Origin of the sequence: Microcoleus sp. T3_A4, assembly GCF_036700465.1 — a bacterium.
In the GTDB taxonomy this organism is placed as follows: domain Bacteria; phylum Cyanobacteriota; class Cyanobacteriia; order Cyanobacteriales; family Microcoleaceae; genus Microcoleus.
The window spans coordinates 112317-169987 of the sequence record NZ_JAUBOY010000005.1; the positions used below are offsets into that span (position 1 = coordinate 112317).

General features: G+C 46.0%; 51 protein-coding genes and 1 tRNA gene (1 of these 52 only partly in view). 19 read left to right on the forward strand and 33 right to left on the reverse strand.

The window, feature by feature from the left end:
- Positions 1–297: 297 nt before the first annotated feature.
- Together QUA07_RS04450 and QUA07_RS04455 are read right to left on the reverse strand one after the other, a co-directional pair.
- The gene (locus QUA07_RS04450; RefSeq protein ID WP_006635058.1) at positions 298–639 is read right to left on the reverse strand and encodes a carbon dioxide-concentrating mechanism protein CcmK; all 342 of its coding nucleotides are present in this window, start codon (positions 637–639) and stop codon (positions 298–300) included.
- Between the two features lie 96 nt (positions 640–735).
- Positions 736–1047, reverse strand: a complete 312-nt coding sequence (locus tag QUA07_RS04455) for a carbon dioxide-concentrating mechanism protein CcmK (RefSeq protein WP_006635059.1) — start codon at positions 1045–1047, stop codon at positions 736–738.
- 624 nt (positions 1048–1671) lie between these two features.
- Here QUA07_RS04455 and QUA07_RS04460 point away from each other — a divergent pair.
- Positions 1672–3546 carry an NAD(P)H-quinone oxidoreductase subunit F gene (locus QUA07_RS04460; protein WP_333322915.1) on the forward strand — a complete coding sequence of 625 codons (1875 nt, stop codon included), beginning with the start codon at positions 1672–1674 and terminating at the stop codon, positions 3544–3546.
- 144 nt (positions 3547–3690) lie between these two features.
- Here QUA07_RS04460 and QUA07_RS04465 read toward each other — a convergent pair whose 3' ends face one another.
- Entirely contained in the window at positions 3691–4302 is a 612-nt protein-coding gene (locus tag QUA07_RS04465; RefSeq protein ID WP_333322917.1) for a Uma2 family endonuclease, read from the reverse strand.
- Positions 4303–4430: 128 nt separating this feature from the next.
- Here QUA07_RS04465 and QUA07_RS04470 point away from each other — a divergent pair, with 128 nt between their 5' ends.
- Together QUA07_RS04470 and QUA07_RS04475 are read left to right on the forward strand one after the other, a co-directional pair.
- A complete protein-coding gene (locus QUA07_RS04470; protein WP_333322919.1) occupies positions 4431–5945 on the forward strand; it encodes an NADH-quinone oxidoreductase subunit M in 1515 nt (504 codons plus the stop codon).
- Positions 5946–6119: 174 nt separating this feature from the next.
- Entirely contained in the window at positions 6120–7286 is a 1167-nt protein-coding gene (locus QUA07_RS04475) for a CO2 hydration protein (protein ID WP_333322921.1), read from the forward strand.
- A 345-nt stretch (positions 7287–7631) separates the two neighbouring features.
- On the opposite strand, the gene QUA07_RS04480 is transcribed toward QUA07_RS04475, so the two are convergent.
- The 4 genes from QUA07_RS04480 to QUA07_RS29980 form a co-directional block, all read right to left on the reverse strand.
- Positions 7632–8351: a PHP domain-containing protein gene (locus QUA07_RS04480; RefSeq protein ID WP_333322923.1), complete on the reverse strand. Its 720-nt coding sequence runs from the start codon at positions 8349–8351 to the stop codon at positions 7632–7634.
- 503 nt (positions 8352–8854) lie between these two features.
- Positions 8855–11266, reverse strand: coding sequence for a bifunctional serine/threonine-protein kinase/ABC transporter substrate-binding protein (locus tag QUA07_RS04485; RefSeq protein WP_333322925.1), 2412 nt, complete (start codon positions 11264–11266; stop codon positions 8855–8857).
- Positions 11267–11438: 172 nt separating this feature from the next.
- Positions 11439–12200 carry a ZIP family zinc transporter gene (locus QUA07_RS04490; protein WP_333085227.1) on the reverse strand — a complete coding sequence of 254 codons (762 nt, stop codon included), beginning with the start codon at positions 12198–12200 and terminating at the stop codon, positions 11439–11441.
- Positions 12201–12445: 245 nt separating this feature from the next.
- Positions 12446–12700 carry a hypothetical protein gene (locus QUA07_RS29980; RefSeq protein WP_445305869.1) on the reverse strand — a complete coding sequence of 85 codons (255 nt, stop codon included), beginning with the start codon at positions 12698–12700 and terminating at the stop codon, positions 12446–12448.
- Between QUA07_RS29980 and QUA07_RS04495 the strand changes: the two genes are divergently transcribed.
- The gene (locus QUA07_RS04495; protein WP_333322927.1) at positions 12657–12797 is read left to right on the forward strand and encodes a hypothetical protein; all 141 of its coding nucleotides are present in this window, start codon (positions 12657–12659) and stop codon (positions 12795–12797) included. The genes QUA07_RS29980 and QUA07_RS04495 overlap by 44 nt on opposite strands.
- Positions 12798–12802: 5 nt before the next feature.
- On the opposite strand, the gene QUA07_RS04500 is transcribed toward QUA07_RS04495, so the two are convergent.
- The 6 genes from QUA07_RS04500 to QUA07_RS04525 form a co-directional block, all read right to left on the reverse strand.
- Entirely contained in the window at positions 12803–13555 is a 753-nt protein-coding gene (locus QUA07_RS04500; protein WP_333322929.1) for a hypothetical protein, read from the reverse strand.
- A gap of 17 nt (positions 13556–13572) precedes the next feature.
- The gene (locus tag QUA07_RS04505) at positions 13573–14898 is read right to left on the reverse strand and encodes a DUF2254 family protein (RefSeq protein ID WP_333322931.1); all 1326 of its coding nucleotides are present in this window, start codon (positions 14896–14898) and stop codon (positions 13573–13575) included.
- Entirely contained in the window at positions 14895–15899 is a 1005-nt protein-coding gene (locus tag QUA07_RS04510; protein ID WP_333322933.1) for a mechanosensitive ion channel family protein, read from the reverse strand. Before QUA07_RS04510 ends, QUA07_RS04505 begins: the two co-directional genes overlap by 4 nt.
- A 272-nt stretch (positions 15900–16171) precedes the next feature.
- Positions 16172–17293: a hypothetical protein gene (locus QUA07_RS04515; RefSeq protein WP_333322935.1), complete on the reverse strand. Its 1122-nt coding sequence runs from the start codon at positions 17291–17293 to the stop codon at positions 16172–16174.
- 14 nt (positions 17294–17307) lie between these two features.
- A complete protein-coding gene (locus tag QUA07_RS04520) occupies positions 17308–17859 on the reverse strand; it encodes an SH3 domain-containing protein (protein ID WP_333322937.1) in 552 nt (183 codons plus the stop codon).
- A 155-nt stretch (positions 17860–18014) separates the two neighbouring features.
- Positions 18015–18626, reverse strand: a complete 612-nt coding sequence (locus tag QUA07_RS04525) for a hypothetical protein (protein ID WP_333322939.1) — start codon at positions 18624–18626, stop codon at positions 18015–18017.
- Between the two features lie 490 nt (positions 18627–19116).
- Between QUA07_RS04525 and QUA07_RS04530 the strand changes: the two genes are divergently transcribed.
- Positions 19117–20040 (forward strand): DUF2382 domain-containing protein, encoded by a 924-nt coding sequence (locus tag QUA07_RS04530; protein WP_333322941.1) that lies wholly within the window; start codon positions 19117–19119, stop codon positions 20038–20040.
- A gap of 50 nt (positions 20041–20090) precedes the next feature.
- Positions 20091–21056: an S-layer homology domain-containing protein gene (locus tag QUA07_RS04535; RefSeq protein WP_333322943.1), complete on the forward strand. Its 966-nt coding sequence runs from the start codon at positions 20091–20093 to the stop codon at positions 21054–21056.
- A gap of 24 nt (positions 21057–21080) precedes the next feature.
- Here the strand turns inward: QUA07_RS04535 and QUA07_RS04540 are convergent, their stop codons facing one another.
- Positions 21081–22712, reverse strand: coding sequence for an alpha-amylase family protein (locus QUA07_RS04540; protein WP_333322944.1), 1632 nt, complete (start codon positions 22710–22712; stop codon positions 21081–21083).
- Between the two features lie 427 nt (positions 22713–23139).
- Positions 23140–23715 carry a DUF3611 family protein gene (locus tag QUA07_RS04545; protein WP_333081830.1) on the reverse strand — a complete coding sequence of 192 codons (576 nt, stop codon included), beginning with the start codon at positions 23713–23715 and terminating at the stop codon, positions 23140–23142.
- A 1445-nt stretch (positions 23716–25160) separates the two neighbouring features.
- Here QUA07_RS04545 and QUA07_RS04550 point away from each other — a divergent pair.
- Positions 25161–26012 carry a DUF1206 domain-containing protein gene (locus QUA07_RS04550; protein ID WP_333322946.1) on the forward strand — a complete coding sequence of 284 codons (852 nt, stop codon included), beginning with the start codon at positions 25161–25163 and terminating at the stop codon, positions 26010–26012.
- 201 nt (positions 26013–26213) lie between these two features.
- Positions 26214–27182, forward strand: a complete 969-nt coding sequence (locus QUA07_RS04555) for a TIGR03885 family FMN-dependent LLM class oxidoreductase (protein ID WP_333322948.1) — start codon at positions 26214–26216, stop codon at positions 27180–27182.
- A gap of 18 nt (positions 27183–27200) precedes the next feature.
- Here QUA07_RS04555 and QUA07_RS04560 read toward each other — a convergent pair whose 3' ends face one another.
- The 3 genes from QUA07_RS04560 to QUA07_RS04570 all read right to left on the reverse strand — a co-directional run bounded on the left by QUA07_RS04560 (position 27201) and on the right by QUA07_RS04570 (position 30979).
- On the reverse strand, positions 27201–28019 hold the full coding sequence (locus tag QUA07_RS04560) for an ion transporter (RefSeq protein WP_333322950.1): 819 nt from the start codon (positions 28017–28019) through the stop codon (positions 27201–27203).
- Positions 28020–28314: 295 nt separating this feature from the next.
- Positions 28315–29208 (reverse strand): DUF2382 domain-containing protein, encoded by an 894-nt coding sequence (locus QUA07_RS04565; RefSeq protein ID WP_333322951.1) that lies wholly within the window; start codon positions 29206–29208, stop codon positions 28315–28317.
- A 535-nt stretch (positions 29209–29743) separates the two neighbouring features.
- Positions 29744–30979 carry a HetZ-related protein gene (locus tag QUA07_RS04570; protein ID WP_333322953.1) on the reverse strand — a complete coding sequence of 412 codons (1236 nt, stop codon included), beginning with the start codon at positions 30977–30979 and terminating at the stop codon, positions 29744–29746.
- A 43-nt stretch (positions 30980–31022) separates the two neighbouring features.
- Here QUA07_RS04570 and QUA07_RS04575 point away from each other — a divergent pair, with 43 nt between their 5' ends.
- Entirely contained in the window at positions 31023–31307 is a 285-nt protein-coding gene (locus QUA07_RS04575) for a hypothetical protein (RefSeq protein ID WP_333322955.1), read from the forward strand.
- A gap of 192 nt (positions 31308–31499) precedes the next feature.
- Here QUA07_RS04575 and dtd read toward each other — a convergent pair whose 3' ends face one another.
- The gene (dtd, locus tag QUA07_RS04580) at positions 31500–31955 is read right to left on the reverse strand and encodes a D-aminoacyl-tRNA deacylase (RefSeq protein ID WP_333322957.1); all 456 of its coding nucleotides are present in this window, start codon (positions 31953–31955) and stop codon (positions 31500–31502) included.
- Positions 31956–32263: 308 nt separating this feature from the next.
- On the reverse strand, positions 32264–33403 hold the full coding sequence (locus tag QUA07_RS04585; protein WP_333323039.1) for a GTP-binding protein: 1140 nt from the start codon (positions 33401–33403) through the stop codon (positions 32264–32266).
- A gap of 112 nt (positions 33404–33515) precedes the next feature.
- Between QUA07_RS04585 and QUA07_RS04590 the strand changes: the two genes are divergently transcribed.
- Positions 33516–33746 (forward strand): hypothetical protein, encoded by a 231-nt coding sequence (locus tag QUA07_RS04590; RefSeq protein ID WP_333322959.1) that lies wholly within the window; start codon positions 33516–33518, stop codon positions 33744–33746.
- A gap of 116 nt (positions 33747–33862) precedes the next feature.
- On the opposite strand, the gene QUA07_RS04595 is transcribed toward QUA07_RS04590, so the two are convergent.
- Positions 33863–34264, reverse strand: coding sequence for a fasciclin domain-containing protein (locus QUA07_RS04595; RefSeq protein WP_333067889.1), 402 nt, complete (start codon positions 34262–34264; stop codon positions 33863–33865).
- A 422-nt stretch (positions 34265–34686) separates the two neighbouring features.
- On the opposite strand from QUA07_RS04595, the gene QUA07_RS04600 reads away from it, so the two are divergent.
- From QUA07_RS04600 to QUA07_RS04625, 6 genes are all read left to right on the forward strand, one after another.
- Positions 34687–35724: an aldo/keto reductase gene (locus tag QUA07_RS04600; RefSeq protein WP_333322961.1), complete on the forward strand. Its 1038-nt coding sequence runs from the start codon at positions 34687–34689 to the stop codon at positions 35722–35724.
- Between the two features lie 836 nt (positions 35725–36560).
- Positions 36561–37862 (forward strand): glycosyltransferase family 1 protein, encoded by a 1302-nt coding sequence (locus QUA07_RS04605; RefSeq protein WP_333322963.1) that lies wholly within the window; start codon positions 36561–36563, stop codon positions 37860–37862.
- Between the two features lie 129 nt (positions 37863–37991).
- The gene (gene glf / locus QUA07_RS04610) at positions 37992–39239 is read left to right on the forward strand and encodes a UDP-galactopyranose mutase (protein WP_333322965.1); all 1248 of its coding nucleotides are present in this window, start codon (positions 37992–37994) and stop codon (positions 39237–39239) included.
- A 104-nt stretch (positions 39240–39343) separates the two neighbouring features.
- On the forward strand, positions 39344–39700 hold the full coding sequence (locus QUA07_RS04615) for an STAS domain-containing protein (protein WP_333322967.1): 357 nt from the start codon (positions 39344–39346) through the stop codon (positions 39698–39700).
- A gap of 208 nt (positions 39701–39908) precedes the next feature.
- Positions 39909–41792: a glycoside hydrolase family 2 TIM barrel-domain containing protein gene (locus QUA07_RS04620; RefSeq protein WP_333322969.1), complete on the forward strand. Its 1884-nt coding sequence runs from the start codon at positions 39909–39911 to the stop codon at positions 41790–41792.
- Between the two features lie 144 nt (positions 41793–41936).
- Complete coding sequence (locus tag QUA07_RS04625) at positions 41937–43079, forward strand: beta-glucosidase (protein ID WP_333322971.1); 1143 nt, start codon at positions 41937–41939, stop codon at positions 43077–43079.
- A gap of 150 nt (positions 43080–43229) precedes the next feature.
- Here the strand turns inward: QUA07_RS04625 and QUA07_RS04630 are convergent, their stop codons facing one another.
- The 3 genes from QUA07_RS04630 to QUA07_RS04640 form a co-directional block, all read right to left on the reverse strand.
- Positions 43230–44264 (reverse strand): hypothetical protein, encoded by a 1035-nt coding sequence (locus QUA07_RS04630; protein ID WP_333322973.1) that lies wholly within the window; start codon positions 44262–44264, stop codon positions 43230–43232.
- 270 nt (positions 44265–44534) lie between these two features.
- Positions 44535–44607, reverse strand: a tRNA-Glu gene (locus tag QUA07_RS04635).
- 87 nt (positions 44608–44694) lie between these two features.
- Positions 44695–45741, reverse strand: coding sequence for a M42 family peptidase (locus QUA07_RS04640; protein WP_333322975.1), 1047 nt, complete (start codon positions 45739–45741; stop codon positions 44695–44697).
- A gap of 334 nt (positions 45742–46075) precedes the next feature.
- Between QUA07_RS04640 and QUA07_RS04645 the strand changes: the two genes are divergently transcribed.
- Together QUA07_RS04645 and QUA07_RS04650 are read left to right on the forward strand one after the other, a co-directional pair.
- On the forward strand, positions 46076–46462 hold the full coding sequence (locus tag QUA07_RS04645) for a hypothetical protein (RefSeq protein WP_333322977.1): 387 nt from the start codon (positions 46076–46078) through the stop codon (positions 46460–46462).
- A 17-nt stretch (positions 46463–46479) separates the two neighbouring features.
- Positions 46480–48198 (forward strand): ATP-binding protein, encoded by a 1719-nt coding sequence (locus QUA07_RS04650; protein ID WP_333322978.1) that lies wholly within the window; start codon positions 46480–46482, stop codon positions 48196–48198.
- Positions 48199–48601: 403 nt separating this feature from the next.
- On the opposite strand, the gene QUA07_RS04655 is transcribed toward QUA07_RS04650, so the two are convergent.
- The 9 genes from QUA07_RS04655 to pdhA form a co-directional block, all read right to left on the reverse strand.
- On the reverse strand, positions 48602–48889 hold the full coding sequence (locus QUA07_RS04655) for a hypothetical protein (protein WP_333322980.1): 288 nt from the start codon (positions 48887–48889) through the stop codon (positions 48602–48604).
- Positions 48890–49739: 850 nt separating this feature from the next.
- Positions 49740–51932, reverse strand: coding sequence for a diguanylate cyclase domain-containing protein (locus QUA07_RS04660; protein WP_333322982.1), 2193 nt, complete (start codon positions 51930–51932; stop codon positions 49740–49742).
- The gene (locus tag QUA07_RS04665) at positions 51929–52534 is read right to left on the reverse strand and encodes a chemotaxis protein CheC (RefSeq protein ID WP_333067864.1); all 606 of its coding nucleotides are present in this window, start codon (positions 52532–52534) and stop codon (positions 51929–51931) included. Before QUA07_RS04665 ends, QUA07_RS04660 begins: the two co-directional genes overlap by 4 nt.
- Complete coding sequence (locus tag QUA07_RS04670) at positions 52531–52908, reverse strand: response regulator (RefSeq protein ID WP_333213290.1); 378 nt, start codon at positions 52906–52908, stop codon at positions 52531–52533. The genes QUA07_RS04665 and QUA07_RS04670 overlap by 4 nt, the downstream gene beginning before the upstream one ends.
- A 236-nt stretch (positions 52909–53144) precedes the next feature.
- Positions 53145–53675: a tetratricopeptide repeat protein gene (locus QUA07_RS04675; RefSeq protein ID WP_333053714.1), complete on the reverse strand. Its 531-nt coding sequence runs from the start codon at positions 53673–53675 to the stop codon at positions 53145–53147.
- A gap of 272 nt (positions 53676–53947) precedes the next feature.
- On the reverse strand, positions 53948–54304 hold the full coding sequence (gene rplT, locus QUA07_RS04680; RefSeq protein ID WP_190658174.1) for a 50S ribosomal protein L20: 357 nt from the start codon (positions 54302–54304) through the stop codon (positions 53948–53950).
- A 19-nt stretch (positions 54305–54323) separates the two neighbouring features.
- Positions 54324–54521, reverse strand: a complete 198-nt coding sequence (gene rpmI / locus QUA07_RS04685; protein ID WP_006634164.1) for a 50S ribosomal protein L35 — start codon at positions 54519–54521, stop codon at positions 54324–54326.
- A gap of 443 nt (positions 54522–54964) precedes the next feature.
- Positions 54965–55417 carry a clan AA aspartic protease gene (locus QUA07_RS04690; RefSeq protein WP_333322983.1) on the reverse strand — a complete coding sequence of 151 codons (453 nt, stop codon included), beginning with the start codon at positions 55415–55417 and terminating at the stop codon, positions 54965–54967.
- Positions 55418–55660: 243 nt separating this feature from the next.
- Positions 55661–56698 (reverse strand): pyruvate dehydrogenase (acetyl-transferring) E1 component subunit alpha, encoded by a 1038-nt coding sequence (gene pdhA, locus QUA07_RS04695; RefSeq protein WP_006634162.1) that lies wholly within the window; start codon positions 56696–56698, stop codon positions 55661–55663.
- A 458-nt stretch (positions 56699–57156) separates the two neighbouring features.
- Here pdhA and QUA07_RS04700 point away from each other — a divergent pair, with 458 nt between their 5' ends.
- Positions 57157–57671 carry the beginning of an IMS domain-containing protein gene (locus QUA07_RS04700; RefSeq protein WP_333322985.1) on the forward strand. The gene runs 1804 nt beyond the window's last position, so the window shows 515 of its 2319 coding nt (coding positions 1–515); its start codon is at positions 57157–57159; its stop codon lies beyond the right edge, outside the window.

Here is a 57671-nt window from a genome sequence, read left to right on the forward strand (position 1 = left end):
GGTAATAGGTAATTGGTAATTGTCATTTTTACAGGGTCACTTGTCTTTTTTTTATTAGTTTTGCTCAGTCCGCTGTCCGCCGTTTAGAGTTATTCGTCTAGTAACTAATGACTCATGACTAATGACTAATGACTAATGACTAATGACTAATGACTCATGACTAATAACCAATATCCCATGCCCACCTCAATTAAAAATTAAAAATGCTAAATCAAAAACATCGCGATTTTTAATTTTTAATTACCAAACGCCCCTAACAGCCGTGAAGCGAAGCTATCCCGTAGGGAATCGCCTATCTTATGATCTGTTGAGAGGGCGAATGCCGCTGACGCCTTCACGGAACTGTTCTACAGCTTCGGTGTAGCGAATCGGCAACACGTACTCTAAGTTTTCGTGAGGGCGGGCGATAATGTGGGTGGACATCACTTGTCCGCCGTTAACGCGCTTCACTGACTCTACTCCGGCTGCGACAGAAGCTTGCACTTCCGAGACATCTCCTCTTACAATGACCGTAACCCGAGCGCTACCGATTTTTTCGTAGCCTACCAAGGTGACGCGGGCTGCTTTGACCATCGCGTCAGCGGCTTCTACCACTGCGGGGAAGCCTAGGGTTTCGATCATGCCAACTGCAATTGCCATTGGTTTTACTCCTGATTGAATATTTGGGGAACTAAACAGTTAATTTTTGACGATCGCACAAATTTTCTTTTAAGAAAACTTTTGTGCGCTAAGAACTTAGTAGCCTCGGAACTGTTCTACTGCTTCTGTATATCGAATCGGCAGAACGTATTCTAGGTTTTCGTGGGGGCGAGCGATGATGTGGGTAGAGACGACTTCTCCGCCGTTCACACGCTTGACGGATTCCACTCCTGCTGCGACTGAGGCTTGGACTTCCGACACGTTGCCGCGCACAATTACGGTGACGCGGGCGCTGCCGATTTTTTCATAACCCACAAGGGTAACGCGGGCAGCTTTGACCATAGCATCGGCAGCTTCCACAACAGCGGGAAAACCTTTTGTCTCAATCATTCCCACGGCAATTGACATTTTTGAATCTCCTTTGAGGATGAGCGAAATTACCGTTACAAATCTTTGAGAAATCTAAAAATTTGGACGGGGAGGCCCACATTTTTTAGTAATGCAGTGTAAAGCTTCCTATCCTATAAGAATAGGGGAAGGTGTCCACCTTGACAATATAAACTAACATCATAATGTTTAATAACAAAAATTAAAATTTTTTATGTTACTTAAAATAATTTAATATTTATTTAATAATCTTAATATTTAGAGGGATAGATACCGAGAGCTAGGGGGGGATTAAAGTAAGTAAGAATACTCATCAAGTAGAGTTCGGTATGCGAAGCCGGAGCTGATCGCTGGCGGGAAACTAGGGGATTTCAAAATGGGGATCGCAGGGAAATCGGCAAAAAAGGCAGTCTTGGCCCATCGGCAGGCATTTTTTTCTTTGACTGCCTCCTCTGCTCAGCCTATAATTTTGTGTTGAGATAATTATCAGTTTTGATGCTTTCATGTATAGTTAATCTGGACTGCAAATTATTTTGCCACAACTATACGATCGGGTTTAGTCAAAGTTTTAGGGCCTCGCGCGATCGCCCGCGACTGTTTTTGTATAAAGGCAGCTCGTAATTTGAAGTTTAAGGGATAAATTAAATGACTCAATTTCTCCTCCAAGCCTGTTGGTGGGTACCTTTATATGGCTTAATAGGCGCAATTTTAACTTTGCCGTGGTCTACCGGCACCATTCGCAGAACAGGGCCAAGACCTGCAGCTTACTTCAACTTGCTGATGACGGTGGTGGCTTTCATACACGGATCAGTTATTTTTACAGCGACTTGGGATCAACCGCCTCAACAGTTGCTCGTGCACTGGGTGCAAGCAGCCGATTTAGATTTGTCTTTTGCAATAGAAATCTCCACCGTCAGCGTCGGAGCAATGGAGTTAGTTAGTGTTCTGAGTTTGCTAGCACAAATTTACGCTCTAGGCTACATGGAAAAAGACTGGGCGCTAGCTCGATTTTTTGGGCTGATGGGTTTTTTTGAAGCTGCAATTAGTGGCATTGCCATTAGCGACTCGCTGCTTCTAACTTACGGTTTGTTGGAAGTGCTGACGCTTTCAACTTATTTGCTAGTCGGGTTTTGGTACGCTCAACCGCTGGTAGTAACGGCCGCTAGAGATGCGTTTTTAACCAAGCGTGTAGGAGACGTGCCACTGCTGATGGGAGTAGTGACGCTTTCAACTTTAGCGGGAAGTTTGAATTTTTCCGATTTGGAAACATGGGCGGAAACAGCAACTTTGTCTCCCCTAGTGGCGACTCTTTTAGGTTTGGCTTTAATCTCCGCACCTACGGCCAAGTGCGCTCAATTTCCCTTCCATTTGTGGCTCGACGAGGCGATGGAAGGGCCCAACCCGGCTTCGATTATGCGGAATACGGTAGTTGTGGGCGCTGGGGCTTATGTTTTGATTAAACTTCAGCCTGTTTTAGCGCTGTCGCCCGTGACGGATGCGGTGCTGGTGGTTTTGGGTGCGGTAACGGCTGTTGGCGCTTCCTTGGTGGCGATCGCCCAAATCGACATCAAAAGAGCACTATCGCATTCTACCAGCGCTTCTATGGGTTTGGTGTTTATCGCCGTGGGGCTAAATCAAGTTGACATTGCTTTGCTGTTGCTGTTCGCCCACTCGATCGCCAAGGGCCTATTATTCATGAGCGTAGGGTCAATTATTACCACAACTAACACTCAAGATTTAACAGAAATGGGTGGGTTGTGGTCGAAGATGCCTGCCACGACTACGGCTTATTTAGTAGGCGCTGCGGGGATGGTAGCGCTGTTGCCTCTGGGCAACTTTTGGGCAATGCGGCGCTGGCTCAACGGTTTTTGGACTGTGCCTTTGTGGCTGGTAGTTGTGTTGCTTTTGGTTAACGGTTTGACAGCGCTAAATTTAACTCGCATATTCGGTTTAGTGTTTGCTGGAAAACCGCAGCCGAAAACTCGCAGAGCTCCCGAAGTTGGTTGGCCGATGGCTTTGCCGATGGTAATTTTGACGGTGATGGGGCTGTTGGTGCCTTGGATGTTGCAGCGGTGGCAACTGTTAATTAGTTGGACTGGGCCTTGGGCGGAAACGGGAGATTTTGATGCTTTAAATTTGCTTTTGAAGACGCTGGATACGCCGCTGTTGTTGTTATCTGGGTTGATTGGCGTTGCGGTTGGGGTGGCGATTTATTGGTACGGGGTATTACCTCGACCGGTACGGCTGCCGGTGCCGGCGGTGCAGGATTTGTTCGCTTACGATTTTTATATCGATCGAGTTTACCGCTTGACTGTCGTTTGGGCGGTGGCTTTTATTTCTAAAATCAGCGCTTGGACTGATAAGTATGTGGTGGATGGGGCGGTGAATTTGTTCGGTTTTGCCACAATTTTCAGCGGCGAAGGGTTGAAGTACAGTGGCACCGGTCAGTCGCAGTTTTATGTGTTGACTATTGTGGGGGGGGTTGCAGTGTTGCTGGCGTTGATTATTTGGCAGTTTTAAACCGCAGAGGTTGGCAGATGAATTTTTCGGGGTTTGTCTGCTTTTTGTCTGATGTTATTTAATTTTAAACCGCAGATGAGGGCGGATGAACGCAGATGAACGCAGATGATTTTATTCTGGGTTTGTCTGCTTTTTTATCTAATTTTATTCAAACTCGATCGGCCACAATTCTGTCACCGCAACTTCCCAACCGGGCAAAAGTTCGGGAATTGAAATCATGTCGCCGTCTCTCAATACCACTAACTCTGCTTTCGGAGTGTAAATTGTTACTGTACGCTTGTCTGGGTCGATTAATATTCCTACTTTTGCTCCGAGTTCGATAAATGATAAAATTTTTTCTCGCAGGGGTTTGAGGCGATCGGACTGAGATTTGATTTCTACAACTAAGTCGGGAACAAGTTCGGCAAAATACCTTTTACTTTGTTTGAGGCGATCGGCTACCACAAACGAAACATCGGGTGCTGTAAGATTTGAATTGGGGAGAATAAACCCGCCGCTGGACTCAAACACTCGTCCGAGTTTGCGGGGTTTGACCCAGTTACGCAAAAGACTGCCAAACTCAAGTCCAATTTCGCTCGATACAATGTCTGATGGGCCCATAACGATAATCTTCCCGTCTACCAGTTCTAATTGGTAGTCGAGATGTGCTTCCGAGAGTATACTTTGCAGTTGTTCCAAGTCGGCAACGGTGAGGCGGGTGGAAGGAGAACCGGATTTAATTTGCAAATCTTCTGGCTCTGTAAGACTTGAGGTCATAGGAGGATTCCAGAGACATTTGAATCTATGTTAACAAGAAAATCAGCCGATCGCTTTTTTATTCAGTTGCTTTGCGTTAATGTTAAATATAGCTCTAAATACTGTGTAACAAAGGAAAGTTTTAATTGATGCTCAGTGCTTTAATCTGGATACCAATGTTGGCTGCCGCCCTGATTGGGCTCTGGCCCGGTTCAGTGAGTTCTAAAATAGTTCGGAATGTCGCGATCGCCATTGCGGGTATAGCTTTTATTCTATCGGTGATTTTGGCAATTCAGTTTGATGCCAGTACCAGTCAGTTGCAGTTTGGGGAATTCATTCCTTGGATAGATGTTTTGGGATTGAATTACAATCTCGGTGTTGATGGTTTGGCTCTGCCTTTGGTAATTTTAAATACTCTGCTGACAGGGGTAGCTATTTACGCTACGGATGAGTCGATCCGCAGACCTCGACTTTATTATTCTTTGATTCTGTTAATTACTGGCGGCGTAACAGGGGCTTTTTTATCTCAAAATTTGCTGCTATTTTTCCTGTTTTTTGAGGTAGAATTGATTCCGCTTTACCTGTTAATTGCGATTTGGGGAGGCGAGCGCCGGGGTTACGCCGCTACTAAGTTTTTAATCTATACTGCATTTTCGGGAATTGTGCTGCTGGCTGCTTTCTTGGGCACTGGTTGGCTTAGCGGTGCTTCGAGTTTCGATATGGTTGGTGCCGCGGGCGCATCGCATTTGCAAGGAGGATTGCCCTTGCCTTTGGTAAGGCAAATTGTTTTGCTGGCAGGGGTGTTGCTGGCTTTTGGAATTAAGATGCCTTTGGTGCCTTTTCATACTTGGCTGCCGGATGCTCACGTAGAAGCTTCGACGCCGGTTTCGGTGCTGCTGGCGGGGGTGCTTTTGAAGCTGGGAACTTATGGGATGCTGCGCTTTGGTTTAGGTTTGTTTCCAGATGCGTGGGCGGTGGCGGCGCCGACTTTGGCGAGTTGGGCGGTGGTGAGTGTGCTTTACGGGGCGAGTTGCGCGATCGCCCAAAAAGATATGAAAAAAATTGTAGCTTATAGTTCGATCGCTCACATGGGCTACATTTTGTTAGCTAGCGCCGCAGCTACTCCGATTAGTCTGCTGGGAACTGTTTTACAAATGGTTAGCCACGGTTTAATTTCGGCGCTACTATTCTTAACCGTCGGCATTGTTTACAAAAAATCCGGCACCCGCAACATCGATGTGCTCAAAGGTTTGTTTAATCCCGATCGCGGTTTGCCGATGATTGGCAGTTTAATGATCCTCGGCGTGATGGCAAGTGCCGGCATTCCGGGTTTGGCTGGATTTATTGCTGAATTTTTGATATTTCGGGGCAGTTTGCCAGTGTTTCCGGTGCAAACTTTGCTCTGCATGATCGGCACTGGTTTAACTTCAGTTTACTTTTTAATTATGGTCAACCGCGCCTTTTTCGGCCGCCTTTCGGATGTGGTGGTAAATTTGCCGCAAGTCCGCTGGCGCGATCGCATCCCTTCGCTGGTTTTAGCAATAATTATTGCAATCATGGGAGTGCAGCCGGGAGTTTTAGTTGCTTTGAGCGAAAAAACTGCGATCGGAATGGTAGCTAATGTGCCACCCCAAGTTAAAGTGATTGCTCAAAACTTGAAATAAAATATGACCTAGGTTCGTAGCATCGGACTTTAGTCCTATGGCAGTTTTCAATCCCATGAAATACAGCAGACGGCTGTAGGGACACGGCACTGCCGTGTCCCTAGCTATTCCATTCATCAGTGTATCCGTGTTCAAATCCGTGTCGTGCCTTCCTTCAGTTAAGGTTAAATAAAAATGAAAAGTACCGTATTAAAACCCTCTTCCCATCCCCTAGCCGCATACATTGACCTCTTAGAATCAGGCAAAGCTTTACTGCCTGAGTCTACGGAAAATGTGGTTGAAGTTGTCGGCGTGCTGAAAAGTTATGCTATTGTTTTAGATGCCTATTCTCGCAATCTCAACTATATTGCAGAAGAACAGTTTTTAGTGCTCTTCCCATTTTTTAAATATTTCAACGGAGATGTGAATCTGCCCAAATTAATGCGCTATTTGTGGCACGATCGCATTAATTTTGAGTATGCTGAGTATGTTATGAAAACTATGCTGTGGCACGGCGGCGGGGGTTTTGACAGTTATTTGGATTCCCCGGAATTTAGCAGTTTGGTCGAAAAGGCGATCGCGGCTAAACTGAAAGGCAATTTTTTCATGCAGGGACTCAACAAAGCATTTCCTGATTTTTTGCCGGAACAAGTGCGGATGCTGGCTTACTACACCGGTCTCGGTCAGTTTTGGCGGGTCATGAGCGATTTGTTTATTGATTTGTCCGATTGCTACGAAGCCGGTAAAATTAAGTCGATCGCAGACGTAGTTGATTTTATCTTAGCAGGTTTGGTTAGCGCCGCTAATTTGCCAATTACCTACAGCGTCAAGATTGGCGGTCAAGTCTACGATATCATTCCGGCCTCGGCTAACTTGACATTTTTACCAGATGTAGCAGTGCCTTATGTAGAATCAATTTTCTTTCGGGGAACAGCTTTTTTTGGCACAGTTTCCTACAACGCTCAAGCTCATCAAATCCCGGAAGAACAAAGAGAATTTGCCTACGGGGCTTTGTTTGCTGACCCTTTACCTATTGGAGGTGCAGGGATTCCGCCAACTCAATTGATGCAAGATATGCGTCATTATTTGCCGGAGTATTTGCACGAAGTTTATCGCACTAGCTGTCGGGGTGAAGACGATGTGCGGGTGCAAATTTGCCAAAGTTTTCAGAAGTCGATGTTTTGCGTGACGACGGCGACTATTTTGGGTTTAGCACCTCATCCCATGAATACCTCAGATCCAGAGGAAAAAAAGGCTAATCGAGCTTATTTGGAAGGTTGGATGGATCGATTTGGGAATTCTCGGTTGGATTGGGCAAATCAGCCAACTAACCGGGCTTGTCAGTTGTTCCCCGAACGGTAGAAGGGCGACTGGTTTTTAGGGCGCAATGTCTCTCGGAGTTGCAACAATATTACCTGGTTTGGCAATTGCTTACTTTTGGATACCGAAAGATCATCCGGGCGATCGCAATTATCTCACGTCCCGTAAAATAGCCGTTATCAGGCAAGTAGTGAAAACTTCAGTCCACAGAGTTTTATGAGGACTGAAGTCCTCAGTACCAAACAATTTTATAGTCATTTTATCGGACTTAATATGACCTGATAAATTGTTTGTTTTCGGTTCATTGTGATTGCTTTCATCATAGGTATATCCGCTAACGCTTAGACTGGTAATGACCGGATAAAGCACTTCTTATTTCCCAACTATCTAAATTCGGACGAGAAGACTCAGGCCGTGAGAGTCCGTGCCACAAGTTCCCAGCAAACCATAAGTTTCTGCTAATTCTTTGACTAAAGCAGTTTGTTTGGGACTCGGTTTCCAAGGATTGGGATTACCGTAAGCATAGTAAATTTCTACACCGTCAATGCCGAAACGGGCTGCTTCTGGGATTAGTTTATCTGCAGTCGATCGATACCTGCAAGGATGTGCGAGAACTGCTAAACCTCCTGCTTCATGAATAGCTTCAATTACCCTAGCTGCTGAATAACAATAAGTGCCTTCTGTACTTTTACCTCGTAGGTATGGTTGGAGACTGGGATGTTGCGGATCAAAGGCGTAACCGAGAATGTGTACCTCATTGTTGAGCAATTCGGCATTAATTTCAGCGCCTGTCCAGAGACTAGGTGCTTCGCTATTTTTGTCGGGATGGTTTAATTTCCAATTATCCAGCCAAATTTGAGCTTTAACGTAGCCTTGGGTGCTGTGGTGGTCGGTGATAGCTAAGCCTTTGAGACCTCCGGCTATGGCTTGTTCCATCAATTTCTCTGGCTGCAATCGCCCGTCGGAGTAGACTGTGTGCATATGAAAATTATAGGAACCCGGACAGCTATCGGCATCAATTGTCTGAAAGACTTGTTTGAGTGCTGAGATATTCTGGGCTTCTGGTTTGAGACTAGAACTTGTTGGGGCAGCGAGATTGACAGCCATAAGCGTTATTATAAAAAAAACTAACCTTGTTTAATATATCTAATAAATTGATATGTTGCACCTGTGGCAATAGTCTGCTGTGGGATTGAAATATCTGGCGGATTGTTGCGTTCGGCACAAAATATCAATTCACTCGCACATCTTGCACAATTCTTTATCCAGAATTTTATTGTCGGGTGGGGGCGGGTTTATGAGATTATTGATTTTAGGCAATTTATAGTTGGTAAAACTCGCCTCTACAGGTTTGGGGAGAATGCCGCAAGATATCAATTTACTCGCACGTATTGCATCATTCTCAGCAACAGGCTTTCGGGCCTGTTCCACAAAGAGTAAATTTTATTGTGGAGTGGGCATCCTGCCCACGCTTAAAAGGTTTGTGGAAAATGCCACAAGATATAGCAATCCTCGCATCATTTGTGATTTTCTTACTCCCTCCCCTTGATAAGGGGAGGGTTGGGGTGGGGTAAAAAGTTTACATCTCCTGCAAGGATTGCTATATCAATTCAATCGCACTTTAAACCTGCGGCTGCGGCTGTGGAAAATTCGATCGGCACAAATGTAACTCCAAACTGTTCTCTAGAACACGGTACAATATGCGCCACTCGTTTAGGAGGGTTTTTCCGATTTCCAGTCTTCGAGTCAAACTCAATTATACCGGAGGCTCCTTCGGCTTTAAAGTTGGGATCGGCTAAGGTTTTTTGCATTCCTTCGCGGCTAGGTTCTGGCTGCATTTCGAGGGCTTTAATCAGCGTCCGGGCGGCATCGTAGGTTAAAGCCGATCGAGTATTGACCGGGCCTCCCCACAATTTTTCAGCGTTTTGCGGAAATTTTTTGTCAAAACTTATTAACGGATGCCAAAACACAGATATGCCCAGTTTTTCAACAGACTTTAGCTCTTTTGCTACCTCTAACGTTCTCGGCTCGTACAGAGTCCAGGGCCCGACAATCCAATTGCGATCGCCATTAGCTTTAATCATTGCGATCGCATTTTCCAGGGAATTAGTGACTTGACCGTCGGGAATGACAAGTAAGGCTGTTTTTCCGGCTTTCTCAACTTCTTTGATTGCTGCTTCGGCGTCTAAATTATTTTTAGATAAATCGTAATAATTCCTAATTCTAAAAGTCGAGCCTCCTTTGGCTTCAAATTGCTCTTTAAATTCTTCCCACAAAGAAGCGCTAAACGGACTGTTGGGATTGTAAAATACTGCGGCTTTTTTCTCACCGACCAAGAGCAGTTGATTTACTAAAGCTTCAGCTTCTATGCTAGTTGTAGGAGCCGTCCGAAAGAAAAATTTTCGAGGTTTTCTCGTCAGTTCTTCTGTTGTGCTTCCTGGAGAAATGGCGATTAGTTGATTTCGATTGTAAATATCTACGGTTTCTACAGTCATGTCGCTGGTGTAGTGGCCGATAACTGCTAGAATATCGGGCTGAGCGACCAGATAATTAGCCCTTTGAACCGCGTAGGATTTGATATTGCCATCATCAGCAATGATGACTTTGAGACCTTTTCCTTTAATAGCTTTTGGTTGGAGAAAGCCTTGACCGGGAAAATTTTTATTGTTCTCATTTGCAGCCAGAAGACCTAAATTAACTTCGGTTTGAGCTTGAGCAATGCCACGAAGCAGTTCTTCTGCTAAATTTGCGTTGAGGATGCTGCCGTCCTGATTTCTGCGAATGGGAACAACAATTGCGATCGTGTAATATTCTGCATTTATTGCCTTCAGCAGAGCATTGTTGATGTAAATTAAAGTTTCTGGATCTCTGCGGTCTTCCCGCCAGGACTGTTTAAGTAATTTTAAAGCTTCGGGATAATTAGAGTCGGCAAACTCATTTATTCCCCTTTGTTTTGACCACAGGGCGGAGGTTTGCACTAAGAGTTTTTCGCCGGAACTTACACCATCGGCGGAGGGTGTCAGCAACGTTAGTTGCGGGGAAATTCTGGGGATTAGCGGGAAAATTCTGGGGATTAAAAGTACGATCGCCCCAAAAGCCGCAATTCCCGCAACGCCTAACAGCAGCCAGCGAAAGCGCGATCGCAACTTCCGCGAAGTTTTGGGTAATTGGGGCCCTGGGACGATCAAATTCAAGTCTTGCAAAACTTCCTCAACAGACTGGTAGCGGTCTTGGAAGTGGAAGCGCACCATTTTGGTTAAAATATTTGTTAGACCATCGCTAACTGGTTCCGATGTTAAATAATCCCAGATAATTTCGCAATTTTCGGGGTCTTGTGGCAGATTGGTGGGACGCCGCCCGGTGAGGGATTGAATCGCGATAATTCCTACTGCATAAATATCATTGTAGGGTTGCGGGACAGACTGCGGATTGTATTGTTCGGCAGGCATATAACCCCTGGTGCCGATCGCCTGCGATGTGAATATTTCACCAGTAGAGTTAGCGGTAAAAGTGCCGATTTCTTTGACCGCCCCAAAATCAATTAAAACAATTGTTTGATCGGTTTTGCGCCGAATTAAGTTAGAAGGTGTAATATCGCGGTGAATAATATTTTCTTGGTGGACTGATTTTAGTGTTTCCAGAACTTCCCGCAACAAAGCAACAGTTTGTTGCTCATTCCACCGATCGCCCGCAGTGAGTTCTTGACTAAGCGGATGTCCTTCAATATATTCTTGAACCAAGTAAAAATAATCGTTTTCTTCAAAGCTATCGAATAATTCGGGAATGCGCGAGTTTTTGCCGAGACGGCGCAAAGCGCTAGCCTCTCTTTCAAATCGCTTCCTTGCCCTCTCCAAGACGCGCGGATCGTTCGATAGGGGAAAAGGAATTTCCTTAACAACGCACAGAGGATTATTAGGTTTGTTTATTTGTACAGCCGTGTAGGTTCTAGCAAACCCTCCCTCTCCCAACAAAGCGAGAATTTCGTACCTTTCATGTAGGATATGCCCTAAGTTGACACACATAAATCTTCCAACACCTCTTGACAGGCTGCGGCCTTTAATGTTGATTATAAGCTTTTTTGTTGCCCAATACAGCTTGGCAACATATCAAATTCATCTGTGTCTATATCAAAAATACTATAACTCTCAGCAATTGGCAATTCTACATTAGTGAGGAGCGATCGCTAATTATCAATTATCTTTCTGCTAACTTGCTGAGTACAAAAGCAGCTAAAAATCCGCAGACAGTAATTAGTCCGGCAAAATCGTGAGTTTCCTCGAATGCTTCGGGAATCATAGTATCTGAGATCATTGCTAAAATACCCCCTGCTGCTACGGCGGTAGTAGCGGCTATTACTTCTGCAGAAAAGCCGCTGAAAACCGTATATCCTAACAATGCTGCGATACCGGAAATAACTGCGATCGCACCCCAAACTCCAAAAATGTAACCCATCGATCTCCCTGCTTTTTTCATACCGGCGGCGCTGGAGAGCCCTTCGGGAATGTTGGAGAGAAAAATTGCCGCTACTGTCACCCAACTGACAGCGCCTCCAGAAATCATGCTGACGCCAACGACGATCGACTCCGGTATCCCGTCTAACAGCGCGCCGAGGGCGATGGCTAATCCGCCATCGCCTGACTCTGTTTTAGCTGGGTGCAAAGCGCCCGATCGCTTGCGGTGTTTTGCTCCCTGTTGACTCAAAAACCAATTGGCGGCTGTGTAGACAGCAGCGCCACCCAAAAAGCCGATCGCCGTCGAGTCGAAACCGCCGCGCTTGTAAGCTTCATCCATCAGTTCAAAGGATAGCGCTGAAATCAGCACACCAGCGCCAAAAGCCATAATTGTCGCGATCGCGCGCTGGGGAATGCTGACAAAGTAACCCACCGCCGCTCCCAGTAGCAGCGCCGAACCCCCCAGTAAACCCCAAAATCCTGCCTGCAACCACACTGGAAACATCAGCTCTACCTCAAAGGAAAATTTTTTATGCGCGCCTAAAAATTAATTATATATAGGACTTACGGATGAGCGCCATAAACCGGGTTTTTTACCTAATCTGCTAAGTACATTCCTCATAGTTATAGTCGCTAGTGTTCCCCTCAACATTAACTTTTTTACCCCTGGATGCGATTGACTGGAAACCAGCGATAGCCCCAGGCTTCTAACGGAAGAGAGGGCTATTTTTTTTAACTAGCATTATTCAATCAATAATAACGATATTTGCTCCTGATCGCCGTCTCCGCTGACGGATATCCTGGCCAAAAAATTAGATAAGTAAACCAACCAATCTTTGCTGCAATCATGTGAGAAACCACCCGGCTTTTGACTTCGTTTGTGCTGTGTTGGATGTCTAGATAAATCAATAATGAACTGGCAGCAAGGGATGCGAATAATAAACCTCGAGCGCTGAGAAATTTGACTAAAGTTAAGACTGTTAATACCGTCGCAGTTGGTAGCAGCGATCGGAAAAATTATCCCGGTAATTTTAAGCGTCGTCTGACAGAAGGATTGGCTCGTTCTAGTGGTTTTAAGCTCGAACGTTTGGGCTGCCTTTGATTCCTCTACAAAGCCAATAAAAGAGCGGTGTAAATTCCAGCACCAAGGACAAATGCCCAAAACCGACTTTCTCGTTCTTCTGGCAATTCTTCTTTGAGGACGTTGAGAACAATTCCTCCGGCTAAAAAAGCAAATAAAACTGCGATCGCAGTTTTTCCAATTTCAGTAGCGCTCCCCAACACCCACCCCACAATAATAGCTGCTGCTAGTATCCAGCGTCCGATGCGGTCATAAATATGCTTGTGATGTTGCCGCAAACCAGAGTCGTTCACTGCAAAGTGCAGGGCCATTGCACAAGAAAACAACAGCAGATTGGTAAGGCCCGGTTCTTCCCGATGCAGCAGCAGATAGCCAATCAGAGCGTTGTAAATTGAAAAAGAGGCAATGTGTAACCAAAAAACACCAAGACTGGTCACATCCTCTTCGCCCCGCTGACGAGATAAATTTGCAATTCGCTCCAAGCCATAAAATACAGTCAATCCTAACAAAGCTATTAAATAAACGTGGTGTTCTAGATAGGAAATAACTCCTGCTTCTACTTGCTCTAATACCACTTGGTGCAGATTTAATTCCGGTAAAATATGCACAAAAACATAAGCTACCGAAACCCCACTTGCTGCTGAAAGCCAGCCACTGCGAGGAATAGAAGCAAACCGCAACTTGCCGCAAAATAAATGTGTCAGCGCTAAACCAATGGCAATCAGCGCGGTTAAAGCTAAAGTATTAGGAGCCGATCGCAAAGCTGCTGTTATTACCATAACTCTGCTCTACCAAATTAATCCTGTCTTAAAGCTTTAATGACTTGGTGATACTGCTCTTGCACATCTTTCTGGTCTTGCTCCTGAGAGATTTGTTCGCGGCTACTATTTAAAATCATCTCCGCCTGACGCCGTAAAGCTTCTCGTTGTTGGAAATTGTGGGTGTAAGTGGCGATGCAAGCTAGAGCTTCCAATAAACGAATTGTTACCGCCACATCTGATTTACTGTACTGGCGAATTTGGTTAAAGGCAGCATCCACTAACCCTTCAAACGTCACTCCCTCAACAATGACGCGCAAATTCTGTTCATCGTCGTAGCGATAGGGCGAGGGAAAATCCCTTTGAGCGAGGCGGGATAATCCGGCGCTGAGTCGATCGATACACCGAATCGCAGTAAACGGATCGTTGATAGCAGGAGAAATCGCACGCAAGGCAATTTCAACTAACTGATCGATTGGAAATTCTACATCTTGATATTCAGTCCGTTCTTTGCCCAGAATAAAAGCATCGTTAATCTGTTGTTTCAGGCTTTGATTAACCTGTTTTTCCGGGAAAACCATCGCTATCTCGCTGCCTTTGACGATAAACTTTCCCGGTCGAGTTGTAAGACGTACAAGCAGATTGTACTGACGGGCAATTTTCATTAATTCGTCGTCATCGATTGCTTGCAAATAACCCTCGCCCATGGCTTTGATTGGACTTGCTTCCGAGTCAAAATTGGCCGGATTTTCTCCCACTTGTCGCGAGTTGTTCGCCTTACCTTCTCCGATTTTTTCGGGAAACAGACGATCTAGAGCTTTGTCTAAATCGCCACTAACCTGAGTAATTACATGGGAGGCTTGAATAATGGTTGATGCGTGATGGATAAAGTAAATCAGTACGCCGATACTGGCAATTGCCAATCCGGTACCAACTGTCACCGAGAGTTGGGGTACAAAGAGACTGTATCCTTCTCCTTCTCCATGAATGGTTCGCAGTACGAGTAAACAGTAAATAAACGTGCCAATGAAAGTGCCAAGCACGATTTGATTGCCCGTATCCTGCATAAAATTACGCAGCAATCGGGGACCAAAATTTGAACTCGCCAACTGAAGCGCCACAATAGTAATGGAAAAAGCTGTAGCAACAACGCTGACCATTGAACTGGCAACCGATGAGAGAACCGATCGCGCACCATCGGCTCCACCCGTGTAAATCCACCTCCAGTTTGGTATATTACCCGTGCGATCAAGTGTCAGCATGGCGATCGCTAAAATCATCGACCCCACCGCCATCAACGTTGGAATAAACCAGTAGCTAGAGTGCAGCGAGTCCCAAAGTTTGCTTAATTTGACATTTTTCATGAGTAGGGGTGGGGCGAAGATTGTCCGTTGCCGTCTTGTGGCGATCGCACTTCAATGAGTTTTTGCAGAGAACCGCTGATGCTGCGGGGTTTAGGAACTTCGCCATTACCAGCGGGCCATCCTTCGCGTTGACGTTGGCGATCGCCATCGGTCTCTTCGGTTTGGTCATGAAACAAAATTTGCTGCGTAGGAAAGGGCAAGTCGATGCCGTTGGCAGTAAGCTTTTCTTTAATCGCAGAAAGTACCTTGTCCCGCGATCGCAGATCGTCCATTCGTCGCGGCGGAGCAATCCACCATCGAGCGCGGATATTGACGGTACTTCCTGCAAGTTCCATCAGCAACACGTCAGGAGCAGGGTCATTCAAAACCTCATCCACACTGTGCATAGCTTCCATCATTAACTGCTTGGCTCGGTGAATATCATCGCCGTAGCCGATACCAACGTCGTATTCCATCCGGCGTTTATCAAAGGCGGTATTCACAGTAACAGAATTGGTGAACAATTCCGCATTGGGAATTACAATCCGGCGACCATCATAGGTTCGGATTGTTGTAGCGCGAGTTTCAATATTTTCTACCGTTCCCTCAAAGTTTTTAAACACAATCTGGTCATCGATTTGGAACGGTTCCGTCAAAAGAATTAGGATACCAGCTAGGAAGTTTTGTAAGATATCGCGAAAGGCAAAACCAATCGCTACCCCGCTAATTCCCAGCAGTTGCACCAAATCGCCTGCTCTAAATGTGGGAATTACAATCGACAAGGCAATAAACAGACCAACCAGAACAGTAATACCCTGCGCTAACCTTCCCAACACCAGTCCCAAATTTCTGGATTGGCGGTGGTTGCGGGTAAGCCGCCTGACCGCTCTCTTAATTGACTGGCCAACAAAGAAAAAGATTCCAAAAACAATTAACGCTAGTATCATATTAGGCAGCAGGATAATGAAGCCATTGATCATGCTCTCAATCTTGTCCCAGACTCCGGATATTTCTGCTGTCATAAAACTTCCTCTTGCATCAGTCGTTATTGATATAGCAATCCTAAATCATTTGTGAATTTCTTACTCCCTCCCCTTGGGTTCGGGGAGGGTTGGGGTGGGGTAAAAAATTTACGACTCCTGCAAGGATTGCTATAGTATTAAAATTAGCTAGATCAAACTCTTTTTTAAGGCTGTAGATTACTTTAACGTGAGGCTAATTTAGGACTTACACAGCAACAGTAAATATTGGGGAGGGTTCGTTACGCAGAAAGCTAACGCACCAACAATTTTTTTCAAGTGGATATCGAAGCCACATCTTGACCGTTGAGTTTTTGTGCGATCGCATCCAGCACCCTCTGTTCTGCTTCGGAAACCTCTCCGCTATTGTCGGCAATGCGACGGCATTGAGCTAATAGCGGTACTGCAAAGTCCGGGTTAAGTTCCTCTAACAATGCACCCAATGGTTTGGGGGACTTGATGTTAGCAGCAATCCTTTGGAGAGAATCGGCATTTAATTGCAATGCCTTCAATTCTGGCAGAATATCTTCCCAGTTTTTGTTGGGATAACTTGCCAAAATCATGTGAACCATAATTTGATCCATCCCTGCTTGCTGGGCGATCGCCACATCGAGATATTTCTCACTTTGTTGCTGAATCGCTTGCAGCGTTTCGGTTCCAGGTTCTTCAGTCTCTTCCCTGACTTTGGCTTCGTAAAACTGGCGCGCCGCATATCCCAGCGCATACAGCATCGTCGCATTCGTACTCGCACCAATCATCGCGCCAGCCAGCGGTACGTTGCGTAAAAAGCCCAAACCAGCTTTCATGGCGTTGCTACCGCCTAGCGCTAACCCAAAAATTGCCAAAACCTCGCCTTTTCGGGCTGGCTGTTGCAAATCCATCCCATAAGCGGCGGCAATTTCATAAACCATTTCGGTTTGAATCGCAGTAGTCGCCGCTAGATCGATCGCCAGCAGTGCAGCCGCGACACCGGGTAAAATGCTGCTAGCAAATCCGACACCACCGGCGTGGATCGCTTTTTCCACCATAATGCGATGGGCAATTTCGCTGGGATATTCATTGGGATACTTTTCTTGGAGTTCCTTGACTTGAGCTTCGGCTTTAGCTAAGTCGATGCGATCGCTGACTCCAACTAACCAATCAAGCCTGAGTACCCCTGCTACTTGTTTAACAAAGGGAAGATTACCAACATAAGTCACCGCATCTCCGGTTCCTTGCGTCGCTTGTCCAATCAATCGATAAGTTTGTTTAGCAACAGCTTCCCCCAAATCAACTGCTGTTTCAACAACTGCTTTGCCTGTATTCAGTGCAGATTCGGTTGTCTCGGCAAGGAAATTTAACAAACCAGACTTTTGCTGTGAATTAGCTTCTTTTTTTGGGTTTGATTGGTCATCCATCACTGTTTTTTCAATTAACTACAATACGCCAGGTTTTCCGCTTGGACATAGCCTCTCAGAGGCACTGTAATCGGCACCCAACCCTCCGTTCCTAAACTTTCAATCGTCACTCTTCGTCCATTCGCGACGACTCCAAGGCTTTCCCCATCAGTGGAAGGTGCTTGATGTACGTTAATTCCTCTGACGGCTGCCACTTGGCGGCAGTTAGTAGGAGGCGGGGCGGTTGCGGCTTCACACATTCCGAGAAAACCACCATATACGTAGCCTTGTATGGGGGCTGTAATTGGTACCCAGCCATTCTCACCAAGATTTTGAATCGTCACATTTCGTGAGGAACCGATGATGCCAACCGCTTCGCTGTTAGCCGTCGGTTGTCGCCGAACATTAAGACCATTCCTCGCAATAACCTGGCGACAGCTATCCGGTACTTGCGCTAGTAAAGATTCACCTTGAATCTGCATTTTATTTGTATCAGCGGCGAAGGAGGGAGCAACTAAAACCGTTGCCGTTAACAAGCTCGAACTTGTTAACCTTATATATTTTTGCCAGATCCTCTGCTCTTGCATCGCTTTATCTCCTTTTAAATCTCTATGCCAAAACCTTAGAAAAGGTTTTTAGCTTGTTCATCTTCTCCAAGAAAGGATGAATCATCATCACCATGGTATAAAATCTTTCGACTCGCTGGTGTGCTTGTTGAATTTTCTGGTTTTATCATCGCTAATCAAGCATAAACGCGAGGTTTGCGAACGCCAACAGCACCACCCATCATTGCCGCTGCCAAACTCAGCAAAGAGCCAAGTAGAAATGACCAAGTAGCTTTAGCTGTATTACCAGCTAGATCGCGAACTTGATTTGGGTCTACATTCGGCGCTTGATTGGGTATATTAACGCCGCCCTGTTGTTGTACTTGATTGGCAATTTCTCCAGCATTAGCAGCCGCAGCGCCAACAGCACCCGATATCCCGCTTCCTAATAACCAAGCACTAAGTGCTAATGTAGCTCCCCAAAGAATTGCTGCATTCAAAAATGCTGTTTTCTTGGTCATCGGGCCGCAGCTTTGAGCCATCACCCAACCTCCCAAAAATAGGGAAATCAGCAAACTGATAATCGACCAAATTACGACCCCAATACCAACGGAACCTGCATCCGCCCCTGTTGCACCTGCGGTTAATCCGATCGCCATTCCCAAAGCGCTTAAAAGTAGTTGAGTACCCAGAGCGATCGCAATTCCTGCCAAAATTGGCCCCCACCTCACTTGATCGTGGTAATCCACCAGCGGATTGACGATTGTAGGCTCAGTGAGTGGATTGCCCGATCGATCTGGATAAGTCATAAAAGATTAACCCCTGCGTTACGTCATTTTTTTTCTTGAAGGTAATTTAAGTTTACTTAATCATCATTACCAGAATATCTACCGATGGGCATAATATTTTTAAGTTGAAAATTTTAAATATCAAAAGTAGTAACTTCGCTTATAAAATCGCAACTTCCTTTAAAAAAAACCAGCAGCTCGTTTAGAGATGCCCTTAATTTTGTAGGATATCCCCTAGTTAAGGTGATCGTAAAACCTAATAAATCCTTGTGAGAGTTGCTGGCAGAAACGTTGTAGCTTGGCTCGACCCAACCTACGAATGATTAGATAAATTTACCCCCTTGAGTACAGGAAATCGAAATTCATCTACCTAAAGATAGAAAAATATAAAAAAATATCGCTATCTTGATGATTTTCAATTTGCTGAATCATTCATAAGAAGGAAGTATTAGAGCTGATATCTATCTAAAGTAGGTACACAAGTTGATGTAGATAGGTACAGGAAACAACTATGTTACTTTACAAAATTGAGGATTTTAGTCCCAACTACCGCCAAGCCGCTTTTGAGGACGACGATATCAAAGGACTGGATGTGTATGGCGGAAGTACCGATGATAAAATTGGCACGATCGATACTGTGCTGGTAGATGAGACAGGACGTTGCCGCTATTTTGTGGTAGAGACTGGTTCTTGGATTTTTGACAAAAAAGTTTTACTTCCCATCGCTCTTTGTCGCATTGATTTTAATGGGCGGCGTGTTTACGCTACAGGTTTGCGGAGTAAAGACCAAGTGGAACAACTACCCAGGTATGAGCATGGGATGGCAGTTGATTACGATTATGAAGAACAAGTGCGGGGTATTTATCGAACTTCCACAGTAGAAGCGTCTGTACCAGTAGAAGCATCATTACCTTTAGAAGCACCTGTTCGAGTTTCTACAACACATTCGGTCTCGCCTCAAGCTAGTAATCCTGCTTATGACCGGGATACCTACACTTACGAGCGAGAACCCGAATTGTATCAGATGAACGAACAGGATCATCAAAAACTCAAACTGTACGAAGAACGATTAGTTGCAGATAAAAGCCGTCGCAAAACAGGCGAGGTAATAATTGGCAAACAAGTTGAAACCAAAAGGGTAAAACTGGAAGTTCCTGTAGAAAAAGAGCGAATTGTGATTGAGCACACAACTCCAGAATATGCAGGGAGTCGAGTAACCCCAGATACCGCCTTTAAGCAAGAAGAAATGGCACATTTTGAAATCTACGAAGAAAGTGTGAATATCCAAAAGCAAGCGTTCGTGCGCGAGGAAGTGCAAATCAGAAAAGAAGTTGAGCAAGATACGGTTGAGGCAACAGACACAGTACGTCGCGAAGAGTTAGATGTTGTAAAAACAGAAGGGGAATCGGATATAAAAAAACGTAATCCGCTTTAACTCAGCCAAATAGTCTCGTTAAAAATGTAAAAATCAGGAGGATATTTATCATGTCTGATCGCAGGCATTTACCGTCAATCAGCGTAGCCTTTTTAGCTTTAGCCATTAGTATCAGTGGGACTGGCTTTGTGCTAAGTTCCCAGCAAGTTGCTGCTCAACAAGCTAAATCGAAATTTCCTGATGTCCCGCCGAATTACTGGGCGCGTCCGTTTATTGATTCCTTAGCTGAAAAAGAGATTGTTACCGGATATCTAGACGGAACTTTTAGGCCCAAACAGGCTGTAGATCGGGATGAATTTTCGGCGATGATCCGCCAAGCTTTTAATCGAGCAAGCGTTAGAAAGATACCGAGTGGAAGTTACTTTAAGGATGTGCCTAAAAACTACTGGGCAGAAACTCCGATTCAAGAAGCTTATGAAACGGGATTTATGAATGATTTTCCCGGAAATGAGTTTCGTCCGAAGCAGCCCTTGACTAAGGCACAAGCATTAGTTGTGTTAATGAGGGGTTTAAATATGGATTTCAATCCCCCTGTTGTCAAAATTGATCAAGCTGCTGCAACTCCAGCAAGCCCAACTCCAGTAAATAAACGTCGAATTGCTAGGAACCGTTTGGCATTTCCCCTTGCAGCGACTGTTTTGATGCAGCCGTTATTACCTCTAGTGGCAAGACAGCAGCCTGCGGCTGCGCCCGCACCTAAATCGGCTAAGACTGTTCTACCAACAACGACAAAAGCTGCAACTGCGCCTGCTAAAAATTCGGCATTAGATTTTCTCAATTCGTATTATAAAGATGCCGAGAAACTTCCTAAATATGCGGTTGAACCCGTGGCAGCAGCGACAAAGGCAAAGATAGTGGTCAACTATCCAGATCCCAGAGTTCTTAATCCGAACGAGTTGCTGAGTCGGGGTAGTGCTACTGCCCTAATTCATCAAGCTTTGGTCAATCAAGGTCAGATAGAACCGCTTCCAGACAAGAACGCTGCTAAGTACATTCCTAACAGTCCACGTCGCTAGTTCTTCCCTCAAAATTAACTTTTTTTACCCTAGAATTCTATTGACTCGAAACCAGCGATAACCGTAGGCTTCTAAAGGAATAGAGAGCGAGTCGGCACCGAGAGATTCATAGAGCCGATCGCCAAATAAATCGCACAGATTGCTGTATTCGTGAGATTTGAGCGTAGCGGTACAAGGTTTGTCGGCTAGATTGTGGACAGCAATCACCGTCCTGCCTTGCCACTCGCAGCAGTGGGCTAACACCGAGGGAGAGTCGGTTTCCAGAATGTGCCACTTGCCCCTACCCAACTCAGGACATTGCTTGCGGATGCTGATTGCACGTTCCATCCAGTTAATTAATGAGGCAGGATCGCGCTGCGCTGCGGCGACATTGACTTGTTTGTAACCGTATTCTCCGATCGCGATCGCAGGTCTGGCAAGAGTATCAGTTGCAGCCGTCGAGAAGCCACCATTCGGTGCATCTGACCATTGCATCACGGTGCGAACGCTGTCTCGACCTTCCAGCGAAAGGTCATCGCCCATGCCAATTTCTTCGCCATAGCGCAGCATGGGTGTACCAGGCAGGGTGAACAGCAAGCTGTAGATTAGTTCAATCCGGCGGCGAGATCCTCCCATCATCGGTGGTAAGCGACGACGAATCCCGCGCCCGAAAATTTGCATAGTTTTCTCAGGGGCAAACGCTGCAAAAATTTCCTCTCGTTCCGATGAAGTAATGCGGTCTAGCGTCAGTTCATCATGGTGGCGCACAAAATTAAGCCACTGACAAATATCAGGAATATCCGGTAAGGTTTTTAGTCCATCGCGCAGCGCTGTGGATTCTTGACGCGCCAAGGCCAAAAACAGATGCTGGTTCAGCAAAAAGTTGAACAGGATGTGCATTCTGTCGCCCTTAGCAAAGTAGACAGGAATTTGATCGCGATCGACATTTGCTTCTGCCAGCAACACTGCATCACCCTGACGCGATGACACAAAATCTCTCATTTCCTCCAAGAAACCTCGCAGGCTTTCGGGGTCTGCACCTTCAATGCCAATTCCTTTAATTAAAAAGGGAACAGCATCAATGCGAAATCCAGACACACCCAGTTCTAGCCAAAAACCCATAATTTTGCAGATTTCTTCTCGTACCGCCGGATTGCCAATATTCAAATCTGGCTGTTCTTTATAGAAGTGATGCAAATAGTAAGCGTTTGCTTGTTCGTCGTACTCCCAAATACTGTCCTCAGCATCGGGAAACACCAGCAATTCTGGATCAGTTTTGGGTGGATTTTCTGACCACACGTAGTAATTGCGATACTTGGAGTTTTTATCGCTTTTGGCTGCCACAAACCAAGGATGCTGATTGGACGTATGATTTACTACCAGATCGATGAGCAAGCGAATTCCTCGTTCCCTTGCTTGGTGCATGAACTCGACAAAATCTCCCAGGGTTCCGAGTCTCGGATCAATGTTGTAGTAATCCATCACGTCATAACCGTTGTCCCGGTTAGGGGAAGGATAAAACGGCAGCAACCACAAACAAGTAATTCCTAGCCCGGATAAATAGTCTAGGCGGTTGATAAGTCCCTGAAAGTCGCCGACACCATTGCCGTCCGAGTCCATGAAGGTTTCAACATCGAGGGAGTAGACAATTGCGTTTTTATACCAGAGGTCTTTCATATCAGTAAATTTCTTAATAGAGAAACGGTGTAACATGGCTGTGTTCAGAAACTGCCACAGGGCTATTGAGCAAGCTGAATTCCACGGCTATAGCTCATCCTTCGGAAGATAATTCTAAGTCGTATTTGTACCCCTTAAAAATATATCAATATAACGGTATATTAAACATCTATCAAGATAATACATTACGTTTTTTCAATTAAAAAACGGTCGATCCGGCTGACTACAGTTAGCAGGAGCGATCGCTAGGAATTTCCGATTCGATGTTCATCCAAATAGCCAATTAGTTTAGCTTGTAGCTGCACTGCCTTCGCTCTCTTTCGCCAAGACAGTGCACCAGCATAAACATTAGTTAAATCTGCCAGCGCTTGTAAGTGCTGACGGCATAGGAGTTGTGTTTGCCTTTAGCGATCGCCAATGCTGCCAACTACTCCTCTACCCAATTGAGTAACCCAAGAGAAGTAACAGCTCCAAAAAAGTGAGCGCCAATCAGATTGACGTTTGCCATCGTCACAAAAATATCTAGGGAACGAATCACATTTTCTGGCGAATAAGCTGTCATCGCTTGGGGCTGACTAAGAGTTTTTGCGAGGACTAAAGCAACTGTTTCTTCAGAAGCAACAAAGGCGATTAATACCCCCACCAAACTAGAAACTAATCCAATCCGTAAGGTGTGAGTAATATGTTCTTTGCTGGGATAGACCTGGGAATTTTCGGCGTGCAAAAGTCTGCCTAAAAGCCTATAGCGAAAGTCCCAAAATATTCTAAAGCACAGCAATAACAGACCAACTATTGCTAAAAATACCCCGAAACCAATACCTGCATTATTGGTTTGTTCGCTCATGTTGCGACCCAACATAGCAAATAATAAAACAATGCCGGAAACAGCACCCAAGAATAACTGTATCCAGAAGCTAAATCTACTAAACAAGCGAAAAGTTGCGACGAATTCAGTTTGGGTCAGCGGTTGCGACAAGGGTTCTGGTTGATTAAGTTGATTCATTATATACACCTTATTGCTGAATTGATCGTGAAAGCAAACGACGTAAGAAATAGGTTCTGCTTGTCTTCCTGTCGCAAGCGATCGCCTTGTGGTTAGCTATTAGAGTTTTCCTGAAAAGTCAGTTAAGGGCAGGACAGGATGCCGGATGTTTGGGAACCGAATTCGGCAATTTCCGGTAAATAAAAGGTTGAACTCAACACAGCCACTGCCGTTGTGGTTGATTGGATTTTCCTCAAATCCTCCCGGTTCTGAACAATCAACTTCTTGCGACACTGGGGATTTAGAGTCTTAAAAATCGACTTAGGCAAAACGTCTCTTGTTTCTGTTCACCATCTCAAAATCTTGCTTCTATCTCCATTTAATCTAACTAGCCAGACCTTGCCATCTGTCTGATGCCATAAGAAAATATCCCCCTGATGGAAGATGATTGAGGAAAAAGTTATGATACAGCTTTGAGTTAAGTGCGATCGATCGCACTATTGGCGATCGATGCTTGATTCCCAACAGCCACACTGGGGCGCATCCATTCTTACAACATCCATAAGCTAGTTAGGGCAGCTATTCCAGATTCCCAACTATTCATATGCGAGTTGGGAGCTATTCGTTGCAAGCAAGATTACCCGGACATTTTTTTATCACCTTCCGAGTATTGACCATTTAAGCCAACAAATTAAAACGATTTTTATGTGAACAAATTCGCATATTAATCTGTTATAGCAATCCTTGCAGTAGTCATAAATATTTTACCTCACCCCAACCTTCCCCGCGAGTTCGGGGAGGCAGTAAGAAATTCAATGATTTACGCTTTTTATATTACAACCATTATTGCTTTGTTGGGCAAGTGATACTGCTTTGTCTCAACGGAGTTGTGGCATTTATATGCGCTTTTATTCCCTATATCGGCGAATTTTTAAGCGTAATTTTAGCAGGGCTGCTTTTATTAGATTAGCATTGGAAAACAGGTGAGGTGTTGTTGCTATATTTCCTAATTAAACAAAGTGCAGCAGGAAATTTGGTCACCCCTATCCTTATGAAAAAGCAGGGATATTTGCTTTCCAATTACACATTAGCATTCTAGACAGCATTTAAATTTTTATTGGTTTTTTTGGGATTATTTTCAGCGCCACCCATTCTAATTGTTATTTAAACTTTGGTTAAAGAAGTTTGAATCAAAGATATACTAGACTGCTGGTCTACTGCTCCATCAGGGAAGCTATCTCTTAGCCCATAAAGCGAGATTTGTCAAGGCTAATAAATGTGAAATTTATCACCACTCAATCAACCGCTGACACTCCCGCTCAAGACAGATGAAAAAAATCTCTAAATAAGCTAATTATTAAGTTAATAAATGATAATATAAATCGTTTGTTTAAGAACTCAGGTAACTGGAAAGGAATGCAGCATTGCCTATGCCAGCAGTCGTTAACAACTAAAGTATAAAAAATATGAAACGGGACAACTCACCCACCGACAGCATTAAAGACTCAATTGGACAGGCAGCTTCTCATCCCTGGTTTGAGCGACTGGCAAGATTGGGATATGCTTCCAAAGGCTTAGTTTACTTTATTGTCGGTTTTCTAGCAGCACAAGCAGCCTTTAGTATGGGCGGCAGGACAACGGATACTAGCGGTGCATTATCAGAAATTGTTAACCAACCGTTCGGTAAATTTCTGCTATTTCTGGTAACGATTGGCATTATTGGTTATGCCCTTTGGCGTATCGTTCAGACAATTCTCGACCCAGAACACCAAGGACAGAAAATGGATGCCAAGCGAATTGCCCAACGCATTGGCTACGCCTTAAGTGCTTTAGGTTATGCAGGTTTGGCTTTAACGGCTGTAAAACTGATAATGGGTTCGGGCCGTAGTAATAGCAATACAACCGAAGATTTGACAGCCCAAATTTTAGCGCAACCGTTTGGACAATGGTTGGTAGGATTGGCGGGATCAATTGTTATTGGTGTAGGCTTTTCTTATTTCTACGAAGCATATAAAGCCAAATTTCGCCGCCATTTCAAGCTAGATGAAATGAGTCCAACCGAGCAAAAGTGGGCGACACGGTTGGGTCGATTTGGAATTGCTGCCCGTGGAATTGTTTTCGTTATAATTGGTTTTTTCTTAATTCAAGCAGCAAGGCTATCGGATGCCAGTCAAACCAAGGGATTGGGCGAGGTGTTGGCAATTGTGGCAAAACAGCCTTTTAGTCCAGCGATTTTGGCTCTAGTACCTTTGGGTTTAATTGCCTATGGCATCTACTCGGTAATTGAAGCTCGCTATCGGCGAATTTTCCACTCATAAGCTTGCTCGTTATACAGAAAGTTATGAATTTTGAGTCCAAGATTATTTTGGGTGAATTAAAAACTTATCTAACTCAAGACTCAAAACTTTTACTAGCCGTCCTGGTTAAATCACCTGCTTTTAAGTCTGGATATTTTAACTCAAAACTCAGCGCGGACACGAAGGCACCGCCCCTACTCAACTCAAAACTCCTAAAAACTTATGGCACAAATTGGTTATCACGCTTCCCACGAACAGTTTAAGCCCAGCGAATTGCTGAAATATGTCCAAATGGCAGAAGAAGCTGGCTTTACCCATGCCCTTTCTTCCGATCACTTTCATCCTTGGAGTGAAGCGCAAGGACAAAGTGGTTTTGCTTGGTCTTGGTTGGGTGCAGCAATGCAAGCAACGCCAACGCTTTCCTATCGAGTTGTTTGCGCTCCCGGACAGCGGTATCATCCGGCTATTATTGCCCAAGCTGCGGCAACGTTGGCAGAAATGTTTCCCAATCGTTTTTGGCTAACGGTTGGCAGCGGTCAAGCCTTGAATGAACATATTACTGGGGATAAGTGGCCTACTAAGAGCGATCGCAACGCGCGCCTCAAAGAATGTGTCGATATTATCCGCGCCCTTTGGGCAGGAGAAACCGTCACCCATCGCGGTTTAGTGTGCGTAGAAGATGCAAAACTCTATACCCGCCCGGAAATTCTCCCATTAATTATCGGCGCCGCAGTTACCCCAGAAACCGCAGAATGGGTGGGCAGTTGGGCTGATGGATTAATTACGACTTCTCGCCCACCTGAAAAGTTAAAAAAAGTCGTCGATGCGTTTCGTCGCGGTGGTGGAGAAGGGAAACCAATGATTTTGAAAGTGCAGCTTTCCTATGACAGTAATGCACAGAAAGCACTACAAGGCGCTCATGATCAATGGCGTAGTAACATCTTCAAAAGCAAAATGTTGACAGAACTGATAACACCCGATCAATTTGATGCCGCCGGGGAGTTTGTGCAACCAGAGGAGTTATATCAACACGTCCGGATATCGGCAGACCAAGAGCAGCATATTGAGTGGTTGCAAAAAGATATTGAATTGGGGTTTGATGAACTAATTTTGCACAACGTTAACCGAGAACAAGAGCAGTTTATTGAGGTATTTGGCGAAAAAGTAGTGCCAGCGCTGACCAAAACTTGATCTTGGCATCTACCTAATTCAAGACTTTGAATTCTGATTTAATAATTGCTGAATCTCAGCCCGCAAGGCAGCAATTTCAGTTTGAAGTGCTGCAATTGATTTCGCTCCTGCTAATTCTGCTTCGTCATCCTCTGCATCGCGACCAATAAAAAATGTGGCGATGGTCGCAGTTACATAACCAAAAACCGCAAACGCATAGAGTGCCAGAACAAGGCAAAGTATGCGACCTTCTGGCGTTTTGGGCCAATATTCCGAACCCATTGTCATCATTAGCATAGCCGTCCACCATAAGGCTGTGCCGTAATTATTTAACCCGGAGGAACCATCGGCGACATCTTTTTCAAAAGCATACATCCCTGCTGCACCTACCAAGGTAATAATTATCGTTAGTCCTACGACATAACCAAATCCGCGACGGCTAACACTCGCAGCTAATGCCCGCATCCCTCGATTCGTACCAGTCATAACTCGCAACAACTGCAAACTTCGCACAGCCCGTGCTGTTTTGAATGCTCGCACAACTCGTACAATCCTCAAGGTACGCAAAGCAGGCAACAGCAGAGAAAAAGCCGTTATCCAATGGCTTTTGATATAGGAAATTTTGCGGGGAGCCAAGGCAAATTTAACTATAAAATCTGCAATAAAGATAATCCAAATAGTAGTGCTAACGACTTCTAGCACTGGGTTTAATCCCCAAATTAATTCAATAGTAAAGAGGGCTAGCCACACAAATGCCAGCACCAGCATGGGAGCTTCCAGCCAATCTTCTAGCTGTTGGAAAATCTCGCTTTGTTCTTGTTCTATGGCTTGTTTTTCTGCCAGGTTGGGGGTCTTCATCTACCTACCAAATCATTAGAAGTTGTCTTTTACGCTGCCTTTTAGCATAAGCTTTCGCCAACGGCACAGCAGTAAAGCCGTGGGGGATTATTGACGCGCAAATAATTAGGCTACTAATGACCCAAGCTAACTCTAATCCCGTTTTACGTAGCCCCAGCATGGCATAGAAAATCGCTGCCGCACCCCTTGGACCAAACCATCCTAAAAACAAAGTATCCTACCAGCTTTTTAGCTGACCCAGCTCATGTGGGCGAAGACAGCGCCACTACAAAACCTTGTTCAATTCATTCGCACTCTAACGCCCTTCCCTCTTCACCTCCAACTCTTCACGACGCAGTGTTTCCGTTGCCTCAACAATCTCCGTTTCAACTTCTTTCCTGATGTTAACTTCTTCGCGCACAAAAGCTTCTTTTTTTAGCTCAGCAGTTTCTTCGTAAACTTCCATACGCATCACCTTTTCCTGCTGGAATGGAGTATCCCGATTTACGGGTGCACCTGCCGTTCCTGGAGTTATACTTTCAATTACAACTCGCTCTTTTTCTGTGGGAATTGAAACTCGTGCCGTTTCGGTTTCTACTCGCTTGCCAATTGCTACCTCGCCAGCTTTGTGACGGCTTTTTTCTGCAACCAGTCGTTCTTCGTAGAGTCGGAATTTGTGATGCTCGCGCTCGTTCATCTGATACAATTGAGGCTCTTGTTCGTAAGTGTAGGTGTTGCGGTCATAACCAGCAGCGCTAGCTTGGTTAGAGACAGAACGCGGCATAGAAACTGGTGCAGATGCCTCTAAAGGCAATGATGCTTCTACAGGTGCAGACCCTTCTACCGTTAGAGTACGATAAACACCCCGCACTTGTTCTTCATAATCGTAATCAACTACCATCCCATCCTCATACCTGGGTAGTCTTTCTGCTTGGTCTTTACTCCTCAAACCCGTCGCGTAGATGCGCTCTGCATCAACATCCACTCGACAAAGAGCAACTGGAACTAATACCTTCTTGCCAAAAATCCAGAAACCTGTGTCAACAACAAAATATCGGAAACGTCCTGTCTCATCAACTAGCGCGGTATCGATGGAGCCAATCTTCTCATCTGTATTTCCAGCATAGATATCCAGGCCTTTGATATCTTCGCCATTAAAAGCCGCTTCGCGGTAGTGGGGATTAAAATCTTCAATTTTGTAAAGTAACATAGGAATCCTTCCCTTTCTATCTACATCAACTTATGCCTCCATTTTAGATATAACTCAAATTTGATGCTTCCTTCTTATGAAGTATTAAATAAAACAGAATAGTACGATGAGTATATTTATTTTAATTTTTTTCTGTCTCTGGATAGATGAATTCTCATTTTTTATCCATCTTCCGCTCCCTCAAGTTTCGCAATTTGAACTTTGAACAACTTTGCCTTTGTTATACTACTCCCTATGTTTAAATATTATTATGAATATATGCAATGCCGCCTCTTCAGCCAGCAATTTTCCATAACTGATAACTCATGAGTAATAACTAATAAAAACAAATTCCCCGGCCTAACCAGGGAACGAAAGATATTCAAAAAAGTAATGTTGTTTTAATAAATTGAATTTGCCAAAAAGCGGCGATAATTTAGTAGCAGCGATTGTTGATTTGAGAGCGGACGCCGGGGCGGGCAGTCCTGTACAGGTGCCGCACCCGATCGCATTTTCCAGTCTCAAGAAAACAGTTGCATTCATATTTGAGTACCACTTAAGCTTGGTTGCTGTTGCGAGTCTGGCTAGCCAGCTCCAACACTTGCGCCCAGCGTTTTTGGACTTGTTTGGGAGTGCATTTGAGCGCGGTGGCGATCGCCTTGTCGCTTTCTTGATTCCGCTTCATTTCTAACAGTTGCTGCATTTCGGGCGCAAGTTGAGCGCGAAATGCTTCCCATTTGTCCGAAGTCATTCCCAGCTTTTGATCGACATCAGCACCCAGCCATTCGTGGACGAGTTTCCAATTTTGAGTGCGGGCAAATTTTTCGACGTGATACTTGAAACGTTGTTGCAAGTAGTCGCGCTGGCGGGAAGACAAACCGAGCGCGCGGTCAATTTCCGAAGCCGAAAGGTCTTGCAATTTTAAAGTTAAGTAATTCACGCATTCTGGCTGATTTTGCGATTCCAGATAGGCGATTAATTCCGAGACTACTCGATCGCGCAGCACAGCATCAGCCGGATCGACAGTTTCCGATACCATTTGCTCGCGCACTTGTTGCAGCGCTGGAGAGCGGCTGTACATTTCCGCATCTTCTCCCTTGCCCGATTCTACAGCCATTTCAATGTCGATCGCTGTTTCGGGAGGTTGGCCCTTAGCAAATCCTTGAGCGCGCAACACGATCAGGCGCTGGCGGTTGCGGCCGGGCAAGCCGATTTGGCGCTTGGCGTAGTGTTCGGTAAAAGCCATGTACTCAGCCAATTCTAGCTGCGTGCGGGGCTGGTAGGTGACATCGAGTTGGTGTTCGCGGCGGAAAGCTCGCAGAGATTCGATGTAAAAGCCTTGCAAAAAGTCTTCAATCATGTTGTAGCGAGCTTGGAAGTTCAAGTTCGATCGGAAAGAAGCAACATGGCGGTAAATCATAGCCGCGAGGTGAGAATGCAGTTCGACGCGGCCTTGCTTGGAACCGAGGCGGTAATATTGCAGGGTTTTTTGCAACCGGTGCTCAGCCAAGGTGATTTGCCAAGCTTCAACTTCGCCGGAAATTTGGATGCGATCGCTCTTTTGGCAAATCCGTTCGACTTCCTTAGCAATCCGCATCGCCACTGCTTGAGCGCTGCGGCTGGCAGTTTTCATTTCGGCTTGCAATTCTTTGAGAGCGAAGTCAGCCAAAGCGAGGATATCGATGCTGGGAACAGTATTGACTTCGGCGTTTGGTTCGCTGGAGGTAGCCGGAATGCAGTTGAAGCCAGAAGCGGTGTTGCAGTTGACGGTGGTGGCAGTTTTGACAGTCATGGCGTTTATCGGGTGGTAGGGCACAGCGGGTGTGCGAGGACATTTGTCAGAGAGTGAGGCGGCAGTTGCTGGCGGTTTCGCTTGCTGTGCTGATTCAACTCTCTATACATTGAATGTTACGGAAGTAGAGATAACCGTAGTTATGCCAGTGTTCCACTCTCTCATGCAACAGTTTTTGGCTGCTGAATCTGATTCTAAGCGCTGGCTGTGGAAGATTGATTTTATTGCCGTTAAAGCCTTACTGTACAAGCATTCTGAGCTGTTATTTTGGTGTGGCGATCGCGAGGAAAATGGAGGGTGCTGCCAGGCCGCTGAGTGGACAATCTAATAACTGGCTATTTGAGGCGGTTTTGGCCGTTAGAGATTGTGGAATCGAGACTTGGCAGAGTGTAGCTAACTGCAATGTCTTCAGAACCTACGCAACAGCAGTTAGGAAACCCGGTTAATCTGAAAATTTGATCTTATTCAAGAAGGAAGAAGGAATCAAAAAGAAGCACAGAGAGCTTTGTTTACACACAATTCACCCTGATTCTTTCTCTAATACCAAAGTCACCGGCCCGTCATTCTCGATCGAGACTTGCATCATCGCTCCAAAAACGCCTGTTTCGACTTTTAAGCCGCTTTGGCGCAACTTTTGGACAAATTTATCATAAAAAATTTCGGCTCGTTCAGGAGCTGCGGCTCGGTCAAAAGAAGGTCGCCGACCTTTGCGACAGTCCCCGTAGAGCGTAAATTGACTGACAACCAGCAACTCGCCGCCCATGTCTTGTACTGACTTGTCCCAGCGCCCGGTATCCCCGGCCGGGTCGGGAAACAAACGCAATTCCAGGCATTTCCGAGCCATCCAATCGAGTTCTGCTTCGGTGTCGGTGTCTGCAATACCTACAAGCAAGTTAAGTCCGCAGCCAATTTTGCCGACAATTTGACCGTCAATTTCGACTTGAGATGATTTGACTCGCTGGATGATGACTCGCATGGGAAATTAGAAATGCTTAAATTTAAAACTAAAAATCAAAAGGTCAACTTACCTTTTTAATAGGAATTATGAAAAAAAAATTGGTTTCTCGGATAAATCTTGGTTTTAACTTATATCTTGCACCCTACTCAAGAACAGGCTTTCCGGCCTGTTCCACAAAGAGTATATTTTATTGTGGAACAGGCCGGAAAGCCTGTTCCTAAAAGGCTAATTGAGAGTGGTGCAAGATATAAGTTTTAACCGCGAAGTCTCGATGAAAAAACCTGGTTTCTAGCCAGCGCACGTCTGTTCTGTTTAATTTTCAACCTTTAGTTTTTCCCAAAACCTTTGCCACGATTGGTTGAAGGCATACAAAGACAGTTTTCGAGTTGCGATCGCAAAGTCTCGGTATCCAAACCCTGACCAATGAGAACAAGCTGATTTTTGCGATCACCTTTCCACTCGTCGTCATCCATCGAAAATCGCTTCCCGCTCAAGTGAAAAATATGCCGTTTAGGGCTTTCTTCAAACCACATAATTCCTTTCGCGCGAAACACATTTGTTGGCAGTTGTTTGTCTAAGAAATATTGAAATTTTCTCAGAGAAAACGGCTTGTCACTTTGGAAAGAAATGGAGGTAAATCCGTCATTTTCTAAATGGTCGGAGTGGTCGTGATGGCTGTGGTCGTGATGGCCGTGATCGTGATGGCCGTGGTCGTGATGGTCGTGATGTTCGTGGTTGTGATGGTCGTGATGTTCGTGGTCGTGATGGTCGTGATGGTCGTGACTGCTAGGAGTTTCTTCAGATTGGAAATATTTGTCCGATTCAAACAATCCGACGCTGAGGACTAGCGGTAGGGGAACTTGCGATTTTACAGTTCGCAGAATTCGAGCACCTTCTTTGACATCCCGAATCTTAACTTCCAACAAATCTAAATCTGCTTCTTCTACCAAATCTGTTTTGTTGAGGATAATTATATCGCCATAAGCTATTTGACTGTACGCTGCTTGAGAGTTGAACAAATCTAAGCTGTAGTTGGCTGCGTCTACTACTGTAACTATCGAATCGAGACGAGTCAGGTCGCGCAGTTCTGTGCCTAAAAAAGTCATCGCTACTGGCAGCGGGTCGGCGAGTCCGGTTGTTTCGACTACTAGATAATCAAGATTTTCTTGACGTTCCAGAACTTTGTAAACTGCATTAACTAAATCTTCATTAATTGTGCAGCAGATGCAGCCGTTGTTCAGCTCAACCATGTTGTCGTCGGTGGTGACAATCAGTTCGTTGTCGATGCCGATTTCGCCAAATTCATTGACCAAAACTGCTGTTTTCAAACCCTGCTGGTTGGTCAGGATGTGGTTGAGCAGGGTTGTTTTGCCACTGCCGAGAAATCCTGTAATGATTGTAACGGGCAATCCGTGTTTGGGAGCGTCCATCGCCAGTTCTGTTTCGGACTGAGTTGTAGATTGCATAGCTTGAATGTCAAATAATGTCGATCGCACTTTCTTTGTGGCTCTTATTGTATCTTAATTAGGACAAGGCCTGGTAAACCCAGTTTCTCGGAGAAATGTTGGGTTTGGTAGCATGGTATCTACGCATCAACCGGCAATCAGCCCCAGAGTGCAAAATAAGTGGGCCGCTAATTATCGGCAATTGCTAACGCTGTCGATCGCACTTTGTGATTTTTTTGATAAAATTTTTTCCAGAGTACCTGTGGGAGTTAGCCTACAAGCTGTTTTCCCGGTAAATTCAGCAAGGACAAATTGGGGGCAGACTCAAGCTGAGTGCGATCGCCCAATGCCCGCTGCTCTATAATAGTTTTAATTATCGAGCTGCGTAAAATATTTAACTTTCCACTATCAACGAAAACAGGGCGGTGGCTAACAACAGCCACCGCCCTCAAGATAGTATTGCGCTATCTAAATCTGTGCTTACGCAGGAAGCAAGACTGAATCAATAATGTGGATGACACCATTATCAGCAGCAACATCGGCTGTTGTAACGGTAGAATCATTGATTTTGACGCCATTGGAAGCATCAATTTTCACTTCTGAACCTTCCACTGTCTTGGCAGATTTCAGCTTGACCACATCAGCGGCCATAACTTTGCCAGAAACGACATGATAAGTCAAGATTTTTGTGAGCTTAGGAATGTCCTTAAGCAGTGCTTCTACAGTACCTGCGGGAAGCTTAGCAAAAGCTTCGTCAGTAGGCGCAAAAACTGTGAAGGGGCCAGCGCCTTTGAGAGTATCTACTAAACCAGCAGCTTTGACAGCAGCAACTAGGGTTGTAAAAGATCCAGCCGAAACGGCGGTATCAACGATATCAGCCAAGTGAGTCACCTAGTTTTTGTAATCTATAAATCACTATAACGCTAAAAAGTTAATTTAGCTACATTAATTTTTTCTTTAGTTCTGTCTGGTTTTCTGATATTTAAGATAACAATTTTTTATTTAACTTCTTTCATAAAATACCTATCTAAAGGTAGATATTTATTTTTAACTTTTAGTGTATTTTTATTTAGCAATGTAATCCTAAATACATTAGTAAGACGATCGCCCCTGCGCGCTTTTTAAACTAAACGCAGGGGCGATGCTGTCTCGCCCCTGCTACAACATTTTGATTAACTTGGCAAAACATTCAACCTTCAGCGCCACGCTAACAGATTACAAAAGCCCGCCACCCCGACTGATGGCAACAGTTTGGGAAATCCCGATCTAAACTGTTAACAACCACTAACTAGCGGAAGGGTGACATGAGATACAAACTACTAGGTCACAGCGGACTTCGCGTTTCGGAAATCTGCCTCGGAACCATGACTTTTGGGGAAGAGTGGGGTTGGGGGAGCTCCTACGACGAAAGCCGGAAAATGTTCGACGCCTTTGCAGAAGCGGGCGGCAATTTCATTGATACCGCGAATCTCTACACCAACGGTACTAGCGAAAAATATGTCGGTGAGTTCATCGCAGCCGATCGCGAAAAATGGGTAGTTGCCACTAAGTATAGCCTCAACATGAAGAATGGCGAAATCAACGGTTTCGGCAACCACCGCAAAAATATGGTACAAGCAGTAGAGGCAAGTTTGAAGCGGCTGCAAGTTGAATACATAGATTTGCTGTGGCTGCACGCTTGGGATTTTACCACACCCGTTGAAGAAGTGATGCGCGCTTTTGACGATTTGGTGCGCGCCGGAAAAATTCTTTATATCGGCATTTCCGATACGCCGGCTTGGATTATTTCTCAAGCAAATACGATCGCCCACCTGCGCGGGTGGACACCATTTATCGGCTTGCAAATCGAGTATTCTTTAAAAGAGCGAACTCCTGAACGCGACTTGATCCCTATGGCAAAAGCCTTTGATATTGGCGTCACAGCTTGGAGTCCCCTAGCAGCCGGTTTGCTGACAGGAAAATACAACACTTCAGAAACAGCCAGCGAAGCTAAACGGCTGAATTCACCTGAATCGGGAAAAATTAACGAACGAGACCTCAAAATAGCTGACGAAGTTAGCAAAATAGCAGCCGAAATTGGCAAACCTGCTTCTCAAGTAGCCCTAAATTGGCTGATCCAACAGCCAGTCGAAGTTATTCCGATTGTGGGTTCCCGCAAACTCTCGCAACTTCAGGAAAATCTCGCTTGTTTGGAGTTTGAATTAACCCCCGAACAAATGCAGCAGTTAGACAAAGTAAGTGCAATTGAATTGGGCTTTCCCCACGATTTCTTAAAGAGTTCGATGGTGCAAGATTTTGCCTTTGGAGGGGGACTCGCCAAAATTGACAGCCGCCGACTGTAAAGTTGCTGCTATTTTCTAGTCGCGGGTTTACGTCGATATGTGGCGTTTGATTGCAGATATCGGCGAACCCGCCCTTAGAGGGATGATTGACATTTGTGCTGTGGGCGCGACGTTAAATTGACGCCCACAACACAAATGTCATCACCTTAGTTTCTTGGCACAGACTCGCGCAAAATCTTAGGTTTATCGTTGCCGTTGCCTGGTTTCTTTGTTATTGTTGAGACAGGTGCTCTTCGATGAGTTTCAGCCCACTGCATAAACTGTCAATTGTTAATCTATCGGAAGTCAGAAATCTCGGGTGCAACTTGGTATATTAGGATACAAATTTACCAAATTAGCGATCGGATTAGTTAAAAAAAAGCAAGGTTTGTCAAATCAAAAAGCAACATAAACTTGATGGCAAATTTTCTCTCATCTTCAAATAAAGCAATAAAACTCGCTCTTTTTTCACCCCATACCTGCCAGTTAAGAGTCATTTTACAAGGTCGATCGGCATTTTAACGGCTTTTGAACCCAGCGTGCAAGCTAGGTGTCTCCTGAGATAAAAGTCATCCTTCAGATAGAAGTTAGGGCAGAAAAACTGGGTTACATTTAACAACAATAGCAAGTCTAACAATATTAACTTATCTCCAAGTTTCAATTCTGAAAAAAGCAGATAAGCCTGTTTTTTCCGCAGCTAAACAGTTTCTTTGTTTGGCTCACTGAATGCGGCGCTTGCTCGTCAATAAAAGTTCTCAGATTTATGCTTGCGGCTTTTAGTAAGACACGGCTGAGAAATATATCCTATTGACCACTTTTAACTGACAAATTTTCATTGACAAATTCCAGAGGCTAATATGTCGCCCCCAGAAAACTCAGTAAACAATAATTATAGCAATAAAGATCGAGCATGGGAGATCCGATTTACCTCTATAGATCCAGCCAAATCGCCCTCTCAATTCGCTGCCTCGCCCGCATTGCGCGCCAACTTATCAAAAACTGAGGCTTTAGATGCACCAGATTTAGTTTGCCTGTCTCATTTGCGGTGGAATTTTGTCTATCAGCGTCCGCAACATCTCTTGAGCCGCTGTGCCAAAAGTCGTCGCGTATTCTTTGTAGAAGAACCTGTGTTTAGCGCGGCTACAGATTGGTGGCTTGATGTCAGCATCCACGAAAGCGGAGTCTGGGTAATAGTACCGCACCTGAGTGAAGGAACCAGCGAAGCAACAGCACAAACTGCTCAGCAAGCTATGCTAGATGATTTGTTTCGAGCGGCCGAAATTAGCCACTACATCCTCTGGTATTACACACCAATGGCTGTCAGTTTCACAAACCACTTAAAGCCGCTAGCTGTAGTCTACGACTGCATGGATGAACTGTCAGCATTCAAAGGCGCGCACCCGGATTTAAAAGGCAATGAAAACCAATTATTAAAGCGCGCTAGCGTAGTATTTACCGGGGGACACAACCTTTACGAAGCTAAACAGCACCAGCACCCAAACATTCACGCCTTCCCCAGCAGCATCGAAAAAGAACACTTTGCGACAGCCAGGAATCTTTCACAAGAACCGACGGATCAAAAAGACATTCCTCACCCGCGTTTGGGATTTTATGGCGTTATAGACGAACGCATGGATATCGAACTGCTGGGGGGCATTGCCCAAGCAAGGCCGGACTGGCATTTAGTCATCATTGGCCCGGTGGCGAAAATCGATCCGACAACTCTGCCAACTCACCCAAATATCCACTATCTCGGCGGCAAATCTTATCAACAACTGCCAGCGTATCTTGGCGGATGGGATATCGCTATGCTGCCTTTTGCGATCAACGAATCGACTAAGTTTATTAGTCCCACGAAAACTCCAGAATACCTCGCTGCCGGCAAACCGGTGATTTCTACTCCTATCCGCGACGTGGTGCGGCCGTACGGAGAAAACGGCTTGGTTCGGATTGCTAGCAATTCTGAAGAATTCGTTGCTTGTGCCGAAGAAATCCTCAGCGAAAGTTCGGACGTTCGCACCAAGTGGCTGAGCGAAGTAGACGCCTTTTTAGCAGACAATTCTTGGGACAATACCTGGGGCGAAATGCTGGGGTTGATCGAAAGTGCGATCGACGAGAAACGGCAGAAAGCCGAAGACCGGATGAAAGTTTTAAGTTAGGAATGTTGAGGTTGAAGTGAAAGAGTTACACTTTACGGATTCAAAAATTAACACTCAACACTCCTCGCTGTATGTCCAATTACCAATTATTCCTTACCCTTACCCTTACCCACAATCAGAGGTGTTTCAATGTTTGACTATTTAATCGTCGGAGCCGGATTTGCAGGTAGCGTCATTGCCGAAAGACTAGCAAATGAGGCTGGAAAAACAGTCCTGATAATTGATACCCGCAACCACATCGGCGGCAACGCATACGATCACTACGACAACCACGGCATCCTCGTACACAAATACGGCCCCCACATTTTTCACACCAATTCGCGCCCTGTTTTCGAGTATCTTTCGCGTTTCACCGAGTGGCGGCCTTACGAACACCGAGTCCTCGCCAGTGTTGACGGTCAACTGCTGCCAATTCCGATCAATCTCAACACCGTAAACAAACTTTACGGACTGAATCTCACCTCATTTGAAGTCGAAGATTTCTTCGCAAAAGTAGCAGAACCAAAAGATTACATTCGCACTTCCGAAGATGTCGTTGTCAGCAAAGTCGGTCGCGAACTTTACGAGAAATTCTTCCGCAACTACACCCGCAAACAGTGGGGCATGGACCCGTCAGAACTCGACAACTCAGTGATTGCGCGCGTACCCACTCGCACTAACCGGGACGATCGCTATTTCACCGATACCTATCAAGCAATGCCCCTGCACGGCTACACTCGGATGTTTGAAAAGATGCTTTCTCACCCAAACATCAAGGTGATGCTGAATACCGACTACCGGGAGATTGAGGGTTTTATCCCTTACGGAGAAATGATTTACACCGGGCCAGTCGATTCCTATTTCAATTATTGCTACGGCAAACTTCCTTACCGTTCCTTGGAATTCAAGCACGAAACACTGAACGTAGCCGTACACCAAGAAGCACCGGTGGTAAATTACCCCAACGAGCATTTATATACTCGCTGCACCGAGTTTAAATACCTCACCGGACAAGAGCATCTAAAAACTAGCATTGTCTACGAATATCCCCAAGCTGAGGGAGACCCTTACTACCCAGTTCCGCGTCCAGAAAATGCCGAAATTTACAAGAAATATAAGGCTTTGGCTGATGCTACTCCGGGAGTATCTTTCGTGGGAAGGCTGGCGACTTACAGGTATTACAACATGGATCAAGTGGTCGCTCAAGCTCTGACAACTTACAAACAAATTACTACCAAGCCGGTGATTGAATTGGTAGAAAATGTTAACGCTTCTGCCTCTAATGTAAGCTCATCCAATGGAGTTTCCCATCGCCCAGCCGCAGCTTCTCTAGAAGTCGCTGCTGTCAACCAGGGCAACAGCAATGGCAACGGCAACGGCAAATCTGTTAGCAAGTAGCTGGAAGTTGCGAGTTCCTGGTAAAAAGGTAAGGTGCTGATTGAGCACCTTACTAGGTTTTTATCAAAAGTTATTTAATAATTCAAACAAGCTTTGAGGTAAAAATGAACGTTCTAGTTAAAATTGTTTTGTCTCATGAGGTTTTGGAAGTTTCTCAATTTGCTCAGTTTCAGAAAGAAATACAGCGCCTCATTGAAAGCGGTGGCAAAATTCTGATGCTGGATTTCTCAAAAATAAATTTCCTGAAAAATTCCGAGTTAATGGCTGTAGTGGCGATCGTGAAATTAGTGAGAGACAGCGAATGTATACTTTTGATCTCTGCCATGAGCGAACAAGTTAGAATTCTCTTTGAACTCACGGGACTACAGCAAATATTTCAGTGTTTGCCGTTTGCAGAAGACTTTTATCTCAAAAGTGACCCAACTGAACCGTTAGGAGGTTTGCAAAGTCTTGCTAGCTAGAGGAAGAGGGGGAGAGGGGGAGAGTGGCGCATAGGAAAAATCTTCCTGGTTTATTCTTTTTTCTTTTGACTAATGACTTCAGCACAAGAGAGCCTTCAGATGAGGCTGTTTTAATGGGCAGAACTTTTGCAAATTAATCAGCAAAAAACTTGTCAAAGTGGTGGTAATTGTAGCTAACCTATAAATATAACTTTGGGTAGATGTGCCGATGAGTTGGTTAGGTAGAGAACTAGAAAATTGTGAAATAGAAGAGTCTGCAACTCTTGATAGTAAGGTGACTGTTCAAGGACGGAAAACAGGTTATCCGCGCCCCCAACTGCGCCGGAGCAACTGGATTTGTCTCAATGGTCAGTGGAAGTTTGCTTACGATGACGCGGGCCACTGCGTGCAGCCGATCGATATTTCTGAGTGGACTCACACTATAGAAGTGCCGTTTGCTCCAGAATCCGCAAAAAGTGGGATCGGCGACACAAATTTTCACGCCAACTGCTGGTATGAACGCGAATTTGACGTACCCCACACAGAAGGCAGAGTTCTCCTCCACTTTGGGGCCGTAGACTACCGCGCCCGCGTCTGGGTGAACGGTCAGTTTGTCATAGAACACGAAGGCGGACACACTCCTTTCACCGCAGACATTACAGCAATTGTGAACCTCAACGGGCCGCAGCGGGTGACAGTCTGGGCCCAAGACGACCCGCAAGATTTGGAGAAACCGCGCGGCAAGCAAGACTGGCAAATAGAGCCGCACAGTATTTGGTATCCGCGCACGACCGGGATTTGGCAGACAGTCTGGGTAGAATTGGTGCCTCACACTTATATCGAGCGCATCCGCTGGACTCCGCAGTTTGAACGCTGGGAAATCGGTTTTGAAGCGTTTGTCGCGGGCGATCGCCAGTCGGGAATCCAGATTAAAGTTAAACTGTCGATCGGCTGTTTGCTGCTAGTCAACGACACCTACGAAGTCATCAACGGCGAAATCCACCGCCGTATCGCCCTCTCAGACCCTGGTATCGACGACTACCGCAACGAATTGCTGTGGAGCCCCGAAAAACCGACGCTAATTAACGCTCAAGTACAGTTGTGGGCCGACGGCAAACTACTCGACGAGGTAAAATCTTATACCGCGATGCGGACGGTCAGCATCCAGCGCGATCGCTTCATGCTCAACGGCAGACCCTACTATTTGCGACTGGTGCTCGACCAAGGTTACTGGCCCGACACCATGATGACTGCCCCTTCCGACGAAGCTTTGCGCCACGATGTCGAATTAGTCAAAGCAATGGGTTTCAACGGCGTCCGCAAGCACCAAAAAATCGAAGACCCCCGATTTTTGTACTGGGCTGACGTGCTGGGGCTTCTAGTTTGGGAAGAAATGCCCAGCGCCTACCGCTTCACTCCCAAAGCCGTGCAACGGCTGACGCGGGAGTGGACAGAAGTCATCGACCGCGACGCCAGCCACCCCTGTATCGTAGTCTGGGTGCCGTTCAACGAATCTTGGGGAGTTCCGAATTTAGTCGAAGCCGCAGCCCACCGCAACTACGTGCAAGCGCTGTATTTCTTGACCAAAACCCTCGATCCGACTCGCCCCGTCATCGGTAACGACGGCTGGGAAAGCATCGATACCGACATCCTGGCGATTCACGACTATGACAACAACCCGCAAACCCTAGCTAAGCGCTACGGGCCCGAAGTCCAGCTAGCCGATTTGTTCGATCGCGGGCGTCCGGGCGGGCGTATCCTCACCCTAGACGGCCACCCGCACCAAGGACAGCCGATGATGCTGACAGAATTCGGTGGCATCGCCTGCGCCGGCCACGAAAACCCGGATTTTTACAGGGTTTGGGGCTACGTGCGCGCATGGGACACGAAGGAACTGCAAAGGCGCTACACCGCGCTGCTGAAGGTGGTAAACCAAGTGGAAATGTTCAGTGGATTTTGTTACACACAGTTGACCGATACTTACCAAGAAGCTAACGGTTTGCTGTATGCCGATCGCACTCCCAAATTTCCCCTAGAGACGATGGCTGCGGCAACTCTCGGCTGGGATATTCCCGAAGAAAGTTCACAGCCGCAAGCTATTACTCAGTGCTAATCGGGCATGGGGCATGGGGCATGGGGCATGGGGGATCGGTTATTAGTTATTAGTTATTAGTTATTAGTTAATTGCTAACAATTACCAATTTCTAAATTCCTAATGCCCAATGCCCAATGCGCCATGCCCAATGCCTAATGCCCAATGCCCAATGACCCATTACCCATTCGATTGATGTTTCAAAGTTTTTTCATGGGCGGATTTGAATGTTCCACCCACAGAGTGCAATCTGGAAAACGCCTCGATGTCACAGCCGCCACCGGTCACGATAAATTTGCAGCAGCCGACTACCAACGCTTGCAGGAACAAGGCATTTATACAGTCCGCGAAGGCCTCCGCTGGCACTTAATTGAACAGACACCCGGAAAATACGATTTTTCCAGTTCCCTGCCAATTATCCGGGCCGCCCGCGACATGAAAATGCAGGTAATTTGGGATTTGTTTCACTACGGCTGGCCAGACGATATTGATATTTTCAGTCCCGAATTTGTCTCCAGGTTTGCAAACATGGTGCGCGCTTTTATGGAAGTGCTAACTGAGGAAACAGACCAAACACCTTTCGTGACACCTGTTAATGAAATTTCATTTATTGCTTGGGCCGGCGGCGATGTTGCCTACATCAATCCGTTTGCCAAAGGGCGGGGAGACGAGCTCAAAATCCAGTTAGTCAAAGCTGCGATCGCAGCGATAGAATCAGTTTGGGAAGTCAATCCCGGCACCCGGATCGTTCAAATCGACCCCACAATTAACATTATTGCCGATCCTGACAAACCGGAGGATCGGGACGCGGCGGAAGGTTATCGCTTATCTCAATATCAAGCTTGGGATATGTTAGCGGGACGTTTTCGCCCGGAACTTGGTGGCAAGGAAAAATATCTCGATATTATTGGGGTGAATTATTACGATCGCAATCAGTGGATTCACAATGAAGACCCGATGAAATACACCGATCCGCTGTACCGCCCGTTTCGTGAAATGCTGCAAGAAGTGTTTGAGCGCTACCGCCGCCCCTTATTCATCGCAGAAACAGGTACTGAAGACGATTTTAGACCTGTCTGGTTTAATTATGTGTGCACTGAGGTAATGGGGGCGATGAAAGCAGGAGTTCCGATAGAGGGAATCTGCTTGTATCCGATTGTCAATCATCCGGGTTGGGACGACGACAGGCACTGTTACAATGGTTTGTGGGATTATTGCAATGAATCGGGCGATCGGGAAATTTACCAGCCTTTGGCGGATGAATTGCAGTTTCAAAGGCAGCAGATTGAACCGTTGTTGAAGTTGTGAGATTGATGATTGCTATATAATAATGAAACCCAACAAAAGTTGATGTTGGGTTTCACTAATTTCAACCCAACCTACTACAGAAATTTCGATCGAGCGGACACGATCTAATATCCCTTCTCACAACTTTGTAATCTATCCCACATCTTCGTTTTAAACTTTTTCACTTTGCCTGGCTTTTGCTTCCAACTCTGCCATTTTTTCCATCCTTAGTTCATGTAATGTCTTCTTAGTCGAACTAAGCACTGCCCATTCATAAATATTTATAGAAGACCAATCAGTAACTTTCTTTCCCCACTTATTATAGGAGATTTCTTCCCCATTAAATAGGACAAATGTCTCATCGACTACTATAGCTTCAGAGCTTTCAAAATATTTAATTTCAAGGCTATCCCCAGCTTTGATTAATTGCCACTCAAACAGCTTGTCCATTCGAGGTAGCCAAGTTCTATTAAAGGCAGAAGCAGTGGATATAATTTCTTCCTTGATTGTAGAAGATTCTCCGGCTAAACCAACGTAAAAATCATCCAGTTGTGCCGGAGGCAAAATTTTATCAATACTCAAAAAACCTTGCTCTCCTATAAAAACAGGAGTGATATTAAGACAGATGGCGTCTACCCCATTTGCAATCAACCAAGCAACAGCAGAAAGGGTTTGCTTATCAAAGGATGAGGCTATAAGTATTATTCGTTGTTTTTTGTTAAAGGTTTTGAGTGCGTCATTGCTTGACAAGAATTTATTCAACTCTCGTCTCGCTTTTTCACTAGGAGTCAAATCACCTAATTCATACTCATCTTTGTGGCTCTCTATATACGAACTATAGACCAACTCTACAAGGGATTCAGGTGTCGAAATTTTGGCATAACTCGCGGCATACCTGATAGCTTGAAATTCAAAAGGTTCTTTTCTGGCTTTGATGTCTTGTACGTCGCGTTTAATTTCGATTAGAACAATATTGCCATCTGCATCAATGGCAGTCAGGTCGCTAATCCCGTTACTCGCATTACGAAGTTGTTGACCTACAACTAGAAGAGTTTGGTCATCCCCAAAGAGCAAATTAATGTTTTTGCGTAAGAACTCTTCAATATGTCTTTCCTGTAAGTTTAAGTCTTTAAAGTTTCTAACTTTTATTTCTATTGCTTCGTTCCTTTGGATGCCGCTGTGGTCGAAAGTAACAGGTATGTACATCGCACTCCCTTTGCTGCTATTAGCTGTCTAAGTGTTCAACTATATTGAGCCTATGTATCGGCTCAATAATCCGGGGTAAATCGCTCAACGCTGCAGCAGGAACCAAACTAAATCAAGCCGATTTTTGCCGTTGCTGCGGGATCTCACGTGTCTTCTCAGCAAAAACCCGGTTTCTGGCTATCCGTGCGTAAGTCCTAATAGCAATAAGGGCGGGCAAAATGCCCACCCCACATACTAGATATCACTTTGATATCAGACTTAAATTTTCAATACCCCCAGGGGAATTCGAATCCCCGTCGCATCCGTGAAAGGGATGTGTCCTAGGCCTCTAGACGATGGGGGCGCGTCGTTGCGTTTGCTTGTGTTCCGCACCTTTATTACCTTAACTAATCTTTCCCAATCTGTCAACTACTTTGCGAAACTTTTTTTTCTAGTCGTCCGAAAGCTCGTCACAGTAGGCTTTGAGGATGGCGGCGCAATTGCCGATCGCCCCGAGATGAGCAATTTCAAACCCGTGGGTGTTCTGGGTGGGGAAAGCCAAACAAGCGGCGCGGGCTACGTGGCCGAACTTCATGGCGATCGAAGCATCGCTCCCAAAACCGCTAATTACCGCCAACTGCACCTCTACATCGGCTGCTGTGGCTGCTGCGCGCAATTGGGCGTTCAATCCTTCATCGTAGACTCCGTAGCCGTCCTGAACCAGCAAAACCGGGTTTTCGCTGTCACGAATCGGGTATTCCGGTGCCAGAGGGCAAATTTCCAAAGCGATCAGCGCGTCCAACGGCTGGCGCTGGGTGAAATACAAAGCTCCGATCGCCCCAACCTCCTCCTTCGCTGACGCTACCAAGTAAACATTCACCGCAGGCTCTTTCAAACATTCCGCCAGAGCCAGCAAAATCGCCACTGAAGCCTTGTTGTCCAGAGTGTAGCTGGCGATCCAATCCTTCAACCGCAGCGGGCGCTTGCGGTGCTTTCCCACCACCATCCGCGTGCCCGGTCGAATTCCGGCCTCGGCTAATTCCTCGGCGGTACACTTAGTTTCGATCCAGGCATTCTCCCACTTTAAAGAAAGATCTTCCTGCTGAGCTTTCTGAGGAGATTCGTGAGAAACATGGCGGGAACCGAAGCTGAGAATGCCGCTAATTGTTTGCTTGTCTCCGAGCAAATCCACCACGCCTTCGCCGTAAACCCAAGGAAATGCGCCGCCCAATCTGCGGACTTCCACGCGGCCACTCTCGCCTATTGTTTTAACTAGGGCGCCAATTTCGTCTTTGTGGGCGGTAATGGCGATCGACTTTTCGGGATTGCGGCCCTTAATTAGGGCGATCGCATTATCCGCGCGATCGAGCCAAGCATTCACTCCTAGGGCGGCGAATTTTTCCATCAACCGCTCGTTAATTTCCGATTCCGCACCGCTGGGTGAGTGCAGCATTACTAATTCTTCGATTGTTTGGAACAGGCGATCGAACTCTAACATTTTTTATTTGCGTTTTTAGGAGCGAATTGTGACATATATTAAAGCAGATTTATCAGAAAGAATTGGTTTGAAGCCCCAAGCATAAGCGGGAGAAATTAAAAGAAGACTATTCATTACTCCAATCCTCTTCCTTCGAGGTAGAGGTCGCCCTCTTACGGTCAACTGTCAACTGTCAACTGAACGTCTATTTCCCCGGCGGTACACTTAGTTTTAATTCAGGCATTTTTCCAATTGAAAGAAACATCTTCCTGCTGAGCTTTTTGAGGAGCGTAGGAATGAAGCAATTGGAAGCAGCAAAGGGCGATTGAGTAACAAGATTCATGGGAGCGCGTGGATGCGTTGGGCAATCCGTTGGGGTTTCACCTCACCCCCTGACAAACTGGTGACGCGAGTAGGAGGCGACCAACTGCAGCCATTACTGGTGGCGGATACACTGCTGGCTAACAAGGGCTATGATCCAGATCAGCGTGTGATTGACCGCCTCAATGCCGAGGGGAAGACCACCGTCATTTCACCTCGCCGCAATTGCCAGACCCTGGAAACTTACGATGCTCAATTGTACAAAGCCCCTCATTTGATTGAGAACTTTTTCCCCAAGCTCAAGCAGTATCAGGCAATCGCTACGCGCTATCACCCTAGGGCGGTGAACTTTCCGGCGTGCGATTCTTCTGGCTGCTGCGGTCATCTGGTTGAATTGATGACACCCCCTAAATTAACTTGACAGTGCCGTAAACTAATATGCCTGACCTCTTGAGCACCTTCTTTTCTAATAATTTCATTCCTCACGGGCATTGTTACCTCTGGAAACCGGGGTTAGTCTGGCTGCACTTAACGTCCGATGCCTTGACTACCCTCGCTTATTACTCGGTGGCGTTTGCCATTGTTTACTTTACGAATGAGCGTAAGGATCTGCCTGCTCACACCGTGATGCTGCTGGTGGGTTTCTTTTTTATCTTTGCATTATGTGGCACGACGCACCTGATGGGAATAGTGACACTTTGGCACCCCATTTATTGGGTTTCAGGACTGATCAAAGCTGTCACTGGTGTTTGGTCTTTCTATACGTTCACCTTTTTACTGATTCCCTTAATTCCAGTGGCACTCGATACGCCCAGTCCAGCTCAACTTGCCCTTACAAACCAGGAACTAGAAGAGAGTCGCCGCCGTATCCAGGCGATTAATGTGGAGCTAGAGCAACGGGTGCAGGAACGCACTGCCCAACTGGAAGCTTCTAATCGCACCAAAGACGAATTATTGATGCGTGAACAAATAATTCGGGCAGACGCAGAGGCAGCCAACCGTGCCAAGGATGAGTTTCTCTCGATTCTTTCTCATGAACTCAGAACTCCTCTCAATGCGATCTTAGGGTGGTCAACGATGTTAAGGCAGAAAAACCTGAGTGAGGATAAGGTGGCGCGGGCTTTGGAGACGATCGAGCGAAACGCGAAGTCTCAAGCCCAGCTCATCGAAGACATCCTCGATGTTTCTCGCATTATCACAGGTAAACTGCGCCTCCGAGTCCGTCCTGTCAACCTCGTGCCGGTGATTGAATCGGCGATTGAGTCTGTACAGTTGGCGGCTGAGGCAAAGTCTATTCGCCTGCAAAGCGTGCTCGATTCAGAAGCTGGCCCGCTCTTGGGTGATGCCGATAGGTTGCAGCAAGTTGTGTGGAATCTACTTTCTAATGCCCTCAAATTTACGCCTAAAGACGGGCGAGTCCAGATTCGTTTGCAGCGGGTTAATTCCCATGTTGAAATTACTGTCAGCGATACTGGGGCAGGCATCAGCTCGGACTTTCTACCGTTTGTCTTCGATCGCTTCAGCCAGCACGACAGCACGACCACTCGCAGTTATGGGGGGTTGGGTTTAGGGTTAGCCATTGTGCGTCAATTAGTTGAATTACATGGCGGGACTGTAACAGTAGTGAGTCCAGGGATAGGACAGGGGACGACCTTTACAGTCAAACTGCCCGTGATGATTATCCATCTACCACCGAGCGATCCAGAGCCATTAAACTCGATCGTCGAGGCGCATGGGAGGTTTCAGGCCTCGCCGACTCTTGAAGGCTTACAAATCTTAGTTGTAGAGGACGAGGCTGACGCGCTAGAGTTGCTGAGCACGATTCTCGAAAAGTATGGTGCTGATGTCATGGCTGTGGCTTCGGTCAAGGAGGCATTGACCATTATCGAAACCGCAACTGATCGCAGCCCCGATGTTTTAGTGAGCGATATTGGGATGCCGGATGAGGATGGCTACTCCCTGATCCGCAAGTTGCGTCAATTTGAAGTGCAGCGGGGCGGTAGGCTACCCGCGATCGCGCTGACGGCTTATGCCCGGAATGACGATCGTCAGCAGGCACTATTAGCAGGTTTTCAGATGCACTTGACCAAACCCGTAGATGCTGCCGAGTTAGTGGCGGTGGTGGCCAGCCTCACCGGACGTATAAGCAGGTGCTAAAACCCAGGTGTTCTTGAACAAATGTTGCGTTTGAGAATAATGGGTTTCTTGTCAGCTTGGGGTGAAGGCTAGCGGTTGTGCCAAATCAAGCTTGTGAGGTATCTGCTCAATAAGTCGGGGGAGCAGTTATTTTAGCTACCAGGATAAGTCCAAGGGAAGAAGAGAAGATTTTTCGAGAATAATAGTCCCCAAAGATGGAATATTTCCCAGTTGAGAAATGCGGTCACGCACATACTCAAAAAACTGATTGCCAACTGACAAGTAATAGCAACAATAGACATAAAAGTATCCCAAGCCTGAGTCCCCTCCATAGTCTGATTCCCATAGCTAATATTACGGTGCTGCACCATAGTCCGGGCAGCTAACTCCGCCGGATTATTATGCAAAGGTAATTCGGGATGCTCTAAAACCCGCTCGCAACAAGAAATGCTTTGGCAGCAGTTAATTGTTTTCGTTGATCCAATAACTCATCATCGCTTAAAGTGTCAAAAAGTTGCCAAAATTTAGACTTTAATTCCCGTGCAGCTTCTGCACTCGGGCAATCTTTGTAAGCTAATAATTCCCGGTAATAATCCCAAAAATCTTTGAGAAACTGCTCTAAAATCACTGGATGGCAGGCTACTACTGGACCTAACTTCTGGCAATAAGCCTGTGGCAAAAAAATATGTGTGAGCCTTAAAACTTTGCTCAACTTTAGGTCAAAGTTTGAGTTATTGGGTAGATTGGCATCTGCTTAAACTTGCCTAGCCTGCTAGATTATAAAAATGGCTAAAATTTCCATAATGGCACAAAAATATTTTGCAAGAGATCTCTTATATCCCGTCTTAAATGAAGGAGAGTTGTAAGGATTCAGGTCATGCGAAAAGCAGTAAAACCTATACGCTGTAAACATTTGGTGGAATAATCATCAAATATCCATTTTTATTAAGAAACCATGAAAGCTTTTATTTTCGTACCTATTGAGAATTAAGCTGTTGATTTAGCGAATGCTGGAATTCTATAAGTCTTTCTGTGGCTACGTTTCAGATACCTGAATCCTTACGGAGAGTTGATTATTCAATGGGACTAAAAAACACAAATCATGGTAATTTTGTATCACAGTTTAAATGCACAACAGCTTATCTAAACTATCCTTATATTTTGGTTGGTTTATCCTTGGTTATAAATAGACCTCTTGCAAAAAAAATCTATGTTAGAATTAAAGGTTTTGAGTTTTAGACCTGAGAGCCAACTCATAATTGTCAAGTGCTGATATAACCTGCAATCTGCTCTACTTAAGCCAAAATTCTGATTATATCAGAAAATTATTTTGCAAGAGGTCTAATATTCGGTAATCTTAATTTATTACTTGGGTTCAAGGATTTAATTGATAGAATAAATCAATTCCAACCCTTTTATTTTTATGTTTGAGCTAGCTTATTTCTTACTTCTTTAATTCGCAGAGTGACAGAAGAGGGATATCAGGGTTTGGATCACGCGCTGACAGGGGCATTTTTTACGTAGTGGTATAACTACTCGGAACCCACAAATATGGCAATTCGTCAAGCGCTAGTGGGAGAGGGTAAATTAGTATTGGGTAGGGAAAAATCTACAGGAAGTATCGAAGTGCCTGTCCCATTCGCCTTGGCAGCAGGCTCAGGCTGGTAAAGTTGGATACGAGCGCGCCCAAGTCGTTTAGCTTGATAAAGCGCTTGGTCGGCTGCAGCAACCAGAATTTCGGCTCCCGATTCAGATGCAGGGACAATACTCGCGACGCCCAGGCTGAGAGTGACGTACGAGCTCACCTGAGAACCAGCGTGAGGAAGCTGTAAAGCTGCGATTTTGAGCTCTATGTGTTCGGCTACCAGCACCGCGCCTTGAATCGCGGTATTGGGCAAAATAACGGCAAATTCTTCGCCTCCGTAGCGAGCTACTAAATCGGCGGGGCGATTGACTGCATTGCCGATCGCCGCGGCGACTTGTCGCAAACATTCGTCTCCCCCTGGGTGCCCGTAGGTATCGTTGTAGCTTTTAAAAGAATCAATATCGCAGAGAATCAGGGACAGAGGCGTTTGTTCCCTGGCTTGTCTGCGCCACTCCATTTCTAAATACTGATCGAAACGGCGGCGGTTTGCTAGTTGTGTGAGTTCGTCTAAAGTTGCCAAGCGCTCTAACTTGAGGTTGGCCGCTTGCAACTGCTGGTATAGTTCTGCTTGCTTGATCGCGATCGCCAACTGGGTGGCCAGAGAAGACAGCAACTCTACTTCCAACTGCATCCACTGCCGGGGACTGCACTGGTGGGCCATCAGCAGCCCCCACAACTCGTCTCCTTGCACTAAAGGCACAACCAAATAAGCTCTCACCGCAAATTGTGCGAGCAAGTCAATTTGATATTGCGGCAAATCCGCGGCCAAGATATCGGCGATCGGTCGGATCGCTCGATGTTGGTACGCTTCGAGATAGAATTGGTCAAAACAGAAATTTTCCAGGGTTTCTCCCAACATGGGCTGGCAGTTGGGAGCTACAGATTCCACTGTCACCGCCCCCGTCGCCGGGCCCGCGCAGAGACTGCCGGTACAGGGGTTGAAGCGCACGATCATCACTCGATCAGCCTGAAGGAACTGACGCACTTCTGTCACTGTCGTGCTGAGCACTTCGCCCAAATCCAGAGACTGGCGGATGTGCTGAGTAATTGTCGCCATCAGCAGTTCTCGTTCATTCTGCTGCCGTAGCGCCTCTTCTGCCCGCTTGTACTCGGTGATATCTTGAGCGGTGCCGAAAATTTGTTTGGGGCAGCCGTCGGCTGTACGGGCGAAAACTTGGTCACGGCAGCGAAACCAGCGCCATTCGCCCGATCGATGTTTGAGGCGATATTCCAACTCCAAAATATGCCCGTCTTGAGTCGAGGGAAATTTTTGCTGATGGGCTTTGAGCCTCGGCAAATCTTCTGGGTACACCAAACTCGAGTACAAAGCAGTTTGCATCTGTAAAATTTCGTAGGGAGTGTAGCCCAGCAATTTAGAAGCTTGACCGTTGACGTAAACGTTTCGCTGTTCGGTCAAATCGTAGATGTACAGTAAATAAGGCGCCGCGTCAGCAATCTGCTGGATGAAATGCTGGCTCGATCGCAATTCTTCCTCCACCCGCTGACGCACTTGCACTTCTTCCAAAGCTTGATCCCGCATTGTGCGGTAAGCTTGGATGCGGTGGGTGAGGTCGGTCACGTCTTGAATCACCAGCAGCGCGTAGAACGATGGGGAATTCACCCCCGGCCATATTGATGACGAAACTGAGGGTGGAGATTCCCTAGACACAAAAGCACTTCTTGATGATCGGGAGCCGACATTACCGTCTGATTCCAGCTCAAGAGTATGGAGAATCCAGTCTCTAATCTCCTGTTCTTCAATGCCAGCCTCTAGTGCCGGCACAGCAGTCACAGTAGTTTGCTGAATTCGCTGCTGGCCGTCTTGCCAAGTTGCCGGAATCAGGTGTTTGTGAATTTGAGAAGAAAAAATTGTTGGCGGGCCTCCTGCAAAGATTTGCTTGAAGCGAGTGGCGTACTTTAACTGACTCAGGTGAGGAAAATGGGTTGTGATCTTTGTTCCCAATATTTGGCTGCGGGGAATTTTAGTCCACTCTTCCAGACAAGTGTTCCAAAACAGCACCACAAAATCATCTTGCAGCAAGCAGGCGCCGACTGGTACGCTGTCGAGAACCCCAAACTTTTCCTTAATACTTTTGCTCTCCTCAATCATAGACCCCCGGCAAGTTGATTGATAGCAGTCAACAAGGTGTCAAAGGAATTAACATTGAAAATAAGAATAATATCTCCTTCAATGTGAAGCCTTTCAATCATGAAACTGGTCTGGGCTAATAAAACAACTGTATCAGTAGCTAAACCGCCAGAGATCAGCAAACTAGCAATCGTCCCTTCACTATAAGTGGGAATTGAGTAGTTCAGGCGCTGCTGAAGCACGTTGCTGATTGCACCCATAACCCCATTAATTACAATATTTCCCACTTCACTCAGCGTACCAATTTTGACTGAATCGAGATCGTGAGTTCCTTCTTCCCCTGTGAGCATCGTCACCAGCAAAGCAGCGCTGTTGGTGGGAAAGACTAGCTGGGCAATGCCTCCAAAGGAGCCTGTGAATTTGAGCTGGACGGCGGCGATTTGCTCGCCGTTGAGGTGCTGCTCTAACTCTTCTTCCACGTCGGTGGGAGTCAGAATTTGAAGGTACGGGATTTGCAAGCGAATCGGGGAGTCGATCATGTCATTCAAAACCCCTGCGGCTTGACCGATCCCGATGTTGACGAGTTCCTGCAAAGCATCGAGCTGTCGAGTGCTTAATTTCATTGGGCGCTCTCCTCGCTGACACTGAGAGCTTTTTTGATCCACCCGATTAGTTCGTCTGAGTTGGGCATTTTGTGAATGACTGCCAGGGCTCCGAGATCCATGCACTCGGAGCGGGTGCTGGCTTGAATGTCTGCGGTAATTACGATCACTGGAATTTTATATCCTCGATCGCGCATAGCTTGCAGGACTTCCCGACCTTCCATTTCTGGCATCAGCAGATCTAAGAGCATACAGTTTGGAGTTTTAGTGCCGAGCTGTTCTAGAGCTTCTGGGCCGCTGGATGCTTCCCAAGTCTCGTATCCCTCTGCTCGGAGAATTTTGCAGATTACCCTGCGAGTCAACCACGAATCTTCGACAACGAGAATTGATGTCACTACGTTCTCCTCCTTCTATTGTTAGGACTGACCGGTATTGCAGGTACTGCTTTTATCTTGACATTAATTTAAAGTGCTGGGACGGTGTGTGATCGAGCTTCACTTGGAATTCCTGTTCTTAAAAACTAACGCATTAATGTATTGGATAGTTTAGTATCTTGGACTATGTGAAGAAAAAACCCGGTTTCTGAATGAAACCAGGTTTGCGGGATCTCTATTGCTCCTAACATGGGCGCTCAATTATAGATTACCAAACGCTTCCGAAGGGACTCTACTCGCTGTTTGGCCGTGGTATTGTCTGGCTCGCAGGCGAGAGCTTGTTCATAGATTTCCAAGGCTTGGGCTGTTAATTTCTTGCGCTCGTAGGCGTGACCCAGATTATTGAGAGATGTAACGTATTCTGGCTGCAACTTCAGGGCTTCTTTGTAGTGGCGGATGGCGATGTCGTACTGTTCTTGGCCGAAGTGTGCAAAACCGAGGGCGTTGTAAATAACAGCTTGATTTTCTTCGCCTTCTAAGTCTTTGGCTTTCAGGGCTTTTTGAAACAGTACGATCGCCTGGGAGTAAAGCTTTTTATCTAGATAGATACTTCCTAATTCGTAGTATTCCTGTGCTGTTCCTTTTTCTACTGTCAGCTTATTTTCTAAGCGTTCCAGAGACATTTCCAGCTTCCGAGTTTTGAGAATCTGGCGCACCACAAACCAGGAAGTGCTGCCGAGTATAGCGAGCAGGACTGACAAGTAAATAATGAGCAAATTACTATCCATGTTTTTCTTAAATTTAGGTAGGTCTGCGGAAGGTTTTATTTATTTTAAGGCGGTAGAAATCTCTGATATCTGCCTCTGCAACTGTATAAAAAACAAGGAAATAGCGATCTATCGGCCCGATCGCGATTTCTGAAAAAGCAAGAGTCCAGAAGTAAGAACAAAGAAGGAAATTTGGTTTCAACCTCCTAAATTTATCAGGAGTTTTCCTTCTCTGGCAGACCGTTAAATCTTTCTTACTTCTGCTTTCTGCCTTCTGAAAATCAAGCGAACTTTCAGCCTCCGGCTCGATTAGCCATTTCCACGACTTTACCGAATGTTGCGGGGTCAATGATCGCCATTTGTGCCAGCATTTTGCGGTTGATTTCGATGTTGGCTTTTTTCATGTTGCCGATCAGTCTGCTGTAGCTCGTGCCGTGCTGGCGCGATGCAGCATTGATCCGAGCAATCCACAGGCGGCGGAAATCGCGTTTGCGTTTTTTGCGATCGCGATAACCGTTACGCAGGGCCTGCATCACCCGTTGGTTAGCTGTGCGGAACTGTTTCGACTGTGCGCCTCGGAAACCCTTGGCTAATTTGAGAATTTTTTTGCGGCGCGCTCTGGCGACATTACCGCGTTTTACCCGTGTCATCTTTAATTTCCGTTAAACTTTACAAGTATGGAAGCATTAACCGCACGTTAGCATCGTTGGTCTCGTCGATGACGACCAGCTTAGAGAGACGGCTTTTGCGAGCTGAACTTTTGTGCTGTAGCAAGTGGCTTTTGTAAGCTTTGCGGCGCACGATCTTACCGCTGCCGGTCGCTCTAAAGCGCTTTGCGGCTGCTTTGCGAGTTTTGAGTTTTGGCATGGACTGGTGTTATTTGGACACAAGCTTCAACCGTATCACATTTGTGGTACTTTCTGCAAGGGAGATTTGCGGGTTGGGGGCGGCGCTGTATTTGGGGCAATATACAGGATGGGCGATCGGCTAATCTTGTGGTTGTTTCCGGCAGTCAACACTTAGTATAGAATGTTATACCGCACTTGCGGTATCATTAAGCGTTCATGAAATTCAATCTCAAAAAAAATTAATTTCACAGGTTCCAGCGAGCCGAGCCTTACCTTTTTCGGTCGATTTATTTCGCAATAATTAAACCATAAGTTTATGGATCGAGATGAGTTTGAAGAATGGCTCTACGACTAAAAGCGTTTGTAAACCCTTAAATTTGTGCAAATTAAAAATGCTGGAATCATGCCGATATTAGCACTCGAACCTTACAAATAAAGGAGGTATTTAAACTGAATTTAGTATTAAACTCTCAATACAGGCCTTTCGGGATTTTCGGGATTGGGAACTAGACGCTGATTTTTGCAATCTACCAGCAAATCTAAAGTTTCTAACACAGTTTGGCCGATTAGCACCATATCGCCTAAAACCATTGCCGCCTCAATTGTCTCGCGCCCTTCTATTTCAATGATAATAGGCCCAGTCAATCCTACTGTTTCTTGTCTGCCATCAGCATATTTTGCTATTTCCTGACTCCTAATTCTTAAACCCAGGTGTTCGCAGACTTCTACAGGAATAGCTGTGCGTACTGCGCCAGTATCTATGAGTGCTTCAGCTTCGTACACACGCAACAGATTTGGATTGAGCAATCCTCTCTTGACTAACTCTTCATCAATGGCATTCGTTAGCTTGACTTTGACTCGAACTGCACCCATATTTTTGCTGGATTGAGTTAGATCGCGATCGAGATTTATCATATCGCCTCTCTTTTCGTCTATAAAGTCTACCTTTGATTCTAGCCCTAATTTATGGTAGTAAGATTCGCAGTGCACACCCTACAAGTAGAGTTTGTACGTAAGTCTTACAGCGTATTGCAGGTTGAAGAAGTGCAGTAGGGACAAAGGCTTTCGCCCTGTCCCTACGGGGATCTATCACTCTTGTGGGGAGTAGGGGTTGGGCATCCTGGCAGCCCTAAACATACAAGTTAAATGCACAAAAGCTTACTCATCTTCTGCATAGATAAACCGATACAATTCGCTAGGATCTGGCTCAGCGCTTTTCTCAGCAAAATCGACTGCATCATCAATTACTGCTTGAATTTTATTATCGATCTCTTTCAATTCTTCAGCAGTTGCCAAAGTTCGATCGATCAAATCAGCAGCCAACTTCTTAATCGGATCGCGAGGGAACCAATATTCCTTCTCTTCCTTAGAACGCAACTCATCAGGATCGGCCAAAGAATGGCCGCGAAAGCGATAAGTCAAAGCCTCGATCAAAGTCGGCCCCTCGCCGGCTCGCGCCCGCGCTACAGCTTCTTTCGCCACTTCCCGCACCGCCAAAACATCCATCCCGTCAACCTCAAAACCAGCCATGCCAAAAGCATGAGCCTTCTTGTAAATCAGTGGGTCAGAAGTAGCTCGCTCGTGGGCCATCCCGATCGCCCATTTGTTGTTTTCCACAACATAAATAATCGGCAACTTCCACAAAGCCGCCATATTCAAACATTCAAAAAACTGCCCGTTATTTGCAGCACCATCGCCAAAAAAACAAGCAGTCACGCCATCGGAACTTTCATCCCCCAAAGCTTCGCGGCGGTACTTCGATTGAAAAGCCGCCCCCGTAGCTACAGGAATCCCCTCAGCCACAAAAGCATAACCTCCCAACAGTCGGTGTTCGGCCGAAAACATGTGCATCGAACCGCCGCGGCCCTTCGAGCAACCAGTTTCCTTCCCGAACAACTCCGCCATTACCTCCCGCGCCGGCACGCCCGCGCTCAAAGCGTGAACGTGATCGCGGTAGGTGCTGCTGACGTAATCAGTGTCATCCCGGCGCATCGATCGAATCACGCCAGTAGAGACAGCTTCCTGACCGTTGTACAAGTGGACAAAACCAAACATTTTGCCCCGATAGTACATCTCAGCACACTTGTCCTCAAAGTAGCGCCCCAAGACCATATCCTCGTAGAGCATCAAGCCCTCATCCCGAGAAATGTTTACGCTTTGCGCGTCAAAAACTGGTAAAGTCCGTTCCTGAACCATAAATAATTAATACCCGACGATCGGCTTCCTAGACATCTAAATTTAAACCCAGATGGGACACAACCGCAGCAGAAAACGATCAAACGTTTTCTGTGCAACAGTTCACGAATTGTTAAAATGAGTTTGGCCCTCGGGGCGGATTGCGGGGACTCGGAGAGCCAACTCCCATCTAAACCCCATGCAAACGAATGATATAATTCCATTACTCTCAAACCCGAAAATGCTCAAGAGTCAAACCACTCCTTTAGCTGACGGGCAGTGGGGCAAGGCATTTTCCTCACTGTAAAACGCTGTAGAGGGAAAAAAGTCAGAATATCTCTACGACAAGTCCAAGATACCGTGAATGGGGCGGTTGGAAGCCAACACCAGAATTTTTGATTTGGTTTGCGGGAGTATGTCACTTAAGATAGGCTAATTCAGTTGCTAGCGCTTTGGGGAAGTGGACAGTTCTTTAACTTATGTTAATTCCACTAGATTACTACCGGATTTTGGGTCTACCGATTCAAGCTACTGCCGAACAGTTGCAGCAGGCTCACCGCGATCGAACTTTACAGCTTCCGCGCCGGGAGTATTCCGAAGTTGCGATTGTCGCCCGCAAACAACTGCTCGATGAAGCCTGCGCCGTTCTGTCAGACTCAGAGGGGCGCAAAGCTTACGATGCCAGTTTTTTAGCCAAAACTTACGATCGAGAGTCGGAAGCCGCACAGGAAGCCAAGCACCAGAGGTCAAAAACCTCAGCAGGCACGGCCACAGTCCTGCAAGACGCAGGAGAAACCGCTCCGGCAGAGTCCAAGGCTTTAGAGGCTGCTCCCGACCCCCACACACCAAGTATTGAAATCGATGACAACCAATTCGTAGGAGCCCTGCTCATACTGCAAGAACTGGGAGAATACGAACTCGTACAAAAGCTGGGTCGCCCGTATCTTAACAATGGCAGCATCGCGATCGCAGAAGGTCGTTTCGGCGACCCGCA

What these genes read in the sequence shown, in the direction of transcription:
- QUA07_RS04450 (WP_006635058.1), bottom strand. Translation starts at nt 639, where the DNA reads ATGGCAATTGCAGTTGGCATGATCGAAACCCTAGGCTTCCCCGCAGTG.
- QUA07_RS04455 (WP_006635059.1), bottom strand. Translation starts at nt 1,047, where the DNA reads ATGTCAATTGCCGTGGGAATGATTGAGACAAAAGGTTTTCCCGCTGTT.
- QUA07_RS04460 (WP_333322915.1), top strand. Translation starts at nt 1,672, where the DNA reads ATGACTCAATTTCTCCTCCAAGCCTGTTGGTGGGTACCTTTATATGGC.
- QUA07_RS04465 (WP_333322917.1), bottom strand. Translation starts at nt 4,302, where the DNA reads ATGACCTCAAGTCTTACAGAGCCAGAAGATTTGCAAATTAAATCCGGT.
- QUA07_RS04470 (WP_333322919.1), top strand. Translation starts at nt 4,431, where the DNA reads ATGCTCAGTGCTTTAATCTGGATACCAATGTTGGCTGCCGCCCTGATT.
- QUA07_RS04475 (WP_333322921.1), top strand. Translation starts at nt 6,120, where the DNA reads ATGAAAAGTACCGTATTAAAACCCTCTTCCCATCCCCTAGCCGCATAC.
- QUA07_RS04480 (WP_333322923.1), bottom strand. Translation starts at nt 8,351, where the DNA reads ATGGCTGTCAATCTCGCTGCCCCAACAAGTTCTAGTCTCAAACCAGAA.
- QUA07_RS04485 (WP_333322925.1), bottom strand. Translation starts at nt 11,266, where the DNA reads ATGTGTGTCAACTTAGGGCATATCCTACATGAAAGGTACGAAATTCTC.
- QUA07_RS04490 (WP_333085227.1), bottom strand. Translation starts at nt 12,200, where the DNA reads ATGTTTCCAGTGTGGTTGCAGGCAGGATTTTGGGGTTTACTGGGGGGT.
- QUA07_RS04500 (WP_333322929.1), bottom strand. Translation starts at nt 13,555, where the DNA reads ATGGTAATAACAGCAGCTTTGCGATCGGCTCCTAATACTTTAGCTTTA.
- QUA07_RS04505 (WP_333322931.1), bottom strand. Translation starts at nt 14,898, where the DNA reads ATGAAAAATGTCAAATTAAGCAAACTTTGGGACTCGCTGCACTCTAGC.
- QUA07_RS04510 (WP_333322933.1), bottom strand. Translation starts at nt 15,899, where the DNA reads ATGACAGCAGAAATATCCGGAGTCTGGGACAAGATTGAGAGCATGATC.
- QUA07_RS04515 (WP_333322935.1), bottom strand. Translation starts at nt 17,293, where the DNA reads ATGGATGACCAATCAAACCCAAAAAAAGAAGCTAATTCACAGCAAAAG.
- QUA07_RS04520 (WP_333322937.1), bottom strand. Translation starts at nt 17,859, where the DNA reads ATGCAAGAGCAGAGGATCTGGCAAAAATATATAAGGTTAACAAGTTCG.
- QUA07_RS04525 (WP_333322939.1), bottom strand. Translation starts at nt 18,626, where the DNA reads ATGACTTATCCAGATCGATCGGGCAATCCACTCACTGAGCCTACAATC.
- QUA07_RS04530 (WP_333322941.1), top strand. Translation starts at nt 19,117, where the DNA reads ATGTTACTTTACAAAATTGAGGATTTTAGTCCCAACTACCGCCAAGCC.
- QUA07_RS04535 (WP_333322943.1), top strand. Translation starts at nt 20,091, where the DNA reads ATGTCTGATCGCAGGCATTTACCGTCAATCAGCGTAGCCTTTTTAGCT.
- QUA07_RS04540 (WP_333322944.1), bottom strand. Translation starts at nt 22,712, where the DNA reads ATGAAAGACCTCTGGTATAAAAACGCAATTGTCTACTCCCTCGATGTT.
- QUA07_RS04545 (WP_333081830.1), bottom strand. Translation starts at nt 23,715, where the DNA reads ATGAATCAACTTAATCAACCAGAACCCTTGTCGCAACCGCTGACCCAA.
- QUA07_RS04550 (WP_333322946.1), top strand. Translation starts at nt 25,161, where the DNA reads ATGAAACGGGACAACTCACCCACCGACAGCATTAAAGACTCAATTGGA.
- QUA07_RS04555 (WP_333322948.1), top strand. Translation starts at nt 26,214, where the DNA reads ATGGCACAAATTGGTTATCACGCTTCCCACGAACAGTTTAAGCCCAGC.
- QUA07_RS04560 (WP_333322950.1), bottom strand. Translation starts at nt 28,019, where the DNA reads ATGAAGACCCCCAACCTGGCAGAAAAACAAGCCATAGAACAAGAACAA.
- QUA07_RS04565 (WP_333322951.1), bottom strand. Translation starts at nt 29,208, where the DNA reads ATGTTACTTTACAAAATTGAAGATTTTAATCCCCACTACCGCGAAGCG.
- QUA07_RS04570 (WP_333322953.1), bottom strand. Translation starts at nt 30,979, where the DNA reads ATGACTGTCAAAACTGCCACCACCGTCAACTGCAACACCGCTTCTGGC.
- dtd (WP_333322957.1), bottom strand. Translation starts at nt 31,955, where the DNA reads ATGCGAGTCATCATCCAGCGAGTCAAATCATCTCAAGTCGAAATTGAC.
- QUA07_RS04585 (WP_333323039.1), bottom strand. Translation starts at nt 33,403, where the DNA reads ATGCAATCTACAACTCAGTCCGAAACAGAACTGGCGATGGACGCTCCC.
- QUA07_RS04590 (WP_333322959.1), top strand. Translation starts at nt 33,516, where the DNA reads ATGGTATCTACGCATCAACCGGCAATCAGCCCCAGAGTGCAAAATAAG.
- QUA07_RS04600 (WP_333322961.1), top strand. Translation starts at nt 34,687, where the DNA reads ATGAGATACAAACTACTAGGTCACAGCGGACTTCGCGTTTCGGAAATC.
- QUA07_RS04605 (WP_333322963.1), top strand. Translation starts at nt 36,561, where the DNA reads ATGTCGCCCCCAGAAAACTCAGTAAACAATAATTATAGCAATAAAGAT.
- glf (WP_333322965.1), top strand. Translation starts at nt 37,992, where the DNA reads ATGTTTGACTATTTAATCGTCGGAGCCGGATTTGCAGGTAGCGTCATT.
- QUA07_RS04615 (WP_333322967.1), top strand. Translation starts at nt 39,344, where the DNA reads ATGAACGTTCTAGTTAAAATTGTTTTGTCTCATGAGGTTTTGGAAGTT.
- QUA07_RS04620 (WP_333322969.1), top strand. Translation starts at nt 39,909, where the DNA reads ATGAGTTGGTTAGGTAGAGAACTAGAAAATTGTGAAATAGAAGAGTCT.
- QUA07_RS04625 (WP_333322971.1), top strand. Translation starts at nt 41,937, where the DNA reads ATGCCCAATGACCCATTACCCATTCGATTGATGTTTCAAAGTTTTTTC.
- QUA07_RS04630 (WP_333322973.1), bottom strand. Translation starts at nt 44,264, where the DNA reads ATGTACATACCTGTTACTTTCGACCACAGCGGCATCCAAAGGAACGAA.
- QUA07_RS04640 (WP_333322975.1), bottom strand. Translation starts at nt 45,741, where the DNA reads ATGTTAGAGTTCGATCGCCTGTTCCAAACAATCGAAGAATTAGTAATG.
- QUA07_RS04645 (WP_333322977.1), top strand. Translation starts at nt 46,076, where the DNA reads ATGCGTTGGGCAATCCGTTGGGGTTTCACCTCACCCCCTGACAAACTG.
- QUA07_RS04650 (WP_333322978.1), top strand. Translation starts at nt 46,480, where the DNA reads ATGCCTGACCTCTTGAGCACCTTCTTTTCTAATAATTTCATTCCTCAC.
- QUA07_RS04660 (WP_333322982.1), bottom strand. Translation starts at nt 51,932, where the DNA reads ATGATTGAGGAGAGCAAAAGTATTAAGGAAAAGTTTGGGGTTCTCGAC.
- QUA07_RS04665 (WP_333067864.1), bottom strand. Translation starts at nt 52,534, where the DNA reads ATGAAATTAAGCACTCGACAGCTCGATGCTTTGCAGGAACTCGTCAAC.
- QUA07_RS04675 (WP_333053714.1), bottom strand. Translation starts at nt 53,675, where the DNA reads ATGGATAGTAATTTGCTCATTATTTACTTGTCAGTCCTGCTCGCTATA.
- rplT (WP_190658174.1), bottom strand. Translation starts at nt 54,304, where the DNA reads ATGACACGGGTAAAACGCGGTAATGTCGCCAGAGCGCGCCGCAAAAAA.
- rpmI (WP_006634164.1), bottom strand. Translation starts at nt 54,521, where the DNA reads ATGCCAAAACTCAAAACTCGCAAAGCAGCCGCAAAGCGCTTTAGAGCG.
- QUA07_RS04690 (WP_333322983.1), bottom strand. Translation starts at nt 55,417, where the DNA reads ATGATAAATCTCGATCGCGATCTAACTCAATCCAGCAAAAATATGGGT.
- pdhA (WP_006634162.1), bottom strand. Translation starts at nt 56,698, where the DNA reads ATGGTTCAGGAACGGACTTTACCAGTTTTTGACGCGCAAAGCGTAAAC.